53 protein-coding genes (1 of these 53 cut by a window edge) are annotated in these 56,650 nt (G+C 67.2%); 30 read left to right on the top strand and 23 right to left on the bottom strand.

From position 1 onward, the window contains the following. The 3 genes from C4S70_RS03525 to C4S70_RS03515 form a co-directional block, all read left to right on the top strand. On the top strand, positions 1-30 hold the 3' end of the coding sequence (locus tag C4S70_RS03525) for a molybdopterin-dependent oxidoreductase (RefSeq protein WP_104006740.1). It extends 2,694 nt beyond the left edge of the window; only the last 30 of its 2,724 coding nucleotides appear in the window; its start codon lies beyond the left edge, outside the window; it ends in the stop codon at positions 28-30. 90 nt (positions 31-120) lie between these two features. Continuing rightward, positions 121-1,575 carry a 6-hydroxynicotinate reductase gene (locus tag C4S70_RS03520; RefSeq protein WP_104006739.1) on the top strand — a complete coding sequence of 485 codons (1,455 nt, stop codon included), beginning with the start codon at positions 121-123 and terminating at the stop codon, positions 1,573-1,575. A 15-nt stretch (positions 1,576-1,590) separates the two neighbouring features. Beyond that, positions 1,591-2,418 carry a UPF0280 family protein gene (locus C4S70_RS03515; RefSeq protein WP_235003683.1) on the top strand — a complete coding sequence of 276 codons (828 nt, stop codon included), beginning with the start codon at positions 1,591-1,593 and terminating at the stop codon, positions 2,416-2,418. On the opposite strand, the gene C4S70_RS03510 is transcribed toward C4S70_RS03515, so the two are convergent. From C4S70_RS03510 to C4S70_RS03480, 7 genes are all read right to left on the bottom strand, one after another. Next, positions 2,419-3,351: an AEC family transporter gene (locus tag C4S70_RS03510; RefSeq protein WP_104006960.1), complete on the bottom strand. Its 933-nt coding sequence runs from the start codon at positions 3,349-3,351 to the stop codon at positions 2,419-2,421. Positions 3,352-3,429: 78 nt separating this feature from the next. Beyond that, on the bottom strand, positions 3,430-4,227 hold the full coding sequence (locus tag C4S70_RS03505; RefSeq protein WP_104006737.1) for an MBL fold metallo-hydrolase: 798 nt from the start codon (positions 4,225-4,227) through the stop codon (positions 3,430-3,432). Beyond that, positions 4,227-5,033, bottom strand: a complete 807-nt coding sequence (locus C4S70_RS03500; protein WP_104006736.1) for a TatD family hydrolase — start codon at positions 5,031-5,033, stop codon at positions 4,227-4,229. Before C4S70_RS03500 ends, C4S70_RS03505 begins: the two co-directional genes overlap by 1 nt. 17 nt (positions 5,034-5,050) lie before the next feature. Beyond that, positions 5,051-6,169 carry a DNA polymerase III subunit delta' gene (locus C4S70_RS03495; RefSeq protein WP_104006735.1) on the bottom strand — a complete coding sequence of 373 codons (1,119 nt, stop codon included), beginning with the start codon at positions 6,167-6,169 and terminating at the stop codon, positions 5,051-5,053. Continuing rightward, positions 6,169-6,804 carry a dTMP kinase gene (gene tmk, locus C4S70_RS03490; RefSeq protein ID WP_104006734.1) on the bottom strand — a complete coding sequence of 212 codons (636 nt, stop codon included), beginning with the start codon at positions 6,802-6,804 and terminating at the stop codon, positions 6,169-6,171. The genes C4S70_RS03495 and tmk overlap by 1 nt, the downstream gene beginning before the upstream one ends. Next, the gene (locus tag C4S70_RS03485) at positions 6,801-7,961 is read right to left on the bottom strand and encodes a D-alanyl-D-alanine carboxypeptidase family protein (RefSeq protein ID WP_407656702.1); all 1,161 of its coding nucleotides are present in this window, start codon (positions 7,959-7,961) and stop codon (positions 6,801-6,803) included. The genes tmk and C4S70_RS03485 overlap by 4 nt, the downstream gene beginning before the upstream one ends. Before the next feature lie 16 nt (positions 7,962-7,977). Next, positions 7,978-8,925: an SPOR domain-containing protein gene (locus tag C4S70_RS03480; protein ID WP_104006733.1), complete on the bottom strand. Its 948-nt coding sequence runs from the start codon at positions 8,923-8,925 to the stop codon at positions 7,978-7,980. A 337-nt stretch (positions 8,926-9,262) separates the two neighbouring features. Here C4S70_RS03480 and C4S70_RS03475 point away from each other — a divergent pair, with 337 nt between their 5' ends. From C4S70_RS03475 to C4S70_RS03460, 4 genes are all read left to right on the top strand, one after another. Further along, on the top strand, positions 9,263-10,207 hold the full coding sequence (locus C4S70_RS03475; RefSeq protein ID WP_235003681.1) for a lipid A-modifier LpxR family protein: 945 nt from the start codon (positions 9,263-9,265) through the stop codon (positions 10,205-10,207). A gap of 101 nt (positions 10,208-10,308) precedes the next feature. Continuing rightward, positions 10,309-11,373: a Hint domain-containing protein gene (locus tag C4S70_RS03470; protein WP_104006731.1), complete on the top strand. Its 1,065-nt coding sequence runs from the start codon at positions 10,309-10,311 to the stop codon at positions 11,371-11,373. A gap of 208 nt (positions 11,374-11,581) precedes the next feature. Then, entirely contained in the window at positions 11,582-12,202 is a 621-nt protein-coding gene (gene rpsD / locus C4S70_RS03465) for a 30S ribosomal protein S4 (protein WP_104006730.1), read from the top strand. A 156-nt stretch (positions 12,203-12,358) separates the two neighbouring features. After that, positions 12,359-12,940 (top strand): PA14 domain-containing protein, encoded by a 582-nt coding sequence (locus C4S70_RS03460; RefSeq protein ID WP_104006958.1) that lies wholly within the window; start codon positions 12,359-12,361, stop codon positions 12,938-12,940. Positions 12,941-12,944: 4 nt separating this feature from the next. On the opposite strand, the gene C4S70_RS03455 is transcribed toward C4S70_RS03460, so the two are convergent. Continuing rightward, positions 12,945-13,406 (bottom strand): Lrp/AsnC family transcriptional regulator, encoded by a 462-nt coding sequence (locus tag C4S70_RS03455; protein ID WP_104006729.1) that lies wholly within the window; start codon positions 13,404-13,406, stop codon positions 12,945-12,947. A 98-nt stretch (positions 13,407-13,504) separates the two neighbouring features. Between C4S70_RS03455 and C4S70_RS03450 the strand changes: the two genes are divergently transcribed. From C4S70_RS03450 to C4S70_RS03435, 4 genes are all read left to right on the top strand, one after another. After that, positions 13,505-14,887: an aminotransferase class V-fold PLP-dependent enzyme gene (locus C4S70_RS03450; protein WP_104006728.1), complete on the top strand. Its 1,383-nt coding sequence runs from the start codon at positions 13,505-13,507 to the stop codon at positions 14,885-14,887. 153 nt (positions 14,888-15,040) lie between these two features. Next, complete coding sequence (gene hisC / locus C4S70_RS03445; RefSeq protein WP_104006727.1) at positions 15,041-16,126, top strand: histidinol-phosphate transaminase; 1,086 nt, start codon at positions 15,041-15,043, stop codon at positions 16,124-16,126. Continuing rightward, the gene (locus tag C4S70_RS03440; protein ID WP_104006726.1) at positions 16,123-17,046 is read left to right on the top strand and encodes a prephenate/arogenate dehydrogenase family protein; all 924 of its coding nucleotides are present in this window, start codon (positions 16,123-16,125) and stop codon (positions 17,044-17,046) included. The genes hisC and C4S70_RS03440 overlap by 4 nt, the downstream gene beginning before the upstream one ends. 119 nt (positions 17,047-17,165) lie before the next feature. Continuing rightward, the gene (locus tag C4S70_RS03435) at positions 17,166-17,888 is read left to right on the top strand and encodes an extensin-like domain-containing protein (protein WP_235003680.1); all 723 of its coding nucleotides are present in this window, start codon (positions 17,166-17,168) and stop codon (positions 17,886-17,888) included. A gap of 160 nt (positions 17,889-18,048) precedes the next feature. Here C4S70_RS03435 and C4S70_RS03430 read toward each other — a convergent pair whose 3' ends face one another. From C4S70_RS03430 to C4S70_RS03420, 3 genes are all read right to left on the bottom strand, one after another. Next, positions 18,049-20,661: a peptidoglycan -binding protein gene (locus tag C4S70_RS03430; RefSeq protein ID WP_104006724.1), complete on the bottom strand. Its 2,613-nt coding sequence runs from the start codon at positions 20,659-20,661 to the stop codon at positions 18,049-18,051. A 3-nt stretch (positions 20,662-20,664) separates the two neighbouring features. Further along, the gene (locus C4S70_RS03425; RefSeq protein ID WP_104006723.1) at positions 20,665-21,858 is read right to left on the bottom strand and encodes a biopolymer transporter ExbB; all 1,194 of its coding nucleotides are present in this window, start codon (positions 21,856-21,858) and stop codon (positions 20,665-20,667) included. Between the two features lie 69 nt (positions 21,859-21,927). Beyond that, positions 21,928-22,458 (bottom strand): gamma-glutamylcyclotransferase, encoded by a 531-nt coding sequence (locus tag C4S70_RS03420; protein ID WP_104006722.1) that lies wholly within the window; start codon positions 22,456-22,458, stop codon positions 21,928-21,930. Between the two features lie 65 nt (positions 22,459-22,523). Here C4S70_RS03420 and C4S70_RS03415 point away from each other — a divergent pair, with 65 nt between their 5' ends. Beyond that, a complete protein-coding gene (locus C4S70_RS03415; RefSeq protein WP_104006957.1) occupies positions 22,524-23,525 on the top strand; it encodes a DUF2125 domain-containing protein in 1,002 nt (333 codons plus the stop codon). A gap of 6 nt (positions 23,526-23,531) precedes the next feature. Here the strand turns inward: C4S70_RS03415 and C4S70_RS03410 are convergent, their stop codons facing one another. From C4S70_RS03410 to gloB, 3 genes are all read right to left on the bottom strand, one after another. Next, positions 23,532-24,476 (bottom strand): M23 family metallopeptidase, encoded by a 945-nt coding sequence (locus tag C4S70_RS03410; RefSeq protein WP_235003679.1) that lies wholly within the window; start codon positions 24,474-24,476, stop codon positions 23,532-23,534. Positions 24,477-24,493: 17 nt separating this feature from the next. Next, a complete protein-coding gene (gene clpA / locus C4S70_RS03405) occupies positions 24,494-26,818 on the bottom strand; it encodes an ATP-dependent Clp protease ATP-binding subunit ClpA (RefSeq protein WP_104006720.1) in 2,325 nt (774 codons plus the stop codon). A gap of 173 nt (positions 26,819-26,991) precedes the next feature. Beyond that, positions 26,992-27,759 (bottom strand): hydroxyacylglutathione hydrolase, encoded by a 768-nt coding sequence (gene gloB / locus C4S70_RS03400; protein ID WP_104006719.1) that lies wholly within the window; start codon positions 27,757-27,759, stop codon positions 26,992-26,994. Positions 27,760-27,820: 61 nt separating this feature from the next. Here gloB and C4S70_RS03395 point away from each other — a divergent pair, with 61 nt between their 5' ends. From C4S70_RS03395 to C4S70_RS03365, 7 genes are all read left to right on the top strand, one after another. Continuing rightward, complete coding sequence (locus C4S70_RS03395) at positions 27,821-28,555, top strand: methyltransferase domain-containing protein (RefSeq protein WP_104006718.1); 735 nt, start codon at positions 27,821-27,823, stop codon at positions 28,553-28,555. A 285-nt stretch (positions 28,556-28,840) separates the two neighbouring features. Beyond that, positions 28,841-29,401: a F0F1 ATP synthase subunit delta gene (locus tag C4S70_RS03390; protein ID WP_104006956.1), complete on the top strand. Its 561-nt coding sequence runs from the start codon at positions 28,841-28,843 to the stop codon at positions 29,399-29,401. Further along, positions 29,402-30,940, top strand: a complete 1,539-nt coding sequence (gene atpA / locus C4S70_RS03385; RefSeq protein ID WP_104006717.1) for a F0F1 ATP synthase subunit alpha — start codon at positions 29,402-29,404, stop codon at positions 30,938-30,940. A 12-nt stretch (positions 30,941-30,952) separates the two neighbouring features. Next, entirely contained in the window at positions 30,953-31,816 is an 864-nt protein-coding gene (locus C4S70_RS03380; RefSeq protein ID WP_104006716.1) for a F0F1 ATP synthase subunit gamma, read from the top strand. Positions 31,817-31,838: 22 nt separating this feature from the next. Further along, a complete protein-coding gene (gene atpD, locus C4S70_RS03375; protein ID WP_104006715.1) occupies positions 31,839-33,263 on the top strand; it encodes a F0F1 ATP synthase subunit beta in 1,425 nt (474 codons plus the stop codon). 13 nt (positions 33,264-33,276) lie between these two features. Then, positions 33,277-33,714, top strand: coding sequence for a F0F1 ATP synthase subunit epsilon (locus tag C4S70_RS03370; RefSeq protein WP_104006714.1), 438 nt, complete (start codon positions 33,277-33,279; stop codon positions 33,712-33,714). Between the two features lie 140 nt (positions 33,715-33,854). After that, positions 33,855-34,202 carry an H-type lectin domain-containing protein gene (locus C4S70_RS03365; protein WP_104006713.1) on the top strand — a complete coding sequence of 116 codons (348 nt, stop codon included), beginning with the start codon at positions 33,855-33,857 and terminating at the stop codon, positions 34,200-34,202. A 157-nt stretch (positions 34,203-34,359) separates the two neighbouring features. Here the strand turns inward: C4S70_RS03365 and C4S70_RS03360 are convergent, their stop codons facing one another. The 3 genes from C4S70_RS03360 to C4S70_RS03350 are packed head-to-tail and all read right to left on the bottom strand — an operon-like array spanning position 34,360 to position 36,715. Further along, positions 34,360-35,142, bottom strand: a complete 783-nt coding sequence (locus C4S70_RS03360) for a lysophospholipid acyltransferase family protein (protein WP_104006712.1) — start codon at positions 35,140-35,142, stop codon at positions 34,360-34,362. Next, positions 35,142-36,041: a cell division protein FtsX gene (locus C4S70_RS03355; protein WP_104006711.1), complete on the bottom strand. Its 900-nt coding sequence runs from the start codon at positions 36,039-36,041 to the stop codon at positions 35,142-35,144. The genes C4S70_RS03360 and C4S70_RS03355 overlap by 1 nt, the downstream gene beginning before the upstream one ends. Further along, the gene (locus tag C4S70_RS03350; protein ID WP_104006710.1) at positions 36,038-36,715 is read right to left on the bottom strand and encodes a cell division ATP-binding protein FtsE; all 678 of its coding nucleotides are present in this window, start codon (positions 36,713-36,715) and stop codon (positions 36,038-36,040) included. Before C4S70_RS03350 ends, C4S70_RS03355 begins: the two co-directional genes overlap by 4 nt. A 189-nt stretch (positions 36,716-36,904) precedes the next feature. Between C4S70_RS03350 and C4S70_RS03345 the strand changes: the two genes are divergently transcribed. Next, complete coding sequence (locus C4S70_RS03345; RefSeq protein WP_104006709.1) at positions 36,905-37,708, top strand: zinc-ribbon domain-containing protein; 804 nt, start codon at positions 36,905-36,907, stop codon at positions 37,706-37,708. A 3-nt stretch (positions 37,709-37,711) separates the two neighbouring features. Here the strand turns inward: C4S70_RS03345 and truA are convergent, their stop codons facing one another. After that, entirely contained in the window at positions 37,712-38,479 is a 768-nt protein-coding gene (truA, locus tag C4S70_RS03340) for a tRNA pseudouridine(38-40) synthase TruA (RefSeq protein ID WP_104006708.1), read from the bottom strand. A gap of 107 nt (positions 38,480-38,586) precedes the next feature. Here truA and C4S70_RS03335 point away from each other — a divergent pair, with 107 nt between their 5' ends. From C4S70_RS03335 to C4S70_RS03310, 6 genes are all read left to right on the top strand, one after another. Continuing rightward, a complete protein-coding gene (locus C4S70_RS03335) occupies positions 38,587-40,014 on the top strand; it encodes a YcjX family GTP-binding protein (RefSeq protein WP_104006707.1) in 1,428 nt (475 codons plus the stop codon). Next, complete coding sequence (locus C4S70_RS03330) at positions 40,011-40,460, top strand: GNAT family N-acetyltransferase (RefSeq protein ID WP_104006706.1); 450 nt, start codon at positions 40,011-40,013, stop codon at positions 40,458-40,460. The genes C4S70_RS03335 and C4S70_RS03330 overlap by 4 nt, the downstream gene beginning before the upstream one ends. Further along, the gene (locus C4S70_RS03325; RefSeq protein ID WP_104006955.1) at positions 40,457-41,479 is read left to right on the top strand and encodes a YcjF family protein; all 1,023 of its coding nucleotides are present in this window, start codon (positions 40,457-40,459) and stop codon (positions 41,477-41,479) included. Before C4S70_RS03330 ends, C4S70_RS03325 begins: the two co-directional genes overlap by 4 nt. Before the next feature lie 381 nt (positions 41,480-41,860). Continuing rightward, on the top strand, positions 41,861-44,782 hold the full coding sequence (gene ileS / locus C4S70_RS03320; protein ID WP_104006705.1) for an isoleucine--tRNA ligase: 2,922 nt from the start codon (positions 41,861-41,863) through the stop codon (positions 44,780-44,782). Between the two features lie 138 nt (positions 44,783-44,920). Beyond that, positions 44,921-45,757, top strand: coding sequence for an EamA family transporter (locus C4S70_RS03315; RefSeq protein WP_104006704.1), 837 nt, complete (start codon positions 44,921-44,923; stop codon positions 45,755-45,757). A 111-nt stretch (positions 45,758-45,868) separates the two neighbouring features. After that, positions 45,869-46,336 (top strand): hypothetical protein, encoded by a 468-nt coding sequence (locus C4S70_RS03310; RefSeq protein ID WP_104006703.1) that lies wholly within the window; start codon positions 45,869-45,871, stop codon positions 46,334-46,336. On the opposite strand, the gene C4S70_RS03305 is transcribed toward C4S70_RS03310, so the two are convergent. Further along, positions 46,321-47,028, bottom strand: a complete 708-nt coding sequence (locus tag C4S70_RS03305; protein WP_104006702.1) for a CDP-alcohol phosphatidyltransferase family protein — start codon at positions 47,026-47,028, stop codon at positions 46,321-46,323. The genes C4S70_RS03310 and C4S70_RS03305 overlap by 16 nt on opposite strands. A 104-nt stretch (positions 47,029-47,132) precedes the next feature. Then, positions 47,133-49,331, bottom strand: coding sequence for a primosomal protein N' (locus C4S70_RS03300; protein ID WP_104006701.1), 2,199 nt, complete (start codon positions 49,329-49,331; stop codon positions 47,133-47,135). A 127-nt stretch (positions 49,332-49,458) separates the two neighbouring features. Here C4S70_RS03300 and fsa point away from each other — a divergent pair, with 127 nt between their 5' ends. The 3 genes from fsa (at position 49,459) to C4S70_RS03285 (ending at position 51,885) form a co-directional block, all read left to right on the top strand. Further along, entirely contained in the window at positions 49,459-50,112 is a 654-nt protein-coding gene (gene fsa / locus C4S70_RS03295; RefSeq protein WP_104006700.1) for a fructose-6-phosphate aldolase, read from the top strand. 151 nt (positions 50,113-50,263) lie between these two features. Continuing rightward, positions 50,264-50,968, top strand: a complete 705-nt coding sequence (locus C4S70_RS03290) for a DUF484 family protein (protein ID WP_104006699.1) — start codon at positions 50,264-50,266, stop codon at positions 50,966-50,968. After that, positions 50,965-51,885: a tyrosine recombinase XerC gene (locus tag C4S70_RS03285; RefSeq protein WP_104006698.1), complete on the top strand. Its 921-nt coding sequence runs from the start codon at positions 50,965-50,967 to the stop codon at positions 51,883-51,885. The genes C4S70_RS03290 and C4S70_RS03285 overlap by 4 nt, the downstream gene beginning before the upstream one ends. 130 nt (positions 51,886-52,015) lie before the next feature. On the opposite strand, the gene C4S70_RS03280 is transcribed toward C4S70_RS03285, so the two are convergent. Continuing rightward, complete coding sequence (locus C4S70_RS03280) at positions 52,016-52,972, bottom strand: L-malyl-CoA/beta-methylmalyl-CoA lyase (RefSeq protein ID WP_104006697.1); 957 nt, start codon at positions 52,970-52,972, stop codon at positions 52,016-52,018. Between the two features lie 222 nt (positions 52,973-53,194). Between C4S70_RS03280 and C4S70_RS03275 the strand changes: the two genes are divergently transcribed. Beyond that, positions 53,195-54,964, top strand: a complete 1,770-nt coding sequence (locus C4S70_RS03275; protein WP_104006696.1) for a carboxyl transferase domain-containing protein — start codon at positions 53,195-53,197, stop codon at positions 54,962-54,964. A gap of 33 nt (positions 54,965-54,997) precedes the next feature. Here C4S70_RS03275 and C4S70_RS03270 read toward each other — a convergent pair whose 3' ends face one another. Together C4S70_RS03270 and C4S70_RS03265 are read right to left on the bottom strand one after the other, a co-directional pair. Next, positions 54,998-55,387 carry a carboxymuconolactone decarboxylase family protein gene (locus C4S70_RS03270; protein WP_104006695.1) on the bottom strand — a complete coding sequence of 130 codons (390 nt, stop codon included), beginning with the start codon at positions 55,385-55,387 and terminating at the stop codon, positions 54,998-55,000. 27 nt (positions 55,388-55,414) lie between these two features. After that, positions 55,415-56,119, bottom strand: a complete 705-nt coding sequence (locus tag C4S70_RS03265; RefSeq protein ID WP_104006694.1) for a glutathione S-transferase — start codon at positions 56,117-56,119, stop codon at positions 55,415-55,417. Positions 56,120-56,650 lie beyond the last annotated feature (531 nt).

The raw sequence follows: 56,650 nt of genomic DNA, 5'->3' as shown, positions 1-56,650 counted from the left end.
CTGGCGGCGATGCGGGAGGCGGGGCGATGAGACCGGAGCGCGGATGGCGACGGGAACGGCGCTGGCGCGCCGTGCCTCCGGCGGGGGTATTTGGGACCAGAAAGAAGCTGGGGCGCGGTCATGGCTGAACGGCGGCGCGCGCGAGAGGAGAAGATCAGGTGCGATGCCTGTCCGGTGATGTGCTATGTCGCCGAGGGCAGGATCGGAGCGTGCGATCGTTATGCGAATGTCGGTGGCCGGATCGTGCGCTGCGATCCCCTGACGGTTCTGGACCGGTCGCTGGAGGCGGGGGGCGAGGTCAAGCCGTTTCTCAAGGCCGACTGGGACGGGCGCGACGTGTCCGGCGACGATCTGTTCGTGACGGGCGTCGGGTCGGGGACGACCTATCCCGACTACAAGCCCGCGCCCTTTATCGTCAGCCGCGAGGTGGAGGGCGCGGATTTCGTGACCGTGGTGACCGAGGCGATCTTTTCCTATTGCGGGGTCAAGGTGAAGATCGACACCGACCGGCATCTTGGGCCGGAGACCGCCTGGGTGCGGTCGGGCGGCGAGATTATCGGCCACATGACCACCGGCGAATACGGCTCGCAGATGATGAGCCTGGGAGGGGTGGATCACCTGACCGGCGGCAGCAAGGCCGAGGGGCGGGCGACCTGCGATGCGCTGTTGCGGCTGTGCAACGGCGAGGCGGTGGAATTGGTCGTGGATGGCGGCGCGACGGTGGTGGTGCAGGCCGGGCAGCCGCCGATCGTGGACGGGCGGCGCGAGGAGCGGATGCGGGTCGGCTGCGGGTCGGCGACGATTGGGATGTTTGCCTCGCAATGGCGGGGCCTTGTGGACGAGGTCGTGGTGGTGGACGACCACATCACCGGTGTCGTCAGCGAGCATCAGGCGGGCAAGGTGCTGGGCTGGCCCGACACGGGTATTCGCATCAAGGGGCGGCGATCCACGCCGGGGCGCTATTTCCAGGTGGCCGAGCCGGGGCTGGGCTGGGGCGGCACCGATATCGAGGATCCGCTGACGATCCTCGGCCTGTGGCGGCCGGAGAAGGGCGCGCGGCCGGGGCTGACGCTGCTGATGGTCTCCACAACGGGCGAGCAATGGGCCTATTACGTGCTGGACGAGCATCTGGTGCCGCGGCCCGCGCCCTTGCCCGAGGCGCTGCGGCCGACCGTGGACCTCATCGCCGAGAACTGCGAGCCGGCCTTGTGCACGGTGATGTTCATGGGCGGCGCGGGCGGGTCGCTGCGGTCGGGAGTGACGAAGAATCCGGTGCGGCTCACCCGGTCGGTGCATGCGGGGCGGACGCGGGTCAGTTGCGGCGGCGCGCCGGCCTATGTGTGGCCCGGCGGCGGGATCACGATCATGGTGGATGTGACGCGGATGCCCGACAATTCCTTCGGCTACGTCCCGACGCCGGCGCTGGTGGCGCCGCTGGAGTTCACCCTGCCACGCGAGGACTATGCCGCGCTGGGCGGTCACGTCGAGAAGGCGCGGGATGTGCGCGACATTCTGGAACGCGGCGGCGAATACGGTGCGCAGGTGCGGGCGGTCGGCCCGGCGGAGGACGGCTGAGTGCAGGGGCCGCAGGTGGCATACCTGCCCGACGGGCAGCGGCTGCATCTGCATCACGGGCCGATCGATCTGATCGTTGACGCAGACGGCGCGGGCCGCGCGGCGGCGTTGCGGGCGGCCGCCCGGCGGTTTGGCACGATTCTGGAAGAACTGGTCGGGGAACTCGACCTGCTGCGCGCAGCCGTGACCGGCGGGATGCGGCCCCAGAGCCGGGTGGCGCGGGAGATGGCGGCGGCGGTTGCCCCCTTTGCGCCGGACTTTGTCACGCCGATGGCTGCCGTGGCCGGGGCCGTGGCCGACGAGATCCTGCGGGTGATGGTCGCGGCCGGGCCGCTGCGGCGGGCCTATGTGAACAATGGCGGCGACGTCGCGCTGCATCTGGCGGCAGGCGCGCGGTTTGTTGCCGCCGTGGTCGGGGCGCCGGGCGGCCGCGCGGTGATCGAGGCGGACAGCCCGGTGCGCGGGGTGGCGACTTCGGGCTGGCGGGGGCGGAGCCATTCGCTGGGGATTGCCGATTCGGTGACGGTGCTGGCGCGGGCCGCGGCGCAGGCGGACGCGGCGGCGACGATGATTGCCAATGCGGTCGATCTGCCGGACAGTGCGAAGGTGTTGCGCCGGCCGGCCTGCGAGCTGTCGCCGGACAGCGATCTGGGCGAGCGGCCGGTGACGGTGGATGTTCTGCCGCTCACGCCGCAGGAGGCCGACGACGCCTTGCGCCGGGGCGCGGCCCTTGCCGAAATCTGCCGGTCGCGCGGGACGATCGTCGCGGCCCTGCTGGTTCTGCAGGGGCAGGTGCGGGTGGTGGGGGATCCGATGCTGGCGCCGCAGGCTGTGGGCGGCTGATCAGGGCAGCACGCCCAGCCAGAACCAGACCGTGAAGATCGACGCGGCGGTGGCGATCAGCACCGAGGACGCCGCCACGCGTTTGGCCCGGCCATAGATGTTGGCAAAGATGTAGGCGTTGAAGCCCGGCGCCATCGACGCGTTCAGCACGCCCGACCGGAACAGGTCGGTGGGCAGGCCGAAGCCCTTGCCGAAAGTCCAGACCAGCGCGGGGTGCAGCAACAGCGACACCGCGCAGACGAAGGCGATGGCGCGCAGGTCGCCTTCGGGACGGTATTGCACCAGCACCCCGCCCAGTGCGAACAGCGCCGCCGGCAGCGCTGCGCGGGTGATGAGGCTCAGCGCATCGTCCACCACGCCGGGCAGCGGCAGGCCCGAGACATTCACGACAAACCCCAGCCCGATGCCGAGGATCAGCGCGTTGCGGAACATCGCCCGCAGCACCGCGCGGGCCGTATGCCGCCCGCCTTGGCCGCGGTTGCGGACGACCTCCATCAGCGTGATGCCCACGCCATAGCAGAAGGGCGAATGAAAGGCGATGATCGCGTAGTTTCCGGTCAAGTTCTCGGGTCCGTAGGCGCGTTCGGTAATCGCCAGCCCCAGCAGCACCGAGTTCGAGAACAGACAGGCGAATCCGATCGCCACGGCGTCCTCCCAGTCGCGGCGGAACAGAAGGCGCGCGCCGATTATGCCGGCGACAAAGCAGAGCGTGGCCCCGGCGTAGAAACTGGCCAGCAGGCGCGGGTCGAACCCCGCTTGCAGATCTACCTTTGCCATCGCGTGGAACAGCAGGCAGGGGATGGCGAAGCCCTGGGTGAATTTCATCAGCCCGTCGATATGGTCCATCGTGAAGACGCGGACACGGGTCGCCGCGTAGCCCGAACCGATCACCAGAAAGACCGGCAGGATGACGTCGATCAGGGTCTGGAACATGGAGCCGCGCGCACGCATTCGGCTGCGGGAGCCTCCGGCGGGGATATTTGAAGCAAGGAGAAGGACCGGGGCACGGGATCAGAGCGGACAGGTGATCGTCATCAGGTCATGCGCCGGGACCACATGATCGGGCGTCTCGCCATTCACCGTGTCATAGTCCATGTCGATATGCATGTTGGTCAGAACGCCCAGTTTCGGTCGGGCCCTGTCCAGCCATTCCAGAGCGAGGTCGAGATGGGCATGCGTCGGGTGCTTGGTGCGGCGCAGCGCGTCCACGACCCAGACGTCGAGATCCCGAAGCTCGGTCCATGCCGCGTCGGGGATGTGCACCACGTCCGGCGTATAGGCCAGCCCGCCGATGCGAAAGCCCAGCGCATCCATCGATCCGTGATCGACGTGAAAGGGGCGGAACGGGATCGGGCCGCCGGGGCCGTCGATCTCGAAGGCGCCGTCGATGGTCTTGAGGTCCAGGATCGGCGGATAGGGCGAGCCTTCGGGCTGCACGAAGGCGTATCCGAACCGCGACAGCAGCGCGTTCTGCGTGTCGCCGTCGGCCCAGACCGGCAGGCGCGCGCGCATGTTGAAGACGATCATGCGCAGATCGTCGATGCCGTGCACATGGTCGGCGTGCGAATGGGTATAGACCACGCCGTCCAGCCGCCCGGTGCCGGTGTCCAGCAGTTGCGACCGCAGATCCGGCGAAGTGTCGATCAGCACCGAGGTCGTGCCCTCGGGGCCGTCGCGTTCCACCAGCATCGAACAGCGCCGGCGGTAGTTTTTGGGATTGTTCGGATCGCAGTCGCCCCAGTTGCCGCCCAGCCGCGGCACGCCGCCCGAGGATCCGCAGCCCAGGATCGTAAAGCGCAGTTCGGCCATCAGGCGGCGACCCTCCAGCCGGCCGCCTTGGCAAACAGCCGCTCGAAATTGGCCTGCGTGCGTGCGGCGAATTCGGCGTAATCCATGCCAAAAATCTCGGCCCCCTTGCGGGCGGTGAGCGCGGCATAGGCCGGTTCGTTGCGCTTGCCCCGGTGCGGCGGGGGAGCGAGATAGGGCGCATCCGTCTCCACAAGGATCCGGTCCACCGGCGCCGCGGCGAAGATGTCGCGCACCTCCTGGCTCTTGGGGAAGGTGGCGATGCCGGACATGGAGAGATAGAACCCCAGATCCAGTGCCGCGCGGGCCAGTTCGGGGCCCGACGAGAAACAGTGCATCACGCAAGTGTAGGCGCCGTTGCGGTATTCCTCGGTCAGGATCCGGGCCATGTCTTCGTCCGCCGCGCGGGCGTGGATGATGAGAGGCAGGCCGGTTTCGCGCGCCGCCGCGATATGGATGCGCAGCGACTGTTTCTGCACCTCGGCGCTGTCGGCGGTGTAGTGATAGTCGAGCCCGGTTTCGCCGATGCCGACGAATTTCGGGTGCCGCGCGAGCGCCACCAGTTCGTCCACCGTGAGCATCGGCTCTTCGGCCGCGCTCATCGGGTGGGTGCCGGCGGCGTAGAAGACCGGAGCGTGGGCCTCGGCGATCGCGCGCACGGCGGGTTCGTTGCGCAGGCGGGTGCAGATCGTCACCATGCGGGTCACGCCGGCACGGCCCGCGCGGGCGATGATCTCATCCAGCTGGCCCTCGAAATCGGGAAAGTCCAGGTGGCAATGGCTGTCGGTGATTTCGGGTTCTCGGGTCATTCTCTGATCGGCCGTGCTCAGCCCGTGGCGGTTTGCTGCATCCTGAAGACCGTATCCAGCACCAGCGCGGCGGGGTCAAGGTTCACCGCCTGGCCGTGGCGGGCGCGGGCGGTAATCGTGGCGGCGGCCTCGGCCCAAGCGCGGGCGCGGTGCGGATCGGGAGAGAGGCGGGCCAGAACCTGCGCCTCGCCCGGCGCGGCCTCGGGGTCGGGCGGGGCGCCGGCGGCCCCGGTGCGCGCCAGCCGCGCCAGCGCGATGTCAAAGAGATCCAGCAGCAGGTCAAAGCGTTCGGCCGCGCCCTTCTGCACCGCGGCCTCGGCCAGCGCCAGCGCGCGGGGGCGGTCCAGCCGGGGCAGGCTGTCGAGGATCGCGACCAGCTCGGCATAGAGCGCCAGCCCTCCCTGCGTCTGCAGGCGGATCGCCGCGCCCACCGATCCGCCCGCGAGCGCGGCCAGCCGCTCGGGCGCCTTGGGCGGTTCGATCCCGCTCTGGGCCAGCGCGGCCTGCAGATCGGACGGCCCCAGCGGGCGCAGGGGCAGGGTGCGGCAGCGCGACCGGATCGTGGGCAAGAGCCGGGAGGGCTGGTGCGACACCAGCAGCAGCGTGGTGTTGGCGGGCGGCTCTTCGAGCATCTTCAAGAGCGCATTCGCCGCGCTGGCGTTCATCTCGTCGGCGCAATCGACGATCACCACGCGCCGCCCGCCGTCCGCCGCAGACATGCCGAAAAAGCCGGTCAGACGGCGGACGTCCTCCACCACGATCTCGGCCCGCAGCTTGCCGGTCTTTTCATTGACCGTCCGGGTGATGACCGCAAGGCCGGGGTCCGATCCGGCCCGCACCCGGTGCGCGACGGGATGATCGGGGTCGATGTCCAGCCTCTGCGGCGGGGGCGGCGCGCCGAACAGCCCGTCCTCCTGCGTTGGCGGCGTGGCCAGAAGGAACCGCGCGATGCGCCAGGCCAGCGTCGCCTTGCCCACCCCGCGCGGGCCGGTCAGCAGCCAACCGTGGTGCAGCCGCCCGGCGTTGAACGCGGACAGGAACGTGGTTTCGGCCTGTTCCTGCCCGAACAGGCGCCCGGTTTCGCGCGGATGGGGCGCGCCGGGCACCCTGTCGGGGGCGGGGATGTCGTCGCTCATCACAGTATCTCCGTGACTGCGTTTCGGACATCCCTTGCGATGGAGTCAACGGGGCGGTTGCCGTCGATTACGCGGAAGCGGTCGGGAAACTCGGCGGCGAGCGCCAGGAAGCCTTCGCGCAGGCGCTCCTGCATCTCCAGTCCGAAACCTTCGAACCGGTCCTCGCCATCGTGCCGACCCAGCGCGCGGTTCAGCCCCGTGCGCGGGTCCATGTCGATCAGGATGGTCAGGTCGGGTTCACGCCGGATCATCAGCGCATGCAGCCGGTCCACCAGATCGCGCAGATCGCCGCGGGTGACGCCCTGATAGACGCGGGTGCTGTCGGCGAAACGGTCGCAGATCACAACCCTGCCGGCGGCCAGCGCCGGTTCGATCGTCCGTTCCAGGTGGTCGCGGCGGGCCGCGGTGAACAGCAGGATCTCGGTTTCCGCCGACCAGCGGTCCGGGTCGCCCCGCAGCAGCAGTTCGCGGATCTCCTCCGCACCCGGAGAGCCGCCGGGTTCGCGCGTCTGCACGACGTCGCGCCCCTGATCGCGCAGCGCCTCGGCCAGCAGGCGCGCCTGGGTGGACTTGCCGGACCCGTCGATGCCCTCGAAGGTGACAAAGCGGCCGCGGGCGTTCGATCCTGCGGTCACATTGCCTCCTGCGGGCCGTTCAGGAAACGCTGCAACAGAGATTGCGCGGCGGTCCGGACCCGGACGGTAAAACCGCCCACCGGCACGTCGCGGTCGGCCACCAGCGGGCGGCGCAGTTCGGGCAGGCCCTCGGGGCGCAGGATCAGTTCGGCCAGCCGGTCGCCCGCGCGGATCGGGGCGGTTAGCGGGCCGGTATAGACCACCTCGGCCTCGACCTTTTCATCGGCCAGTGCGGCCAGAAGAACGGTCACGTCCTCGATCGGCACCAGGCCTACCTGGGGCTGTCGGCCATTCCAGACTTCGGCTGTGACGATCGGCTCGCCGGCCTTGGCGACGGTCTTGGGAGAGAATTGACGAAAGGACCAGTTGATCAGCGCCTCGGTTTCCTCGGCGCGTTGGGTCGCGCTGTCCAGCCCCGACACGACGACAATCACCCGCCGCCCGTTCTGAACCGCCGAGGCGACCATGCCATAGCCGGCCTCCTGCGTGTGGCCGGTCTTGAGCCCGTCCGCGCCGATCCCGAGCTTCAACAGGGGATTGCGGTTGAACCGGTTGGCCGGCGCGCGGTTCTTGTAGTCGAATTCCTGCTGCGAAAAGTAGGGGTAGAATTCGGGAAATTCCTCGATCAGATGCCGGGCGAGAATGGCCAGATCCCTTACGCTCATCCGCTGATACGGATGCGGCCAGCCCGAGGCATTGGCAAAGGTGGAATGGGTCATGCCGAGCCGCCCGGCCATCTCGGTCATCTGTCTGGCAAAGGCCTCTTCGGATCCGGCCAACCCCTCGGCGACCACCACTGCTGCGTCATTGCCCGAGGACACGATGATCCCCTGGATCAGTTCCTGCACCATTGGCCGGTCGCGTTCGTCCAGAAACATCTTGGAACCGCCCATGTTGCGCGCCTTGCTGGACACCTTGAACCGGGTGTCCATCTGCACCCGGCCCGCGCGGATCGCGTCGAACAGCATGTAGAGCGTCATCAGCTTGGACATCGACGCCGGGGGCAGGGGCGTGTCGGCGTTTTTCTCCAGCAGCACGGTGTCGGTGCTCAGATCCACGACGATCGCCGCCTTGGCGCGGGTTTCGAAAGCGCCCGCGCGCAGGGTCATGGCGAACAGGACGACAATGGTGACGGCCAGTTGCAGCAACGGTTTCAAGTCTGACGGACTCCGGTCATTTGGTTACGTAATAGGCATCCGAGAAGCCGGTCGATTTGACCTGCTTGAGCAGGGCCGAGCGTTCGGACGTGCTGCGCGCGGGGCCAACCACCACGCGCCAGAAGGGTTTTCCATTCATGGTTTCCGCGTGGATCGTGGGGATCATTCCGGCACTGCGCATCTGGTCGGCGGTCCGCTTGGCGTTTTGCTCGACGCTGAAGATGCCGATCTGGATATAGGGTTTCTTCAGCGGGGACGCGGGGCGCTTGGGCGCCGGTTTCGGGGCGGTGGCCATCTTGGCGCCAGCCGCGCTGGTCGTCTCGGCGGCGGGCCGCGCCTTGGGTTTCGTGGCCGCGTCCGATGGCTTGGCCTTCGCGGCGGGTGCGGTCGGTGCCGCAGCCTCGATCGCGGCCTCTGCGCCTGCGACGGGATCGAGTGCGGCCACCGTCACCTCGGCCGGGGCGGCGGGCTTTGCCTCGGTCTCTTCCGGCGTAGGGGCTTGCGGTTTCTCTACCTTTTCCTTGCGCAGGGCGGTCACGTTCAGCTCCACCGGGGCGCCCGGCAGCATGCCCAGCGCAGCGGCGGCCTCGGACGAAGCCTGCAGACGCGGCCCCGGAATTTCGCGTTCGCGGCGGAACAGGGCGCCGATCACGAACTTGCCGTTGGCTTGGTTGCGGATGATGACGCGTTCGGGTTCGGTGACGTCCGGGTGGGCGACCCAGACCCCGCCCAGCGACGGCCGCCCGTCCCAAAGCCCGGCTTCGGTCACCTGGAACACCTCGGGGGCCTCGACGTCGCGCTCGACGATCCTGGTGCTGGTCGAGGCCGTCACGGTTTCGGCCTTGTCCTTGGGTTGCAGGAACGGCAATTTCGCCGCCTCTTCGCAGCCGGCCATGCCCATCAGGGCGATGACGAGAACCCCCGTCCGCAGCCTTGCACTGCCAAATCCGGTCATGTCGGTCATGGTCTGTCCCTTGCCTGTGTCGGGCCACCCTTGCGTTTCCTGCCGGATTTTCCGGTCGTGGCGGGTGAAACATGGGCCCTTCCCTCGGCGCCGAGCATAGCGCGAAGGCACTCGCAAGGAAAGTCCGGCCTGATCCCTTCGGCAGAAATCCCCCGTTATTTCCGCCCGATGCGCGGGGATTCGGGATTCGCGCGCGGAGGCAAATCGGGCGGCTTCGTGTCGAAGGTCTGAAATTGTCACGGCGGGCGCCGGCGACGCACCGCCGGCGTGTTGCCGCCATACACTAGCGGCGCGGCCCCCGGCCACGGTAGGACCGTCTGAAACGGAGGACGCGCGCATGACAAACAGGCTTGCCGCTCTGGGCATGGCATTCATCGTTGCAATGACCGGTGCCGGTTCCACGGCCGCCCAGAGCGAGGCTGCGCGCGGCGGCGGGGTCCGGGTGCTGGGCTATGGCTGGCTGGCCACGAACGACACGCTGGGCGACAATCAGGACAGATGGCGGACCGGGTCGCTGACGGTTTCGGCGGCCTTCGGCAAGGAATGGACCGGACGGGCCCCGTCGCGCCCGTTTGACCTGTGGGAGCTGCGATTGCAGGGGCAGGTTATCGGCCCGTCCGACCTGACGCGATACAACCCTACCGACCGGCCCTATGCGGGGATGCTGTCGCTGGGGGTTCACACCCATGTGGTTCGCGACGGGGTCGAGTTCACGCTGGGCGGTGATCTGGTCGTGATCGGGCCGCAGACCGGCCTGGACCAGAGACAGGACGGGCTGCACTCGATCTTCGGCATGCCGCGACCGGCGCCGGCGGTTCTGGCCCGGCAGATCCCGAACACGGTGCGCCCCACCGCCGTGGCCGAGATCGCGCACAGTTACGACTTTGGCGGTGCGGCGCGGATCCGGCCGTTTGCGGAAATGCGGGCGGGCGACGAAACCCTGCTGCGGGTGGGCGCCGATGTCAGCTTTGGCGCCTTCGGCGATGGCGGCCTGATGGCCCGCGAGTCGGTCACCGGCCAGCGTTATCGCGTGGTCGGCTATCCCGATCCCGGCTTTTCCCTTGTCATGGGGGGCGACATTGCCCATGTCGCCAACAGCGTCTATCTGCCTGAAAGCCGCGGTCATGACCTCACGCCCCGTCGCGACCGGCTACGCGCGGGGCTGCGCTGGCAGGGCGAAAACCTCTGGGCGTTCTACGGAATCAGCTGGCTGGGGCGCGAATTCGAGGCCCAGCCCGAAGGCCAGCTCGTCGGGTCGGTCAGCCTTCGATTGAGGTTTTAAGAACACGCTCCAAGTGTCTGCAAACAAATCGCTTCCAAAGGCGATTCGGCTTTGTTAACCTGTCTGCCAATAAGAAAAGAACCAGGCAGGCATACAGGCAGATGAAGACGGGCTTTCGTGGCACGTTCGTCATTTCCTGGTCGCAAACGGAACTCGACGGTCTTTCGGCCGCGCCTCTTGACGCCCTCGAAGTGGGCGCGGCGTGGTCGTGGCACGGCGAAGCGGTGCGCATCGACGGGCCGAACGACATTTTGCGGCTGGACGGGGCGACGAACGAAAACGAGCTGCGTCAGCGGGCGGCGCGCAGCGTGCGCCGGCTGGTTGGCGCGGCGATCCAGAACCGCACCGATCTCGATGCGATCGAGGTCGAAGAACCGCTGTCCGACAGCAGTTTCATCGTTACCAATGGTGCGCAAAGCTATACCGTCACCGTGATCGAGGTCGGCAACGGCGCGCGGCCGCTGCTGATGTTCATGGATCAGATGCCGCCGCGCGATACCGAACTGTGGGTGGTGCATCATTCACTGGGCGCGCTTGTGCGCAAACGCGACGAGACCGAGCGCGCCGGCGTGATCTGTTTCACGCCCGGCACGATGATCGACACGCCGGACGGGCCGGTTCCGGTGGAAAACCTGCGCGAAGGCGACCGGGTCTCCACCGCCGACAACGGGCCGCAAGAGGTGCTGTGGATCGGCAGCCGCCGGATGACCGGGGCGCGACTGTTCGTGATGCCGCATCTGCGTCCGATCCGGTTCCGCGCCGGCGCGCTGGGCATCGAACGGCCGGATCAGGAACTGCTGGTTTCGCCCGAGCACCGTATGCTGGTGCGCGGGTCCGTAGCGCAGGCGCTGTTCAACACCCCCGAGGTGTTGGTGCCCGCGCGGGAGCTGGTCAATGGCCGCACCGTCGCGGTGGATCTGAAGCTGCGCGAGGTGACTTATGTTCACCTGCTGCTGCCCAGTCACCAGATCATCCGGGCCAATGGCGTGGAGACGGAAAGCTTCCACCCCGGAAGCGCCTCGCTTGCGGCGCTGGAAGAGACGGACCGCAAGCGCCTTCTCGATCTGATGCCGGGGGTCGCGGACGACCCCTACGACTATGGCGGCTATGCGCGGCGCAATCTCAGCGCGTCCGAGGCGGCGATCCTGATGCACCGGGCCGCCTGAGCCGGCCCGGGCGCACCGAAAAGAACGAAGCAGGTGAAACGAGGCGTTGACTCCGGCGCGGCCGTGACTATAAGCGCCGTCCTATTGGTGTTGGTGGCCCCCGCAAGGGGATGCCTGTCATGGGGAAACCCAAGAGGACAACGCCCTTCACTCGCCGCGAGGCACCCATCCGGGGGACGCGCGGCCTTTTGCATGAAGGAGATCAGACGTGACCAAACGCACGGCTGCCAAGTACAAGATCGACCGCCGGATGGGCGAAAACATCTGGGGGCGTCCGAAATCCCCCGTCAACCGCCGTGAATACGGCCCCGGCCAGCACGGCCAGCGCCGCAAGGGCAAGATGTCCGACTTTGGCCTGCAGCTGCGCGCCAAGCAGAAGCTTAAGGGCTATTACGGCGACTTGACCGAAAAGCAGTTCCGCCGCATCTATGCCGAGGCCGAACGGGTCCGCGGCGATACCGGTGAAAACCTGATCGGCCTGCTGGAGCGCCGCCTGGACGCCGTCGTCTATCGCGCCAAGTTCGTGCCGACCATCTTTGCCGCGCGCCAGTTCGTGAACCACGGCCACGTCCTGGTGAACGGCAAGCGGGTCAACATCCCCTCCTACCGCGTCAAGGAAGGCGACGTGATCGAGGTCCGTGACCGCTCCAAGCAGCTGGCGATGGTGCTCGAAGCCGTGTCGCTGGCCGAGCGTGACGTGCCGGATTACATCGAGGTGGACCACTCCAAGATGACCGCGCGTTTCGTGCGCACCCCTGGGCTGGCCGACGTGCCCTATCCGGTGATGATGGAGCCGCACCTCGTCATCGAATTCTACGCCCAGAACTGATCCGGGCCATATCCGAACACGGGGAAAGCCGCTCCGCCAGGGGCGGCTTTCCGCTTTTTGCGCGGCATTTTTCTTGTCCATTGGCGGTTGCGGTCATACCCTCGTGTTCGGATCGCCGCGCGGGGACGCCCGACCGATGCCAATGGAGAGATGAACATGCACAGGTTTCTGGCCGGATTGCTTGCCGCGCTTGGACTGATTATTGCCACGACCGCCGCGGCGGGGCCGCCCAGACTGACCCCGGCCAATCCGCAGCCTTCGGGGCTGAAACCGGGGCTGAACGTGGTCTACGGCTATGCGCCCGAAGGTCAGCACATCAAGACGCTGTCGGACGCCCGGCATTATCTGAAACGGGCCGAACCGGGCCGCCCCCTGACCGGCCTCGACTACGCCGACACCGCCAAGGGCGAACCGACGCTGACCTCGAAACGGGCCGAGAACGTGGCGGCGCGCATCTGGGGCTACATCCGGTTCGACAAGCCGGGGGTCTATGACATCGACTTTCTGACCAATGACGGGCTGCACATGGAAATCGGCGGACAGACGGTGGGCCATTTTGACGGTCGCCAGACCTGCGACACCATCATCGGCACGCAGGTCGAGGTGCCAAAGGCCGGCTGGTATGAACTGGAAGGCGTCTATTTCAACCGCCTGAACACCTCTTGCCTGCACATGCGCTGGGCGCCGGTCGGGGGCCGGCTGACCTGGGTGCCGAACAGCGTCTTCGGCCGCAGGTAGCGGGTCACAAGGGCAGGGGGCGGTTCTCGGCGATCGCCTCCATCGCGAAATAGGACGTGACGCTGTCCAGTTCGACCCTTTCGATCAGCCGTTGATAGACCCGGTCGTAACTGGCCATGTCCTCGGTCACGACCTTGAGCTGATAGTCGTAGTCGCCGCCGATCCGGTGGAAATCCACCACTTCGGGAATGGTCAGGACATGGCGGCGAAAGGCCCGTAGCCAGTCCGCCGAATGATGCCGCGTGCGGATCATCACGAACACCACCAGATCCAGCCCCAGCTTGCGCCGGTCGAGCCGCGCCGCCGCTCCCTGCAGGACACCCGCCTCGCGCAGCGCGCCCAGCCGCCGCCAGCAGGCATTCTGCGACAGCCCCACCCGCTCGGCCAGTTCGCGCTGCGACAGGCCGGCATCCTGTTGAAGCTGATTCAGAATCACCCGGTCGATTTGATCAATATTTTTCTCCATATCCGATCTTTTGACACACTGATTGGCAAAAATCACGTTCGATGTGTGATGATTTTGCCATCTTGTGTGGTCATTTTTCCGAAAAAAGGAGATTGACCATGCCCTTTGCCCGCTTTTCCCAGACGATCAAGACCGCCGTCGAAGACGGAACCCTGCGTCAGAGCGTGATCGGCGCCAATGCGACCATCCCCGGCCGCAACGGAGAGGTGCCGCTCGTCTATGCCGACTACGTCGCCTCGGGCCGGGCGCTGCATGAGGTCGAGGCGTTCATCGCGGCCCATGTCCTGCCCTGGTACGCCAACAGCCATACCGAGGCCTCGTTTTGCGGATCCTGGACCACCCGTCTGCGCGAACAGGCCCGGGCCGAGATCGCCCGCCTCGTGGGCGCGGGGCAAGACGACGCGGTGATCTTTGCCGGGTCGGGCGCCACGGCGGGCCTCAACCGGCTGGTCAGCCTTCTGGGGGTGGACCGGGCCGACCGCCCGGTGGTCCTGATCGGCCCCTATGAACACCATTCCAACATCCTGCCCTGGCGGGAAAGCGGGGCGCAGGTGGTCGAGATCCCCGAAGCCCGCCACGGCGGACCCGACCTCGATGCGTTGCGAACCGAACTGGCGCGCCACGCGGATGCGGACCTGCTGATCGGCAGTTTCTCCGCGGCGTCCAACGTCACCGGCATCGTCACCGACCCCGACCCGGTGACGCGGCTGCTCAAGGCGCACGGCGCGCTGGCCGTATGGGACTACGCGGGCGGCGGGCCCTATCTGCCGATGCACTTGGGGCAGGGAGATGCCCGCAAGGACGCGATCGTGACCTCGCCGCACAAGTTTCCCGGCGGCCCCGGCGCCTCGGGGTTGCTGATCGTCAACCGTGCCGCCGTGCGCTGCGACCGACCGACCTGGCCGGGCGGCGGCACGGTCGCTTTCGTCTCGCCGTGGGCGCATGACTACCTGCCCCGGATCGAGGACCGCGAAGAGGCCGGAACCCCGAACGTGATCGGCGATATCCGCGCCGCGCTGGCCCTGCTGGTCAAGGATGCCGTCGGACAGAACCACATCGAAGCCTGCGAACACCGCTACAACCGCATGGCGCGCGATGCCTGGGGCGACCATCCGCGCCTGCGGCTGCTGGGCGCCGAAAAAACGAACCGTCTGCCGATCTTCTCCTTCGTCGTGACCGACGGCGCCGGTCATCCGGTCGATGAACAGCTCTTCACCCGCCTGCTCAGCGACCTCTACGGCATCCAGGCCCGCGGCGGCTGCGCCTGCGCCGGCCCCTACGGCCACCGCCTTCTCGGCATAAACCGCAGCCTTTCGGAACAGCTCCGCGCCGAGATCCTTGCCGGCGACACGCGGCGCAAGCCCGGCTTCGTGCGGCTCAACTTCAGCTACATGATGGACGACGCCACCGTGCGCTACATCCTCGACAGCGTGTCCGAACTCGCCCACTGTATCGATCGCCACCTCCCCCGTGCGGCTTGACTTGCGCAACCCCGCCCCTTCATCTTGCTCCAAATACTCCCGCCGGAGGCCCGCGGCCGAAAGGCCGCGTTCGGGCCGCCCGATTGCCGCTTTCCCATCCGCGGGGGGGACGCTATTACGGGGCGGCACCATCCCGTCGAGGACCCGCGGCACATGAACAGGATCACGCCCCAACCCGGCATCATGGACATCGCGCTCTACCAGGGCGGGGCATCGCATGTCGCGGGGGTGGAAAACGTTATCAAGCTGTCGTCGAACGAAAACCCCTTCGGCCCCAGTCCCAAGGCGATCGAGGCCGTCCGCAACGCCGCCGCGACGCTGCATCGCTACCCCTCCACCGACCACGCCAGCCTGCGCGCCGCGATCGCCGACGTCCACGGCCTCGACCCCGACCGCATCATCTGCGGGGTCGGCTCTGACGAGATCATCACCTTTCTCTGCCAGGCCTATGCCGGCCCGGGAGACGAGGTCATCCACACCGAACACGGGTTTGCCATGTATCGCATCTCGGCGCTCGCCGCCGGTGCGACACCGGTCGAGGTGGCCGAACGCGACCGCGTGGTGGACGTGGACGCGATCCTTGCCGGCTGCACCGAACGCACCCGGCTGGTGTTCATCGCCAACCCCGCCAACCCCACCGGCACCATGATCGGCGAAGCCGAAGTGGCCCGCCTGGCCGACAACCTGCCCGACCAGACGATCCTCGTGCTGGACGGCGCCTATGCCGAATATGTCGAAGGCTTCGACGCCGGCCGCGCCATCATCGACGCGCGCGAAAACGTGGTGATGACCCGGACCTTTTCCAAACTCTATGGGCTGGGCGGGATGCGGGTCGGCTGGGGCTACGGCTCGCGCGAAATCATCGACGTGCTGAACCGGGTGCGCGGCCCCTTCAACCTCTCGACCCCGGCGCTCGCCGCGGCCGAAGCGGCGATCCGCGACTTCGACTACGTCGAATACTGCCGCGCCGAGAACACGAAATGGCGCGCCTGGCTGGCCGAAGCGCTGGCCGAACAGGGCGTGCCGTCCGACACCTCCTGCGCGAATTTCATCCTTGCCCGGTTCGGGTCGCCGGACGAGGCCGAGGCCTGCGACGCGCATCTGCAATCGCGCGGGCTGATCGTGCGGCGGGTGGCGGGATACAAGCTGCCCGATGCGCTGCGCATCACCATCGGCGGAGAAGAGGCCTGCCGCCGGGTCGCCGCCGCCGTAGCCGAATTCAAAAAAGGATGGAAATGAGCAAGCCGATCTATGACCGGGTGGCCCTGATCGGGCTGGGGCTGATCGCGTCGTCCATGTTCTGGGCGATGAAGCGCGCGAACCTGGCGGGCAAGGTGACCGGCTATGCCCGCAGCCAGGAAACCCGCGACACCGCACGCCGTATCGGCCTGACCGACCGGGTCTGCGACAGCGCCGCCGAGGCGGTCGAGGGCGCCGACCTCGTGGTGCTGGCGGTTCCGGTGGGCGCGATGGGGCCAGTGGCCGAAGCGATCGCCCCGCATCTGAAACCGGGCGCCACGGTGACGGATGTGGGTTCGGTCAAGCGGCATGTGATCGACGCGGTCGCCCCGCATATCCCCGAGGGCGTCCATTTCATCCCCGCCCACCCGCTCGCCGGGACGGAACATTCCGGCCCCGAAAGCGGCTTTGCCGAGCTGTTCGAAAACCGCTGGTGCCTGATCGTGCCCCTGCCCGGCACCCCGGACACAGAGATCGCCCGGCTCCGCGCATTGTGGGAAGCCATGGGATCGAACGTGGACGAAATGGACCCCGATCACCATGACTTGGTGCTGGCGGTGACCAGCCACGCGCCGCACCTGATCGCCTACACGATGGTGGGCGTGGCCGACGACCTGCGTCGGGTGACCGACAGCGAGGTCATCAAGTATTCCGCAGCCGGCTTCCGCGACTTCACCCGGATCGCAGCCAGCGACCCGACCATGTGGCGGGACGTGTTCCTGACCAACAAGGACGCGACCCTGGAAATTCTCGGCCGCTTCACCGAGGAACTCTTCGCCCTGCAACGGGCAATCCGACAGGGTGACGGGCAAATGTTGTTCGACTATTTCACCCGCACCCGCGCCATCCGCCGCGGCATCATCGAGGCGGGCCAGGATACCGCCGCGCCCGACTTCGGCCGCGTGAAGCCACGGGAATGAACCGCCGCGCGACATATGCGCTCATCCTCGCCGGGCTGGCGGCCGGTATCGCGGCATCCGCGCCAGCGACCGCGTCCCCCGGTACCTCGCCGCGCCCGATCGCGCGAAGCCAGGGGCCAATGGCCACCGTCCGGCCACAGCCGCGTCCGGCAGCCGCTCCGGCCCGGCAGCTGCCCGGATCCGCTCCGCTACGGTTGCAGGCAGGCGCCAACGCTGCCGCCGGGATCGCGTTCTTCGCGCCCGAAGCGTCGATCAAACCCCAAATCCGCCCGCCGGCCATAGAAGGCCGGGCCTTCTTCAAGCGGCGCCATCTCGGGAAAGGCACGATCTGCGGTGATCCCGGCATCCAGGGCGAACCGGTTGGCCGGGTTCCGGGCAAACTCAAGGGCTGTGGCCTGCCGGATGCGGTGCGCGTGCGCTCTGTCGCCGGGGTGCGACTCAGCCAACCCGCGGTGATGGATTGCACCACTGCCAAGGCGCTCAGGCGCTGGGTTGACAATGGCATACGGCTGGCGTTCCGGCCCGGCAGCAAAGTGGTCGAACTGAAGGTCGCGGCGCACTACGCCTGCCGGACCCGCAACAACAGGCCCGGCGCGAAGATATCCGAACACGGCCGGGGGCGCGCCATAGACATTTCGGGCTTCGTTCTGCGGGACGGGGAAATCGTGACCGTGGCCAAGGGCTGGAAATCCTCCCATCGCACCCGCAAGATGCTGCAACGCGCATGGAAAACCGCCTGTGGCCCGTTCGGGACCGTGCTGGGTCCGAATGCCGACCGCTATCACCGGGACCATTTCCACCTCGACACGGCCCGCTATCGCAGTGGGCCCTATTGCCGATAGGCGCACCGACCGCGGTCCCGCCTCTCTGCTTCTTTCTGGTCGCAAATACCCCGGGGGAGCGCGAGGGGGCAGCGCCCCCTCGCACCGGTCGGATTGGCGACAGCCAATCCGAAACAAGCAATCCAAAAGCAGACCGGCGGGCCGTTCCTGAACGGCCCGCTCACCGCTCGGTCAGCTTCAGTTCGATCCGACGATTTCTTGCGCGCGCCTCGGGCGTGTCGCGCGGATCGATCGGCTGATACTCGCCAAACCCGTTCGCGGACAGCCGGTTGGGCGGGATGCCCAGCTCCTCGACCATGTAGCGCACCACCGACAAAGCGCGCCCCTGGCTAAGTTCCCAGTTGTCGGCATATTTGGGGTGCCCCAGCAGTTTCGTGTCGTCCGTATGCCCATCGACCCGCAGGATCCAGTCGATCTCGGGCGGAATCTCGTTGGCCAGCTTTCGCAAAATGTTGGCGACCTTGGCGATCTCGATCTTGCCCTCGTCCGACAGCTCGGCGCTGCCCGGCGGGAACAGCACCTCCGACGAGAACACGAACCGGTCGCCCTCGATCCGCACGCCTTCCTGGTTCCCTAGGAGATCACGCAGCCGTCCGAAGAATTCGGATCGGTATTTCTCCAGATCCTTGGCTCTGGCCTCGAGCGTCCTTGCCTCTTCCGCCAGCGCCTTGGCCTCTTCGGCCAGGCGCCGGGCCTCTTCCTCGGCCCGCTTGCGCTCGGCCTCTTCCAGCAGCCGGCGCTTGCGCTCTTCCGACGCAGCCCGCGCCAAGGCGGCGTTCAGATCCTTGCCCAGCGTTTCGATCTGCACCTGCGCGGCCGCATCGCGGGCCTTGTAATCGTCCAGAAGCGCCCGCAATTCGCCCAACTGCCGGCGCAGCGCCGCCAGTTGCTGGTTCAACAGCGCCATCTGTTTCTGCGCAGCACTTGCTTTTTCCTGCTGCTCCGCCAGCGCCTTGCGCGCCTGCGCCAGCAGGATTTCACGCTGTTCGGCGCGGGACAGCTGCTCTGCCGCTTCCTTCTCCGCTTTCTGCCGCGCTGCGAGCGCGGCCAGCAGTTCGGCCCGCAGCTTGTCCTGATCGGCCGCCGCCGCCTGCGCCTTCTCCAGCGATTCCAGGGCCTTGAGCAGCCGCGCCTCGACCGAGGCGCGATCCTCGGCGGTTGATTGCGCCGCTGCGCGGGCCGCTTCCAGATCCGCCCGCGCCCGGGCCAGTTGTGTCTCCAGCGCGGCGATCCGGGTTGCGGCATCCGATCGCGCCCGGGCCAGTTCTTCCTTCAACGCCGCCTGCGTTGCATTGGCCTCGACCCGCGCGCGGGCCAGTTCGTCCCGCAACGCGGCCTCGGTCTCGCCGGCCTGCGATCGCACCTGCGCCAGTTCGGCACGCAGCGCGGCGGTCTCCTCTTCGGCCTGCCTCTGCGCGGCGGCCAGCCGTTCTTCCAGCGCCTTGCGGGTGGCGGCGGCCTCGGTCCGGACGCGGGCCAGCTCGGCCTCGAACTGGGTCTGGGTTTGCACCTTCTGCGACCGTTGACGGGCCAGCGCGGCTTCGAGCGCGGCGCGTGTCTCGGCGGTGTCGGCCCGCGCCTCGGCCAGTTGCGCGCGCAGCTGTTTCCGCCTCTGCGCGGCTTCGGCCTGCGCCTGATCCAGCCGGGCCTGCAAATCGGCGCGGGTCTGTTCGGCCCGGGCCTGCGCGGCCTCCAGCTCCGCCGTCAGCGCGGCGCGGGTCTCGGCGGCCTCGGTTCGGATGCGCGCCAGTTCGGCCTCCAGCGCATTGACCCGTTCGCGTTCCTCCGATTGCGTCGCCTCCATCTGGGCCAGAACCCGTGTCAGCCGCTCGGCCAGCTCGTCGCGCGACTCCAATTCCTTCTGCGTGGCCGAAATCTGCGCCAGCGCCTCGGCGAGCTTCCGGTCCAGATCGTCCCGCGCGGCCTCGGCCGCGGCCAGCAGGGTCAGCGTATCCTCGGCCTCCTGCCGCTGTTTCTCCAGCGCCAGAGTCATTGCGGTCAGTTCCGCATCCGCTTTCTCCAGCTTTTTTCGCAGCGCCTCGGCGGCCGCCGCTTCGGCCAGGCGGGCGGCCTCTTCTTCGGAGAGTTTCTTCTCCAGTTCGGAGGCCTTTGCCTCGGTTTCCGCGTTTCTTGCCCTCAGATCCGCGACCAGCGCCTCCAGCGCCTCGCGACGGGCGGCAGCGAGTCGCGCGGCCTCGGTTCGGGCATCGATTTCTTTGCGGCTGCGCGCCAGCGCAAGGTTCAGCCGTTCCTGTTCCGAGAGCAGTTCGGCCTGCCGTTGTTCCAGTTCGTCGCGTCGGGCCTGCAGTGCCGCGATGTCGGCATTGGCGCGATCCCGCTCGGCCAGCAGCGCCGCCACCTGCGCCTCGAACGCGGTGATCTTCGTGCGCGCCTCTTCCAGCGCGGCGGTCTGCCGGTCCCGTTCTCCGGTCAGCGTGGCGATCAGGTTGGACTGTTCGGCAATCTGCGCGCGGGCGGCTTCGAGGTCGGCCTGAGTGCCGCTGAGCGTGGCATTCAGTGCCCCCATGCGCGCTTGCAATTGCCGAGTCTTGCGCTCTTCAAGGCCCAGCGCCTGTGACAACGCCGCGATTTCGGACGAAAGCGCGTTCAGCTTGTCCTTTTGCCCGGTGATGGTTTCGCGCAGAACGAACTGCACCACCATGAAGATGGTCAGCACGAACATCAGCACCAGCAACAGCCCGGTCATCGCATCCACGAAACCGGGCCAGATCGAAGCCTGGAACCGTTGCCCGGTGCGACGCGGCAGGGGCATGGCCTAGCCGTCCCCTTGGGCCGCGGGCGGTTCGCCGCCGCGCGCCCGTCCGCGCGGGGCCGTCAGGGCCCGGACAAGCAGCTCGATGTCCTTGCGCAGCTCGGCCAGACTCTCCTGCCGGCCGGCGGAAATTTCTTCGAGGATCCGCAGCAGCTGCACGTCGATCGACCGCAGGCGCATCCGGCTTTCGGCGTCGATGCCTTCGCCGGGTCCTTGCGCGCGCAGAAGTTCGATCAGCGTTTCCTGCCCCAGCGCCACCCGCTCCAGCGCGCCGGCGACTTCGTCCTTTCGGTCGAGCCGTTCGTTCATCTCGCCGATCGTGTCGATCAGGTGTGACAGTTTGGCCTCGACCTCGGCGCGGCCTTCGTCGGTGCGCACGAACATCTCCTGCAGGGCGTTCATCTGTTCGCCCATGTGGTCCAGCACCGACGAGATCACCCCGCCGTCCAGCCCGCCTTCGTCACCCGACGAGAACCCGACCCGCGTGATCGAGGACAGCCATTCCTCGAGCTCGCGGTAGAACCGGTTCTGGCCGTGGCCGGCAAAGAGTTCCAGAAGCCCCACGATCAGCGAGCCGCTGAGCCCCAGAAGCGACGAGGCGAAGGCGACGCCCATCCCGCCGAGTTGCGATTCCAGCCCGGTCATCAGCCGGTTGAAGACGGCGATGCCCTCTTCTCCTTCCTGCGGGGCGAGGCTGCGGATCGTGTCCACCACGGCCGGAACCGTGGTGGCCAGCCCGTAGAACGTGCCCAGAAGGCCAAGAAAGATGAGCAGGTTGGCGATATAGCGCGTGATCTCGCGGGCCTCGTCGATCCGCTCGGCCACGGAATCCAGGATCGATCGGGTGGAGGACGAGCTCAGCTGCATCCGCGCCCCGCGCGTCCGCAGCAGCGAAGCCAGCGTGACCAGCAGGCGCGGCGGTCTTGTGGTTGCGTCCATCTCGCCGGCGGCAAAGCGTTCGATCCAGCGGACCGAGCCAATCAGCTGGAACACCTGCCAGAAACAGGCCAGCACACCGATGGCAAAGACGAACAGGATGAAGCCGTTCAGATAGGGGTTGGCCTCGAACACCGGCAGCACCCGCGGCAGCGAAACGAAGGCGCCGAAACAGGCCAGCCCGAAGGCCACAACCATGAAAAAGATCTGGCGGATCGGCTGGGAAAATTGCGGCCGTGCGTCGCGGTCAGTCTTGGCCATTCTTCGGGCATCCCGGGCGTTTCTGCTCAGCGGCGAACTTACAGTCAAATTGCGCGGGACGCCAAGGCTTTATGACAAAAGCGCCCGCACCCGGTCGGCCAGCCATTCCAGATCGGGGTCGTGCAGGCCGATTTCCGCCAGATGCGCGGCGGTATTGAACAGGTATTCGCTGTTGGGGCCGCGCCCGCCGTGGGCGCGGGCGATGATCCGGGCCTGCTCTTCCAGCGGCAGGCCCCCGCAATATTGTTCGTGGTCGGGGTCGATGACATAGGTCACAGCCCGCACCGTCCTGCCGCCGTTCAGGTGAACGTCCAGTTCCCGCTCCAGATAGGCCGACGAGATCAGCTCGCGCTCGCGAAGTTCGGCCAGGGTGCGCTCTTCGTGCCCCTCGGCCACCGCCATGGCCACCCCCCGGCAGGTGGCGCCGGGCAGTTCGTCCAAAGCCAGCACGAGCCCGGGATTGTCCACCGTGCCGCGGTGGTGAATCGAGGACATGCAGAACGACCGGTGATAGCCGGGCAGGGTGGCCAGCTCGGACCGGGCCACGGGAAAGCCGGGATTCCACAGAAGCGATCCGTAGCCGAATACCCACATCGTCATGCCTGCTGTCCCTCGCGCGTTTGTGCCTGTAAACACCAATGGGAAGCCATGCGAAAGGGGTGACGATGAAGCGCCTGCTGAAAATCGTGATGGTGGCCGGGCTGGCTTGGTCGACCTATTGGTTCGTCGCGGGTTACGGGATCCGGCGCGCGGTTGCCGACTGGTTCGCGGCGCAGGAAGGCCGCGGTTGGCAGGCCGAGTTCGCGGGGATGCGGACGCGGGGCTATCCGCTGCGCCACGTCACCACCCTGACCGCGCCGGCGCTGGCCGACCCGGCCACGGGGGCCGCTTGGCGGGCCGACTGGCTGGTTCTGGACAGCCCTGCGATCTGGCCCGGGCGGCTGACCCTTCTGTTTCCGCCCAACCCGCAGCTGATTTCCTATTTCGATCGAACCGTCGCGGTCACCGCGCAGGACATGCGGGCCGAGCTTCACCTGCATCCCGGCGCCGCGCTTGAAGTCGAGCGACTGGCGCTGACGGCGGGGGCGTGGTCCGTGGCGGGAGAGGGCGGGCCGGTGGCGGCGGGCGGATCGCTGACGCTGGCGATGGACCAGGGTGACGCGCCCGAAACCTATCATTACGACATCCGCGCCGAGGGCTTTTCGCCCGGTGACGGCCTGCGGAAACTGGCCAGCGCGACCGACGCGCTGCCGCCGGCCTTCGAGACGCTTTCGGTGGACATGGAGGTGACCTTTGACCGGGCATGGGACCGCCGCGCGCTGGAAGAGCGCCGGCCGCAGCCGGTTGCGGTCGATCTGCGCCTGCTGGAGATGCAGTGGGGCGAGCTTCGCCTGATGGCGGCGGGACACGTTACCGTGGACGGGCAGGGGATACCGACAGGCGAAATCACGCTGAAAGCAGAAAACTGGCGCGAGATGCTGGCGATGGCGAATGCGGCGGGCAGGCTGCCACCGTCCGTCGTCAGTTCCGCCGACCGGGCGCTGACCATGCTGTCGCGGCTGGGCGGCAATCCGCGCGCACTGGACGTGCAGCTGAATTTCCGCGACGGGTTCGTGGCGCTGGGGCCGATCCCTCTGGGGCCGGCGCCGCCGCTGATCCTGCGCTGAGCGGGCTCAGTCGATCGTCGTTTCCACGGTCCTGCGGCTCAGTTCCCGGCCGTCGCGATCCATAACGACCGTGCCGACATATTTCCCCGGAGGCCAGCGGTCCGCGCGCAGTCTCTTGCCGCCTGCGCGAAAGAACATGGCGCGGTTTCTCTCCAGCGTGACTTCCTGCTGGAAGACGACGCCATCCGGCCCGTCGATCTGCAGTTCGATCCTGTCGCCCTTGTGCCCGTTCGAGGCCAGCAGGAACAGCACCAGCGCCCCGGCGTCCGGCCGGATCGGTTCGTCGGCGGTGCCGGCCTTGACCTCTTCGTAGGACGGAACCCGCGTGGCAAAGCCCGCATCGATCACCCCGCCGGCGCGATAGGCCGGGGGATCGGCCCACAGGCCGGTGCCATCGTCGCCGCAGGATGCAGTGGCGTCCGGGGCAAAGGGATCGACCACCTTGCCGTTGTGCCGCACGCTCAGATGCACATGGGGGAACTGCGCCTTGCCGCTGATGCCGACCTGCCCCAGCACGTCGCCGCGACTCACCCGGTCGCCCTTGCGCACGGTCAGGGAACCTTTGCGCATGTGGCAATACTGCGTCTCCCAGCCGTCGCCGTGCCGGATCAGCACGCCATTGCCGCATTCGCGGTTCTTGACGATGTCGGCGACCGCCTCGGAATATTCGACATCCGGCATCCCGTCGCGGGTCGCCGCGACGATGCCCGGCGCGGCCGCCAGCACCGACACCCCGCGCAGCATGTCCGCCAGCGTCGGCACGGCGATGTCGGTGCCCTTGTGGCCGTCATAGGTGGCCGTTCCGCAGCGATAGTCCTGCGCGTCCGGACCGGGATCGCGGTCCACATAGTGTTGAATGTAGCAGGTTTCGCCCAGCTGGCAGTTGATCGGCAGATCCAGAACGGGACTGCCCGCCGCGACGGGCGCGGCGGGCAGGACAAGCAAGGTCAAAAAGGCCGGGAACCGCATCAATCCGCAGTCAGCAGCGGCGGCTTGTTGCCGGTCAGGCGCGGCTTGCCGGGGCCCTGGATTTCCAGGTTCAGCTCGCCGCCCTTGACGCTGACCTTGACGACACCACCCTTGGCGAGCTTGCCGAACAGCAGCTCTTCGGCCAGCGGTTTCTTGATGTGCTCCTGGATCACCCGGCCCAGGGGACGCGCGCCCATCTTGTCGTCATAGCCGTGCTCGGCGATCCATTCGGCAGCCGGGCGCGTCAATTCTATATGGACATTGCGGTCCATCAGCTGCGCCTCGAGTTGCAGCACGAACTTCTCGACCACCTGCAGGATGACCTCCTTGGGCAGCGGCGCGAAGGAGATCACCGCATCCAGCCGGTTTCGGAATTCCGGCGTGAACAGCCGTTCCACCGCCGCCGTATCCTCGCCCTCGCGCCGGTCGCGGCCAAAGCCCACGGCCGCCTTGGCCTGTTCGGCCGCGCCCGCGTTCGAGGTCATGATCAGGATCACGTTGCGGAAATCCACCGTCCGCCCGTTGTGGTCGGTCAGCTGGCCGTGGTCCATCACCTGCAGAAGGATGTTGTAGACATCCGGGTGCGCCTTTTCGATCTCGTCCAGCAGCAGCACGCAATGCGGGTGCTGGTCCACGCCGTCGGTCAGCAGACCGCCCTGATCAAAGCCCACATAGCCCGGCGGCGCGCCGATCAGTCGGGAAACGGCGTGCTTTTCCATGTATTCCGACATGTCGAAGCGGAGCAGTTCCACTCCCAGAAGGCTCGCCAGTTGCTTGGCCACCTCGGTCTTGCCGACGCCGGTGGGGCCGGTGAACAGATAGTTGCCGATCGGCTTTTCGGGCTCGCGCAGCCCGGCGCGGGCCAGCTTGATCGCGCTGGACAGGGCCTCGATCGCGGCGTCCTGGCCGAACACCACGCGCTTGAGGCTGGTTTCCAGATCCTTCAGCACCGCGGCATCGTCCTTGCTGACGTTCTTGGGTGGGATGCGCGCGATCTTGGAGACCACGTTTTCCACCTCCTTGACGCCGATCGTCTTGCGGCGCTTGGCGGCGATCACCAGATGCTGGGCCGCGCCGGCCTCGTCGATCACGTCGATCGCCTTGTCGGGCAGCTTGCGGTCGTTGATGTAGCGCGCCGACAGCTCTACCGCCGCCTTGAGCGCGTCGCCGGTATATTTCACGCCGTGGTGTTCCTCGAAATAGGGCTTGAGCCCCTTGAGGATCTTGATCGTGTCCTCGACCGAGGGTTCCTCGATGTCGATCTTCTGGAACCGTCGCGACAGCGCCCGGTCCTTTTCGAAATGCTGGCGGAACTCCTTGTAAGTGGTGGAGCCCATGGTGCGCAGCTTGCCGCCCTGAAGCGCCGGTTTCAGCAGGTTGGACGCATCCATCGCCCCGCCCGAGGTGGCGCCCGCACCGATCACGGTGTGGATTTCGTCGATGAACAGCACCGCGTCGGGGTGTTCCTCCAGCTCGCTCACCACGGCCTTGAGCCGTTCCTCGAAATCGCCGCGATAGCGGGTGCCGGCCAGCAGGGCACCCATGTCGAGCGCATAGATGGTGGTATTGGCCAGAACCTCGGGCACGTCGCCGTTGACGATGCGATAGGCCAGCCCTTCGGCGATGGCGGTCTTGCCCACGCCGGGATCGCCCACCAGCAGCGGGTTGTTCTTGCGCCGGCGGCACAGCACCTGGATGCAGCGTTCGATCTCGGCATCGCGGCCGATCAGCGGGTCGATCCCGCCGACGCGGGCCTTTTCGTTCAGATCGACGCAGAACTTGGCCAGCGCGCTGTCCTTGGCCTCGGCCTCGCTGGCGGAAGATTTCTGCTCTTCGGCCTGATCCTCGGCGCCGGTGACGGGGCGCGCCTCGCCAAAGGCGGGGTTCTTGGCCAAGCCGTGGGCGATGAAGTTCACCGCGTCATAGCGGGTCATGTCCTGTTCCTGCAGGAAATAGGCCGCATTGGATTCCCGTTCGGCGAAGATCGCGACCAGCACGTTGGCCCCGGTCACTTCGCTGCGGCCCGAGCTTTGCACATGGATCGCGGCGCGCTGGATCACGCGCTGGAAGGCGGCGGTCGGCACGGCCTCGGAGCCGTCGATATCGGTGACCAGATTCGACAGGTCGTCGTCGATGAACTCGACCAGCGTGCTGCGCAGCTCGTCCAGGTCCACGTTGCACGCGCGCATCACCTTGGCGGCGTCCGGCTCGTCGATCAGTGCCAGAAGCAGATGTTCCAGGGTGGCGAATTCGTGGCGCCGTTCGTTGGCGAGCGCCAGAGCGGCGTGAATGGCCTGTTCAAGTGTGCTCGAGAATGATGGCACGCGCGTGCTCCTTCGATCTTGGGTCGGAAAAGGGGGCGGGACGGTGCCGCGCCCCTCGGCCAACCATGTCCTTGTATTTCTAGAGTTTGGGTGAACGGGCCACGGCTTCAAGAGTTTTCTTCAAAAAAGCGGTCACATTTCCCGTAACCGTTGCGTGTCCGGCGACGGTCGGGTCAGAAATCGTCCTTTCGTGCGCGGATTTCGGCGAAGACCTCGGCCGGCGGGGCGCCTTCCATGCCCAGATTGCGCTGCACCTGCGGCAGGGCCGCGCGCAGAAACGGGTTGGTCGCCTTTTCAAGCGACAGCAGGGACGGCACCGTGGGGCGGCCCTCGGCGCGGGCGGCCTCGGTATCGCGGATCCGGGCCAGGAGATCGGGATTGTCGGGTTCGATCGTCAGGGCGAACTTGCCGTTGGCCAGCGTGTATTCGTGCCCCGAGCAGATCAGCGTGTCATCTGGCAGGGCGGCCAGGCGCGAGAGCGAGTCCCACATCTGCTGCGGCGTGCCCTCGAACACGCGCCCGCAGCCCAGCGCCATCAGACTGTCGCCGGTGAACACGACGCGGCTTTGCGGAAAGTAATACGCGATGTGGCCCAGCGTGTGGCCACCGACGTCGATCACCTCGGCCGATTCGCCGCCCACCGTTACCGTGTCGCCGGGGGAGACCGCGACATCCAGCGGCGGCAGCCGGTCGGCCTCGGCGGCGTTGCCGATCACCCTGGCCGGGTGGCGGGCCAGCACCTCCTTCAGCCCCTGCACATGGTCCCAGTGGTGGTGAGTCAGCAGAACATGGCTCAGCCGCCAGCCGCGCCGGTCCAGTTCGGCCAGGATCGGGGTGGCCTCGGGCACGTCCACCAGCGCGGTGTCGCCGGTATCGGCGTCATGCGCGAGAAACGCGTAATTGTCCGACAGGCAGGGAATTGTGACGATCTCGAGAGGCATGGCGTTTCGCCCTTTCGCTGTTACACTGCCGCCAGCTTGGCCGATCGGACGGACGCCCGCAATGCATCTCGACGTGCAGGATCTGCGCAATTTCTACTATCGCAGCACGCTGGGCCGTGCGGCGCAGGCCAGCATCCGTGGCCGTATGCTGGAGATCTGGCCCGAGGCCAAGGGCCAGACCGTGCTGGGCTATGGGTTCGCGGTGCCGCTGTTGCGTCCCTATCTGGCGGACGCTCGGCGGGTGATCGCACTGATGCCGGGGCCGCAGGGGGTGATGCCCTGGCCGGCGGGGATGCCCAATGTTTCGGTTCTGTGCGAGGAAACGCTCTGGCCGATCGAAACCGGCCGCGTGGACAAGCTGGTGATGCTGCACGGGCTGGAGACGTCCGAGCGCGCCTCGGAGCTGCTGGAGGAGTGCCGGCGGGTGCTGGGGCCGGGGGGCAAGGTGCTGTTCATCGTGCCCAATCGCGCGGGGCTGTGGTCGCGCAGCGACGCCACGCCCTTTGGCTATGGCCGGCCCTATACGCTGGGGCAGCTGGAAACCCAGCTCATCAAGCACCAGTTCCTGCCCGAACGTCACGCGGCGGCGCTGTATCAGCTGCCCTCGTCGCGGCGGTTCTGGCTGAAATCGGGGCCGCTGCTGGAGCGGATCGGCGCTCGGCTGCGAACCGTGCTGGCCAGCGGGGTCTTTCTGCTCGAGGCGTCCAAGCGGGTGATGCCGCCGCAGGGCACCCCGGTCAAATCGGTTCCGCGGCGCGCGGCCAAGGCGCTGGAGGGGGCGGCGCGCCCCGCCTGAACCGCGCCGCCGGGGCGTCGGGAATCGCGGAAAAACCGCTTCCGCGCGGCACTTTTTTCGCGTGACTCCGGGCGCAAAGGGTCGCGGTTTCTCTAATCTCTTGAAAACATTGAATTTGCCGGATTGCGTGGTTGCGCTATCGCATGTTGCGGCATGGGAACCGCTCTGCTACATCCCCCGTGATTTTCGTGCCCTGCCTTCCGGCGGGGCTTCGTCACGCCCCCGGAACGTCGCGTCACGTCGCGTCGCGCGGCCAAACCGGGGCCAGAAATCGGAAGGGTGGACGTGTCCGAACCAGCTTCGATCTCCGCAGGCATCGCCGAGCGCTATGCCACCGCGATCTTCGAGATCGCGCAAGAGAACAACGACCTCGACGGTCTGGAAAAAAGCATCAACGATCTGGGTGCCGCCCTGGCCGAAAGCGCCGATCTGCGCACCCTGATCCAGTCGCCGCTGATTTCGCGCAGCGAACAGGAGGCCGCGATCGTCGCCATCGCCGACAAGATGGGCCTGACCCCGGTGATGAAGAATGCGCTGGCCCTGATGGCCGAAAAGCGCCGGCTGTTCGTGGTGCCGCAGCTGATCGCGGCGCTGCGCGCGAAACTGGCCGAGGCGCGCAACGAGGTGACTGCCGACGTGGTGACCGCCAAGCCGCTGACCAAGGCGCAGACCGAAAAGCTTGCCAAGGTGCTGACCGAGCGCGTGGGCAAGACCGTTAACGTGAATACGACCGTCGATGAAAGCCTCATTGGCGGTCTTGTCGTCAAGGTGGGCTCGAAAATGATCGACACCTCGATCCGCTCGAAGCTCAACTCCCTCCAGAATGCAATGAAAGAGGTCGGATAAATGGGTATCCAAGCCGCAGAGATTTCTGCAATCCTGAAGGACCAGATCAAGAACTTCGGCCAGGAAGCCGAAGTCGCCGAGATCGGTCGCGTGCTGAGCGTCGGGGACGGCATCGCCCGTGTTTACGGCCTCGACAACGTGCAGGCCGGCGAGATGGTCGAATTCCCCGGCGGCATCATGGGCATGGCGCTGAACCTGGAAACCGACAATGTCGGCGTCGTGATCTTCGGTTCGGACCGGGACATCAAGGAAGGCGACACCGTCAAGCGCACCAACTCGATCGTGGACGTGCCCGCCGGCGACGCGCTGCTGGGCCGCGTGGTTGACGCTCTGGGCAACCCGCTGGACGGCAAGGGCCCGATCGCCGCGGCCGAGCGCCGCGTGGCCGACGTCAAGGCCCCCGGCATCATCCCGCGCAAATCGGTGCACGAGCCGATGGCCACCGGCCTGAAATCGGTGGACGCCATGATCCCGATCGGCCGCGGCCAGCGGGAGCTCATCATCGGCGACCGGCAGACCGGCAAGACCGCCGTGGCGCTGGACGCGATGCTGAACCAGAAGGTCTACAACGACGCCGCAGGCGACGACGAGAGCAAGAAGCTCTACTGCGTCTATGTCGCCGTGGGCCAGAAGCGGTCCACCGTCGCGCAGCTGGTGAAGAAGCTGGAAGAAACGGGCGCGATGGAATACTCGATCGTCGTGGCCGCGACCGCGTCCGACCCCGCCCCGATGCAGTTCCTGGCGCCCTATTCGGCAACCGCGATGGCGGAATATTTCCGCGACAATGGCCGTCACGCGCTGATCATCTATGATGACCTGTCCAAGCAGGCCGTGGCCTATCGCCAGATGTCGCTGCTGCTGCGCCGTCCGCCGGGGCGCGAAGCCTATCCGGGCGACGTGTTCTACCTGCACTCGCGCCTGCTGGAGCGGTCGGCCAAGCTGAACGAGGATCACGGCGCCGGCTCGCTGACCGCGCTGCCGATCATCGAAACCCAGGGCGGCGACGTGTCGGCCTTTATCCCGACCAACGTGATCTCGATCACCGACGGCCAGATCTTCCTGGAAACCGAACTGTTCTACCAGGGTATCCGCCCGGCCGTGAACACCGGTCTGTCGGTGTCGCGCGTGGGCTCGTCGGCCCAGACCAGCGCGATGAAGTCGGTCGCCGGCTCGGTGAAGCTGGAACTGGCGCAGTATCGCGAGATGGCCGCCTTTGCCCAGTTCGGTTCGGACCTCGACGCCGCGACCCAGCGCCTGCTGAACCGCGGTGCCCGCCTGACCGAGCTGATGAAGCAGCCGCAGTATTCGCCTCTGACCAACGCCGAAATCGTCTGCGTGATCTACTCGGGCATCAAGGGGTACCTCGACAAGATCGAGGTCAAGGATGTCGGCCGGTTCGAGCGCGGCCTGGTGGCGCATCTGCGCGCCAAGCACCAGGATCTGCTGGACTGGATCACCACCGAAGATCCCAAGATCGCCGGTGAGGCCGAGGAAAAGGTGAAGGCAGTCATCGACGAATACGCCGCCGATTTCGCGTAAGGGGTTCTGACGATGCCAAGTCTGAAGGACCTCAAGAACAGGATCGAGTCGGTCAAATCGACCCGCAAGATCACCAAGGCGATGCAGATGGTGGCCGCGGCGAAGCTTCGCCGCGCCCAGGAAGCCGCCGAGGAATCGCGCCCCTATGCCGAACGGTTCAGTGCCGTTCTGGGGGCGCTGGCCTCGTCGGTCGGCGAGGGCGGGCCGAAGCTGCTGGCCGGCACCGGCAGCGACCAGGTTCAGCTGCTGGTCGTCATGACGGCCGAGCGCGGCCTGTGCGGCGGCTTCAACTCGAACATCGTGCGTCTGGCCAAGGAGCATATCCGCCGGCTGCAGGCCGAGGGCAAGACGGTCAAGATCCTGACCGTCGGCAAGAAGGGCCGCGATCAGCTCAAGCGTGAATATGGCGACCTCTTCGTCGGCCATATCGACCTGAGCGAAGTCAAGCGGATCGGCTACAAGGATGCCCAGGGCATTGCCCGCGACATCCTGGGCCGCTTCGATGCCGGCGAGTTCGATGTTGCGACGATCTTCTACTCGAAGTTCGTCAACGTGGTGACGCAGGAGCCCACCGCGCGCCAGATCATTCCGGCCGTGGTCGAAGAGGGGGCCGGCGGCGGCACCGTCTATGACTTCGAACCGGACGAGGACGCGATCCTGGCCGAGCTGCTGCCTCGTGGCGTGGCGACCCAGATCTTCAGCGCGCTGCTGGAGAACGGCGCCTCTGAACAGGGCGCGCGGATGACCGCGATGGACAACGCCACCCGCAACGCGGGCGAGATGATCGACAAGCTGACCATCGAGTTCAACCGTTCGCGCCAGGCCGTCATCACCAACGAGCTGATCGAAATCATTTCCGGCGCCGAGGCGCTGTAAGAGACAACCGGAGACGAAACACATGGCAAACGCTAAAGGCAAAATCACTCAGGTGATCGGCGCCGTGGTGGACGTTCAGTTCGACGACCACTTGCCCGAGATCCTGAACGCCCTGACCACCGAGAACCACGGCAAGAAGCTGGTTCTGGAAGTCGCTCAGCACTTGGGCGAAAGCACCGTCCGCACCATCGCCATGGACGCGACCGAAGGTCTCGTCCGCGGCCAGGAGGTCGAGGACACCGGCGGGCCGATCTCGGTTCCGGTTGGCGACGCAACGCTGGGCCGCATCCTGAACGTGGTGGGCGAGCCGGTGGACGAAAAGGGCCCCGTCGAGGCCAAGGAAACCCGCGCCATCCACCAGCCGGCGCCGGAATTCGTGGAACAGTCCACGGAATCGGAAATTCTGGTCACCGGCATCAAGGTGGTGGACCTGCTGGCCCCCTACGCCAAGGGCGGCAAGATCGGCCTCTTCGGCGGTGCCGGCGTGGGCAAGACCGTTCTCATCATGGAGCTCATCAACAACATCGCCAAGGTGCACTCGGGCTACTCGGTGTTCGCCGGCGTGGGTGAGCGGACCCGTGAGGGCAACGACCTCTACCACGAGATGATCGAATCGGGCGTCATCAAGCCCGACAACCTGTCGGAATCCCAAGTGGCCCTGGTCTATGGCCAGATGAACGAGCCTCCGGGGGCCCGTGCCCGTGTCGCCCTGACCGGCCTGACGCTCGCCGAACAGTTCCGCGACCAGTCCGGCACCGACGTGCTGTTCTTCGTGGACAACATCTTCCGCTTCACCCAGGCGGGTTCGGAAGTGTCGGCGCTGCTGGGCCGGATCCCTTCGGCAGTGGGCTACCAGCCGACTCTGGCCACCGACATGGGCGCCCTGCAGGAGCGGATCACCTCGACCAAGTCGGGCTCGATCACCTCGGTGCAGGCGATCTACGTGCCCGCGGACGACCTGACCGACCCCGCGCCGGCCACCTCGTTCGCGCACCTCGACGCCACCACCGTGCTGTCGCGCCAGATCGCCGAACTCGGCATCTACCCGGCCGTGGACCCGCTCGACTCGACCTCGCGGATCCTCGACCCGGCGATCGTCGGCGAAGAGCACTATCAGGTTGCCCGTGACGTTCAGGGGATCCTCCAGCGCTACAAGTCGCTGCAGGACATCATCGCCATCCTCGGCATGGACGAACTGAGCGAAGAGGACAAGCTGGTCGTGGCCCGCGCCCGGAAGATCCAGCGTTTCCTGTCGCAGCCCTTCGACGTGGCACAGGTGTTCACCGGCCATCCGGGCGTTCAGGTGCCGCTGGAGAAGACGATCGACAGCTTCAAGCGCGTCGTCGCCGGCGAGTTCGACCATCTGCCCGAAGCCGCCTTCTACATGGTGGGCGACATCGACGACGTGATCGCCAAGGCCGAGCGCATGGCCGCAGAAGCCGCCTGAGGAGTGGTCCGGGATGGCTGATACCATGCAATTCGACCTCGTCAGCCCGGAGCGGAGCCTTGCTTCGCTCCAGGCCAGCGCGGTCCTGATCCCCGGCGCCGAGGGGGACATGACGGTGATGCCCGACCATGCGCCGGTCATCACCACCCTGCGTCCCGGCGTTCTTCGGGTCGAAGGGCCGGAGGGGACGCGCGAATTCGTCGTGAACAGCGGCTTTGCCGAGATCCGGGCCGACAGCGCCTCGGTTCTGGCCGAACGCGCCATTCCGGTGGACGAGGTGACCCGCGAGCATCTGGACGAGATGGTTGCCGAGGCGCGCGCCAAATACGAGGAAGCGCAGCTTGCCCAGGGCGAGCAGCCCAACCTCGTGGACGAGGCGGCGAAGCTTTTGGCGGACATGGAGGCGCTCGGGGACCGGATCAACCTGGGAAGCGGGATGGCGCCGGGCTGATTTCCACGCGTGTTTCGTGTTGAAATGAAAGTGGCCGGTTCCTTTCGGGGCCGGCCGTGTTTCTTTCATCCTGTTGCCGAATTGCATCCCCATAGAGGATGGATAACGGGGAAGGCGGCTGAGGCGGAGAGCAGCGGGCAATGAAGCATTTGAGAAGCCATCTGACCGGGATCGACCAAGGGGATGTCGCCCTGTTTTCGGATTTCGAAACCGGTGGCGAGATGTGGACGGGCACCGGCCTGCGCGAGCGGCGCAAGGCCGTCTGGTTCACGCAGGCTTTTCGCAAGGAGCCAGTTGTTCAGTTGTCCGTGTCGCTGTGGGATGTGGACATGGGCGCGCCCATTCGCGCGGAACTGGTGGCGGAAAACATCACGCCGCAGCGGTTCGAGATCGTGTTCCGCACCTGGGCGGATACCCGCGTGGCGCGGCTGCGTGTGGCCTGGATGGCGATCGGGGAACTGGCCGACGACAACGACTGGGACGTGTAGAGGCCGACGTGTAGAGGGCAGGCGTTCGGGGCGGTTTGCGGGTTCGGATCGGCTGTGCCGATCCGACCGAGGCGAGGGGGCGCTGCCCCCTCGCGCTCCCCCGGAGTATTTGTGGCAAGATGAAGAGGGGGTTCGTGCCGGGGGCAACTCGGGCGGGTCAGTCGGCCGCGGTTCTTCCCCCGCCCGGCGTCGGTGTCTTCCATTGGCGGGTTTCCGGATCGAAGCCGGCTTCGCGCATCAGCGCGTTGGACCGGGTTTCGATCCGGATTTCGATTTCGCGCATGAATGCGTTGCGGTCCATGCCCGGTGCGATCGGATCGAGGAACTCGACGACCGCCCGGCCGGGACGGCGCATGATGCCCTTCTTGGGCCAGAACAGGCCGACATTGGTTGCCGCCGGGACGCAGGGCTGTTTCAGATTCGCGTAGAGGATCGCGGGGCCGATCTTGTAGGGGCGGTATTCGCCCGGCGGCACGCGCGTCCCCTGGGGATAGATGATCAGCTGTCCCGGTTCGCGGAATTCCCGCGCGACGTCCTGCACCAGCTTGGCAACCGCGCGGCCCCGCTTGCCGCGGTCCACCGGGATGCAGCCCAGCCGTTTCGCATAGATGCCGATGAAGGGCGTCCACAGAAGTTCGCGCTTCATGATGAATTTGGGGTGGGGAACGGCGTCGAAAATGATGAGGATGTCCAGAAAGGACTGGTGCTTGGCCGCGATCATCACCTCGTCGTGGGGGACGTTGCCGCGCAGTTCGGATCGGATCCCAACCATCCAGCGGGCGGTCCACAAGGCCCAGCGGCAATAGAGTTTGCAGGCCACCAGCGCGCCCCGGCGCGACACCAGCGCCCAGGGCGAGAACAGCAGTCCCAGCACCGCCATCGCCAGGTAGACCTGGATCACGAAGGCAAGGGACCGCAGCCACTGGATCGTGTCGCGCATCAGGCAAGCTCCTTCAGGCGGCGGCGGGCGGCGGCCCAGGTGGCGAGAAACGCGACCAGCGCGCCCATGGGCGGGATCAGGATCGGTGCGAGCCAGCCGAAGCCCTGGAAGCCGAGCCCGGTGAGAAAGCCGCCCTCGGGTGAGCTCTCGGGCAGCAGAAGCACGCCGGCCATGCCGAAGCCGACCCCGGCGGTGGCGCCGATCAGGGTGCGCAGGGTGAACCGCCGCACGAAGGCCCCGGCGATATAGACGTCGCGGGCGCCGACAAGGCGAAGTACCTCTATCACGCGGGCATTGGCCGACAGCGCCGCGCTGGCGGCCAGCGTGATCATCGCCGCCGTCGCACCGCCGATCAGCGCGATCGAGATCCAGCCCAGCCGACGCAGACTGTTGGCGGCCTGCACGAGGGGCCTGCGCCAGCGGGTGTGGTCGTCGAGCACCGCGCCCGGCACCGCCGCCGCCAGCCGCAGGCGCAGACCGGCGGCGTCATAGCCGGGTTCGCCCTCGGTCACTTCGATCAGTTGCGGCACCGGCAGGTCGTCCAGCCGCAGGTCGGTGCCGAACCACGGTGCCAGCAGGGCGGCCTGCTCTTCCTGGGTCAGCGCGCGGGCGCTGGCCACGCCGGGGGTCTGGCGCAGGATCTTCAACGCGACTTCGGTCTGGGCCGCCCGCTGGTCGGCCGGGGCATTGATGCGCAGCGTGGCGCTGCGGGCCAGTTCCGACGACCACCGGTCCGCAAGCCGCCCGGCCGCCAGCGACAGGGCCAGCGCGAACACGGCGAGAAAGGCCATTGCGGCGGATACGAAAAGGGTCAGGTGCGCCGTGTGTCCGCTGGGCGGGACGATCCGGCCCGCCTGCGCGTCCCCCAGCAGGAACGTGCGTATAGTTCCGCGTTTCACAGGTCCGCCCCCGCAAGTTGCAGTGTCTTGTTCGAGATCCGCAGAACCCGGGCCTGCACCTGGTTCTTGGCCGCGCGAATCAGGGCCAGGTCATGGCTGGCCACGAGGATCGTCTTGCCCATCCGGTTCAGTTCGACCAAGAGCTGCAGGAGCCGCTGCGACATGTCCCAGTCCACGTTGCCGGTGGGTTCGTCGGCCAGGATCACGTCCGGCGACATGATGACCGCCCGCGCCAGGGCCGCGCGCTGGCGTTCGCCACCCGACAGTTCGGGCGGAAGCGCGTCGGCGCGCGCGCCCAGCCCCACCCATTTCATCAGCTCGGCGAGGTTGCCCGCCTCGGCCGCGACGTCCCGTCCCGACACGATCAGCGGCAGCGCGATGTTGTCGGCCACCGGCAGGTGATCCAGGAACTGGCAGTCCTGATGCACCACCCCGATACGGCGGCGGATCATCGCCATCTGGTCCCGATCCAGCCGGGTCATGTCGGTATCGAACACACGAACCTGCCCTGCCGTGGGGCGGAGCGCGCCATAGCACAGCCGGATCAGCGTGGTCTTGCCCGCGCCGGACGGGCCGGTCAGAAAGTGGAATGTCCCCGGCGCCAGTTGCACCGACACGCCGCGCAGCAATTCGGCTCCGCCATAGCTGTAGTTGACGTTGTCCAGCTCGATCACGGCTCTTCCCCGGGTGATTGCGCCTCTTGTGCCCCGGATCGTTCCCGGTTTCAATGCCTGCGCAGTAGCGGCAGACTGGTCACGGCTTCGGGCGCAAACAAATTCCGGCTTTGCGATCCGGCGCTAAAAGCCTATGATCGCGAAAAAAATTGCCGTGGCCGGTACGGGGCAAGGCTCAGGAGGGGCAGAATGCGGCTGACATGTCCGAATTGCGACGCGCAATATGAAGTGCCGGACGAGGTAATCCCGCCCGAAGGGCGGGACGTTCAGTGCTCGAATTGCGGCCACACCTGGTTCCAGGTGCATCCCGATCACCCCGAAGCCGCCTTGCCGCCCGAGCCGGACGCAGAGGAGGATCTTGCCCCGGTCGAGGAAGACGGTGAACCCGAACCGGAACACGAAGAAGCAGCCGGTGAGATGCCGGATGAAGGCTGGCCCGCACGCAAGCGCCCGATCGAGCCGGACATTTCCGAGATCCTGCGCGAAGAGGCCGAGCGCGAGGCGCGATTGCGCGCGCAAGAGGCCGCGGCGCTTGAAACCCAACCGGATCTGGGGCTGGAATCCGGCGCGGATGACGAGGCCGAACGCCGCACGCGCGAAGCCGAGGCGCGCAAGGCCCGGTTGCGCGGCGAAGAGCCGCCCGCCGCGGGAGCCGCCGCCGACACGGGGTCGCGACGCGATCTGCTGCCCGACATCGAAGACATCAATTCGTCGCTGGAGTCGCCCTCCGCGCGGACCACGGGCACCGAACTGGGCCCCCTGCGCGAACATTTGCACGAGCCCGAAGAGAAAGTCCGCAAGAGCGGTTTTCTGCGCGGCTTCGCCGTGGCGATCGCGCTCGGCGTGATCCTTCTGCTGGTCTATTCCCGCGCGCAGGACATTACCCGGACGGTGCCGCAGGTGGCGCCGGCCCTTGATGCTTATGTGGGCGCGGTCGATCAGGCGCGGCTGTGGCTTGAGGATCAGGCCCGCGCCCTGGTGGCCCCGCAATAGGCGTCAGCCGAAGGGATCCCTGGGGTATTTCACCGCGGCAAGGTAGAGCCCCTGCGGCGGGCTGACCGGCCCGCAGGCGGCGCGATTGCGCGCCTCCAGCGCGGCCTGCACGTCATCGGCCGTCCATGCCCCCGCGCCGACCCGTTCCAGCGTGCCGACGAAGCTGCGCACCTGGTTGTGCAGAAAGGAGCGGGCGCGGACGTGGAAATGCACCTCGGGGCCCGACAGGCCCTCGGCGGCCTCTACCCGCAATTCGTCCAGCGTCTTTACCGGGCTTTTCGCCTGGCAGATGGTGGATCGGAAAGTGGTGAAGTCATGATGCCCCACCAGCCGTTTCGCGGCCTCCTGCATGGCGGCGATGTCCAGCCGGTGCGGCACTTGCCAGACCTGCCCCCGGTCGTGGGTGGCGGGGGCGCGGCGCATCAGGATGCGGAACAGGTAGCGCCGTTCGATGGCCGAGAAACGCGCGTGCCAGTCATCGTCCACCCGCGCGGCGGTCAGGATGGCCACCGGCTGGGGCTTGAGGTGGTAGTTCAGCGCCTCGGACAGCCGGAACGGATCCCAGTCCTTTTGCAGGTCGCAATGGGCCACCTGACCCAGAGCATGCACCCCCGCATCCGTGCGCCCCGCGGCGGCGATGGTATGCGCGCGCGGCTCCAGCCGGGCCAGCGCGGCCTCGATCGCCCCCTGGACCGAGGGCAGATCCTTCTGGCGCTGCCACCCGGCAAAGGGCGCACCCTGGTATTCGACCTTCAAGGCATAACGCGGCATGGCTGCCCGCCTAGCGCAGCCGCGACGCGCCGGCAAGTCCGCTTTGGCTGGCAAGGTGGGCCGGGGGCGCCTATCTTGGGGGAAACAGGACGAGGCGGGGCAGCACAGTGGTCATATCCCAGATAGCCGATGGCCTGATGCGCGGCGTGGAAGGCGCGGGCGACCGGATCTCCGAGGCGCTGTTCGAGCCGGTGATCCGCCTGGGGGTGACGGGGCTTGCGCGATCGGGCAAGACGGTGTTCATCACCTCGCTGGTTGCCAACCTGCTGGACCGGGGCCGGATGCCGGGGCTCGCCGCCGAACGCGACGCGCGGATCGAGGCGGCGTTCCTGCAGCCCCAGCCCGACGACACCGTGCCGCGCTTCGACTACGAATCGAACCTGGCCGCGCTGACCGGACCCGACCCGCGCTGGCCCGACAGCACCCGCGCGATCAGCGAATTGCGCCTGTCCTTCCGCGTGCGTCCCGCCGGTCTGTTGGCAGGGTTGCAGGGGCCGCGCACGGTCCATCTGGATATCGTGGACTATCCCGGCGAATGGCTGCTGGACCTGGCGCTGCTGGATCAGAATTACGACCGCTGGGCCGCCGACACGATGGCCCGGATCGAAGGGCGGGACACGGCGCGGGATTTCGTGGCGCGCGTGCGGGGCGTCGATCCCGAGGCTCCCCATGACGAGCCGCTGGCGCAGGATCTGGCGCGGCGCTTCACCGCCTGTCTGCGCAGGGCGCGCACCGAGGGGTTTCACGACTGCACGCCGGGGCGGTTCCTGTTGCCGGGGGATCTGGAGGGTTCGCCCGCGCTGACCTTTGCGCCGCTGTCGGTGGCCGGGCCATCCCGTCGCGGCAGCCTGCACCGCGAGATGGAGCGCCGCTTTGACGCCTACAAGCGCGCGGTGGTCAAACCCTTCTTCCGCGACCATTTCGCCCGGATCGACCGGCAGGTGGTGCTGGTGGACGCGCTGGGCGCCATCCATGCCGGCCCGCAGGCGGTCGAGGACATGCGCCGGGCGCTGGCCGAGATCCTGTCGGCCTTTCGTCCCGGCCGGAACGTGTTGCTGACCCGGCTCTTGCGCGGCAAGCGGGTCGAGAAGATCCTGTTTGCCGCCACCAAGGCCGATCACCTGCACCATGTCCAGCATCCCCGCCTGACCGCGATCATGGAGGCGCTGATCCGCGAGGCCCGCGACCGGGCGCAATTCGCCGGCGCCGAAACCGCCGCCATGGCCATCGCTGCCCTGCGCGCCACGACCGAAGAGATGCGCCCCCACAACGGGCGCGACCTGCCCTGCGTGCGCGGGCGGCTGCTGAACGACGACGGGACCGCGGGCAGAACCGCCGCATTCTATCCCGGCGAGCTGCCCGAGGATCCCGCGCGCCTGTTGGCGCCGGCGCGCGAGGGGGCCGAGTCATGGCTGGATGCCGATTACCGGTTCATGTCCTTCGCGCCCGCGCCGCTGACCCTGAGGCCGGGCGAGGGGCCGCCGCATATCCGGTTGGACCGCGCCGCCCAGTTCCTGATCGGAGACCGGCTGTGACCGTCGAGCTGCGCCCCGCCCGCCCGACCGACGCGGGCCGGATCGGAGAGATCCTGCACCGGTTCCAGGAGGCGACCGACTGGATGCCGCCGCAACTGTCGGGCGTCGAATACATCGCCTATTGCGGCGCGATGATCGACCGTGGTTGGGTCACCGTGGCCGAGGAGGACGGGCGCGTCGCTGGCTTTCTGATGCGGGACGGCGAAGAGATCTGCGGGCTCTATGTCGCCGAGGAAAGCCGGGGTGCAGGTATCGGCCGGGTGTTGCTGAACTTTGCCAAGGCCCGGGCGCGGCGGCTGGTGCTGCACGTCCACGAGCCCAACGCGGGCGCGCGCCGGTTCTACGAACGGCATCATTTCGTCTTGACCGGGCGGATGGACGGGGCCGATCTGGACGAGGGGCTACCCCGCATCTGCTATGAATGGAGCCGGGAGGGCCGGACATGACTCAGGGGCCGATCCTGTTCGATGAGCCCGAGAAGGCGGGTGAGGATGCACCGAACGTGGCCGAGGCGCCGCCCGTGCCCGATGTCGGGCACATGCCCCAAGGCACGGCGATGCAGTCGGCGGCGCGGGCGGTGGGCCGGCGGTCGTCGCGTCTGGCGCGCTGGTTCTGGGGGCTGACGGCTGGCGTGGTTTCGGTGGTGGTCTCGGTTGCGGCGTGGGATTTCGTCACGGGTCTGCTGGAGCGGATGCCGCTGCTGGGCTGGGTCGTCGCGGGGCTGTTCGCCGCGCTGCTGCTGGTCGTGCTGGCGCTGACAGCGCGCGAGATCGCCGCGATCGGGCGGCTGTCGCGGATCGACGGCCTGCGACGGGCGGCGAGCGAAGCCGCGGCGTCGGGCGATCTCGACGAGGCGCGGGCGGTCGCGGCGCGTCTGGTTGCCTTCTATCGCGGGCGCGAGGAGACGCGGTGGCACAGCGAGCGGCTGACCGAGCGGCTGGCGGATCAGTTCGATGCGGATGCGGTTCTGGAGCTGGCCGAGGGTGAATTGCTGGCGCCCTTGGACGCCCTTGCGCTGCGCGAGGTCGAGGCGGCCGCGCGGCAGGTGGCCACGGTGACCGCTCTGGTGCCGCTGGCCTTGGCGGATGTGGCGGCGGCACTGACCGCCAGTCTGCGCATGATCCGCCGCGTGGCCGAGATCTACGGCGGGCGGTCCGGATTTCTTGGAAGTTGGCGGCTGATGCGGGCGGTGTTCGCGCATCTGGTGGCGACGGGCGCCGTGGCGGCCGGGGATGACCTGTTGGAGCCGGTTCTGGGCGGGTCGATTCTGTCGAAGCTGTCGCGCCGCTTCGGCGAGGGGCTGGTCAATGGCGCGCTCAGCGCGCGGGTTGGTGTGGCGGCGATGGAGGTCTGCCGGCCGCTGCCGTTTTCGGCCCGGCATCGGCCGTCGGTGCGCGCTATTGTCGGGCGGGCGCTGGGCGGCATGGTGCCGGGCCGGGGCGCAAATCGTGATACGCGGGCGTGACCGCGTTTTCGGGTTGCAGGTCCGCGAATTGGTCTGAGCGTCGGTCGCGACAGGGCGGCGGTGCGGGATTTCGGATCGCTGGCGCGATCCGACCGGGGCGAGGGGGCGCTGCCCCCTCGCGCTCCCCCGGGGTATTTGCGACCAGAAAGAAGAGGGACCGGAGAGGGGCGGGGTGCGCGCGGGTGCGGCGGAACTGTCCACTTTACCCCGGTTGCGGCTGGGCCTATAACCCGCGCCATGAGCCGAGGATGCCTTATCATCATTCGAATTACTTACCCGGCGCTCTGATTGCCAGAGACGCCGGGCAAAGGTGCTTGAGACATCGCACCGACCCTGTTCGACCCGATCCCCTGACATTCGATACCCTGAAGGACGCTCGAGATGTGCGCCGATATGCCTGACTACAAGGACACACTGAACCTGCCGCGAACCGACTTTCCCATGCGCGCGGGCCTGCCGAAGCGCGAGCCCGGCTGGCTGGAGCGCTGGGAGAAGATCGGAATCTACGATCGCCTGCGCGAACGCGCGAAGGGCGAGGAGCGCAAGCCTTGGATCCTGCATGACGGCCCTCCTTACGCAAACGGGCATCTGCATATCGGGCACGCGCTGAACAAGGTGCTCAAGGACATGGTGGTGCGCAGCCACCAGATGCTGGGGTTCGACGCGCGCTATGTCCCCGGCTGGGATTGTCACGGCCTGCCGATCGAGTGGAAGATCGAGGAGCAGTATCGCGCCCGCGGCAAGTCCAAGGACGAGGTGCCGGTGATCGAGCTGCGCCAGGAATGCCGCAAGTTCGCCGAAGGGTGGATCGACGTCCAGCGCGAGGAGTTCAAGCGGCTGGGCGTGACCGGCAAGTGGGACGATCCCTATCTGACCATGGATTTCCACGCCGAGCGGGTGATCGCCGAGGAATTCATGAAATTCCTGATGAACGGCACGCTCTACCAGGGTTCCAAGCCGGTGATGTGGTCGCCGGTGGAAAAGACCGCGCTGGCCGAAGCGGAGGTGGAGTATCACGACCACACCAGCCACACGATCTGGGTCAAGTTTCCGGTGGTGCGCGCGGTGGAAAAGACCGGGGCGCGGTCGGAACTGCTGGGCGTCAACGTGGTGATCTGGACCACCACGCCTTGGACCATCCCGTCCAACCGGGCTGTCGCCTTCAATCCCGAGCTGTCCTATGGCCTCTACGAGGTCACCGAGGCGCCCGAGGACAACTGGGCCAGGGTGGGCGACAAGTATCTGCTGTCGGACAAGCTGGCCGAGGAGGTGTTCAACGCCGCCCGCGTGACCGGCTGGAAGCGGCTGCGGGACGTGAGCGCCGAGCAGCTCGACCTGCTGGTCTGTGCCCATCCGTTCCGCGGGGTCGAGGGGGGCGAAGGCGAGTGGGACTATGACGTGCCCCTGCTGCCCGGCGAGCATGTCACCGACGAGGCCGGCACCGGTTTCGTCCATACCGCGCCCAGCCACGGGGCGGATGACTATGTGCTGGGGGTGCGGCACGGGCTGCCGATGACCTACAACGTGACCGAGGACGGATCCTTCCGCGCTGATCTGCCGCTGTTCGGGGGCGCGCGGATCATGGACGAGAAGGGCCGCGAAAAGGACGCCAACAAGCGCGTCATCGACAAGCTGGCCGAGGTCGGCGCGCTGATCGCGCGGGGCAAGGTGAAACATTCCTATCCGCATTCCTGGCGGTCCAAGGCGCCGCTGATCTTTCGCAACACGCCGCAGTGGTTCGCCGCGATCGACAAGACCGTGGGCGACGGGCAGGACGAGTTCGGCCGCACGATCCGGGAACGCGCGCTCAACAGCATCGACAGGCTTGTGACCTTCACCCCGCAATCGGGGCGCAACCGGCTCTATTCGATGATCGAGAGCCGGCCTGACTGGGTGCTGAGCCGCCAGCGCGCCTGGGGTGTGCCGCTGACCTGTTTCACCAGGAAGGGCGCGCAGCCGCAGGACGAGGATTTCCTGTTGCGCAACGAAGAGGTCAACGCCCGCATCCTCGAGGCCTTCGAGGCCGAGGGCGCGGATGCCTGGTACAAGGACGGCGCCAAGGAGCGGTTCCTGTCCGGGATCGTCGATCCTGACGACTATGAACAGGTGTTCGACATCCTCGACGTGTGGTTCGATTCCGGTTCCACCCATGCCTTCGTGCTGCGCGACCGGCCGGACGGCAGTCCCGACGGGATCGCCGACCTTTACCTCGAGGGCACCGACCAGCACCGCGGCTGGTTTCATTCGTCGCTGCTGCAGGCCTGCGGCACCAAGGGGCGCGCGCCCTATCGCGGGGTGCTGACCCACGGTTTCACGCTGGACGAGAAGGGCATGAAGATGTCCAAATCGCTGGGCAATACCGTGGCGCCCGATCAGGTGATCAAGCAATACGGGGCGGACATCCTGCGGCTGTGGGTGGCGCAGTCGGATTACACCGCAGATCTGCGGATCGGCCCCGAGATCCTGAAGGGCGTGGCCGACAGCTATCGTCGCCTGCGCAACACCATGCGCTTCATGCTGGGGTCGCTGGCGGACTTCACCGAATCCGACCGGACCGAGGCGAAGGACATGCCGCCGCTGGAACGCTGGGTGCTGCATCGGCTGGCCGAACTGGACGAGGTCGTGCGCGAGGGCTACGCGAAATACGATTTTCAGGGCGTGTTCCAGGCACTGTTCAACTTCTGCACCGTGGATCTCAGCGCCTTCTATTTCGACATCCGCAAGGACGCGCTCTATTGCGACGGCGACACGCTGCGGCGGCGGTCGGCGCGGACGGTGCTGGATCTGCTGTTTCACCGGCTGACCACATGGCTCGCGCCGATCCTGGTCTTCACCATGGAGGAGGTCTGGCTGGAGCGTTATCCGGGCGAGGAGAGCTCGGTGCATCTGGTGGATTTCCCCGAAACCCCGGCGGATTGGCGCGACGATGCGCTGGCCGACACGGTGGCGCGGGTGCGCCGGGTGCGGCGCGTTGTCACGGCCGCGCTCGAGGTGCAGCGGCGCGACAAGGTGATCGGATCGAGCCTCGAGGCGGCACCGGTGGTGCATGTCGAGGATGCGCAGGTGCTGGAGATCCTGCGCACTCTGCCGATGGACGATCTTTGCATCACCTCGGGGCTGGTGCTGAGCGGCGATCCCAGCCCGAACGAAGCCTTCCGTCTGCCCGAGGTGCCGGGGGTCGGGGTGGTGTTCGAAAAGGCGACCGGCGAGAAATGCCAGCGCTGCTGGAAATACCTGCCGGATGTGGGCACGCATTCGCATCCAGGCGTCTGCGGGCGCTGCGAAGAGGCGCTGGCCGGCTGACGCGCGGGACGGTGCGTGAAGGGAAGGCGCCCCTTGCGGGCGCCTTTTTCCCGTGCGTCAGGGGGGCGTGCCGGGGATTGACTTTGCCGCCTGGTTGCGTGTTCCGTCGCCCGGATCGTTCGCCGTTGCGAGGCCGCCATGTCCCCCTTCGTCCTGCTTGCCGTTCTTGGTGCCGCGTTGCTGCACGCAGGCTGGAATGCGCTGATCAAGACCGGCGCCAGCAAGCAGACGTCGATGCTGATCCTGACGCTTGGCCACGCGGCGATCGGGGCGCTGGTGGTGGCAACGCGGCCCGTGCCGGCGCTCGAGGTCTGGCCCTGGCTGATCGGATCGGGCGCGATCCACATGGCCTATCAGCTGTTTCTCGCCTACGCCTATGAACAGGGCGATCTGAGCCGGGTCTATCCCATTGCCCGGGGGGCGGCGCCGATGATGGTGACGCTTGTGGGCGTGTTCCTGCTGGCCGATGTGGTGACGCCGGTGGAATTTGCCGGGATTTTCGTTCTGGGGCTGGGCATCATCGCGATGTCGCTGGGGGCGCTCGTGCAAGGGGAATCGCGGCGGCTGGTGCCCTATGCGCTGGGCTCGGCGGTGGCGACGGCGGGGTATTCGCTGGTCGATGGCACGGGGGCGCGGATTTCGGGCGATCCGGCGACCTATGTGGGCTGGCTGCTGATCCTGTCGGCGGTGTTCTACACGCCGGTGGTGATCGGGCTGAAGGGCAGCCACATTCTGCGCGCCGACGGGCGGACATGGGGCATGGGGCTGGTCGCGGCGGCGGCGTCCTACGCGGCCTATGCCGTGGTGGTCTGGGCAATGACCCAGGCGCCGATCGCGCTGGTAACGGCGCTGCGCGAGACCTCGATCCTTTTTGCCGTGCTGATCGGCTGGCTGGCGTTCGGCGACCGCATGGACCGGACCAAGGCCGTTGCCGCCGGCTTGATCGTATCGGGGGTGATCCTGACGCGGCTATAGGCGAGCAGGCGTTGCGCGGCGGCGTCACAGCGCGTGTCCGTGGCAAGGCGTGGCTTGTAATTCGCGCGAACGCGCATCACGTTGATTCCGTAGACAGGAAAGGACAGGCAAATGAGCGTTGTGCAGGACCGCGCCGCCTACAAGCAAATGATCCGCGATCGTCTGATGCAGGTGGAAACCGAGGCGCTGGAGTTGGCCAAGGCCCACCATGAGGAGTTTTTGCGGGAATCGCAGCTTGACCGCACCGAGACGGTGGACAAGGACGAGGTCGCGGCCTCGCGCGAGAATGCCGATCTCGCGGCGGCCTTCGACGGTCCGGTTCTGGCCCATCACGCCAAGATCGACGTGATCGAAAACATGGACTTTTCGCTCAAGGATACGGTGCAGCCGGGCGCGGCGGTGATTTTGGACGGGTTGAATTTCGTGGTGGCGGTTTCGACCGAGAAATTCGACGTGGACGGCCGCGCCTTCATGGGGATTTCGACGCAAAGCCCGATCTACAAGGCGATGGAGGGGCTGGGCGCGGGCGATACCTTTACCCATGCCGGCAAGGAATACGAGATTCAGGACGTGCTCTGATCGCGTTTCGGCGGGATGAGCTGTTGGGCGATGCCGGCGAACAGCAGGTATAGGCTGGTCACCACCAGTCCCCAATGCGCCCAGCTGTCGGGGTAGAAATCCACCCAGGCCGCCCAGCCGGCGAAGGCGGTCCAGGCCAGCGCCACCGGCAGGCTGATTGCGCGCCAGCGTTCGGTGCGCACGGGGTGGATGAATTTCAGCGGCGTGAACATGGCAACCGCCAGCACCGTGACCAGTGCGAGAATGATCCAGAAGCTGGGCTTCAGCGCGAAGATCACCAGGATCACCATGTTCCAGCAGCCGGGAAAGCCGGAAAAGGAATTGTCCCTGGTCTTCATCCTCGTGTCGGCGAAATACATCGCGCTGGCAAAGGTGATGACGATGATCGCGACCCAGCCGGTCCAGCCCGCCATCAGGCCCGATTTGAACAGCGCGAAGGCGGGGATGAACACATAGCTCAGATAGTCGATGATGAGATCCAGCAGGATCCCGTCGAATTCCGGCGCGAACCGCTTGACGTGGTAGCGCCGCGCGAGCGGGCCGTCGATGCCGTCCACGAAGAAGGCCGCCACGAGCCAGAGAAACATGAGGCTCCACTCGTAATCGGCGGCCGCCAGCATGGCCAGCATGGCGAAGACCGCGCCGGTGGCGGTGAAGAGGTGAACGGCGAGCGCTTTCATCTGCGGTGACATGGGGCCAGTGATGGCCGAAATCGTGCGCGATGGCAAATGATTGCGTGCGCGGAGGGTGCGGGAGCCTCCGGCGGGAGTATTTGGAGCAAGATGAAGGGACCGGATCAGTAAAAACTTTGCGGGTCGATATCGACGGCAAGGCGCAGGTCGCCGGTGAGCTTAACGGGCGCGATCCAGCGGGCGATGGCTGCTTGCAGCGGCGCGCCCCTGGCGGCCTTGACCAGCAAGCGCACGCGGTGGCGGCCGCGTATGCGGGCGATCGGGGCGGGGGCGGGGCCGAACACCTGCGCGCCGATCTCGCGCAGGGGCGCGTCGTTACGGGCCAGCGCATTGCCGAGGTCGAACACTGCGGCGGAATCGCCGCCCGACAGGATGATGCCCGCCAGCCGTCCGAAGGGTGGGACGCCCGCGGCCTGGCGGCTGGCGGCCTCGGCCTGCCAGAAGCCTTCTTCGTCGCCCGACAGGATCGCCCGGATCACCGGGTGTTCGGGCTGGTGGGTCTGGAGCAGGGCAAGGCCCGGCCTGTCGGCCCGGCCGGCGCGGCCGGCGACCTGGCGCATCAGTTGAAAGGTGCGCTCGGCCGCGCGCAGGTCCGACCCTTGCAGGCCGAGATCTGCGTCGATCGCGCCGACCAGCGTGAGCCGGGGAAAGTTGTGTCCCTTGGCGACGAGTTGGGTGCCGATCACGATGTCGGCCGAGCCTTGTGCGATTTCGGCGATCTTTTCCTTCAGTGCCCGCGCCGAGCCGAAAAGGTCGGAGCTGAGCACCGCGAGGCGGGCCTCGGGAAAGGCGGCGGCGGCTTCCTCTGCCAGGCGTTCGATGCCGGGGCCGACCGGGGCCAACCGCCCTTCGACCCCGCAGGAGGGGCAGGTGTCGGGGATCGGTTTCGTCTCTCCGCACTGGTGGCACATCAGCCGTTTCAGAAAGCGGTGCTCGACCATCCGCGCGTCGCAATGATCGCAGCCGATCTGCTGCCCGCAGGCGCGGCACAGGGTCACCGGCGCATAGCCGCGGCGGTTGATGAACAACAGCGCCTGTTCGCCCTTGCCCAGCCGGTCCTCGACCGCCTGCCGCAGGGTGGGCGAGATCCAGGTGCCGGGCTGCATCCGTTCGGCGCGCATGTCGATGGCGCGCATCTCTGGCAGCATCGAATCGCCGAACCGGTCGGTGAGTTCGAGCCGTTCGTATTTGCCCGCCTGCGCGTTGGCCCAGCTTTCCAGGCTGGGCGTGGCGCTGGCCAGCACCACCCGCGCCCCGCAGATCGAGGCGCGCAGAACCGCCATGTCGCGGGCGTTGTAGAGCACGCCATCCTCTTGCTTGTAGGAGGTATCATGTTCCTCGTCCACGATAATGAGGCCGAGGTCACGGAACGGCAGGAACAGCGCCGAGCGTGCGCCCACCACCAGCTGCGCGCCACCCCGGCCCACCATGCGCCAGATGCGGCGGCGTTCGGTCATGGTGACGCCGGAATGCCACTCGGCCGGGCGCGCGCCGAAACGGTGCTCGACGCGGGTCAGGAATTCGGCCGTCAGCGCGATTTCCGGCAGCAGCACCAGCGCCTGCCGGCCCATCGCCAGGCACTCGGCGACCGCCTCGAGATAGACCTCGGTCTTGCCCGATCCGGTGACCCCCCGAAGCAGGGTCGTGCCGTAGCCGCCGCTGTGCAGGCCCGCCCGCAAGGCATCGGCTGCCCGTTTCTGGTCCCCGGTCAGGGTCTTGCCGGGCCGGTCGGGGTCGAGTTGCGGAAAGGGCAGATCGCGCGGGGTCCGTTCCTCGCGCACCGCGCCCAGCTTCACCAGTCCCTTGACCACCGACGCGGTCACGCCGGCCTGTTCGGACAGTTCGCGCAGGGTGAAGGCAAGGCCGCCATATTCCTCCAGCACCTCGAGCACGCGGCGGCGCGCATCCGTCATCCTGTCGGGGCGCGCTTCGCCCAGCCGGTAGACCTTGCGCATCGACGGCGGGTCGCCCAGCCCCGGCGCGCGGGTCGCCAGCCGCAGCATCGCCGGCAGCGGCGTCAACGTGTAGTCGGCGGCGCGGGCCAGAAAGACGCGCATTTCCTCGCGCATCGGCGCGGCATCCAGCACGCGGATCACCTGCCGAACCCTGGAGAGGTCGAAATCGCCCTTGCCCGGTCCCCAGACGACCCCCAAAACGCTGCGCGGGCCCAACGGAACCTCGACAAAGGCACCCAAAAAACAGCCGCCCTCGGGCGCGCGGTAATCCAGCGTGCGGTCCAGCGGCTGGGTCGTCAGAACCGCAACCAGTTCGCCCTCGTCAAAGAAATCCCGCTCTGCGGCCACCGATCGTCCGCCCTTTCCCGTCGCGTTCCGTTAGCGTTAACCCGCATGCGTCTGCGGGGTTTCCACCGCCTGTTCCATGAGGTAAAGCCAAGCCCGACCAAGGCCAACCCATCAAAGGACGCGCGCTATGAAATTCTTTGTCGACACAGCCGAGATCGACGCCATCGCCGAACTGAACGAGCTGGGCATGGTGGACGGCGTGACCACTAACCCCTCGCTGATCCTGAAGTCGGGCCGCGACATTCTCGAGGTCACGAAAGAGATCTGCGACCTGATCGACGGCCCGGTTTCGGCCGAGGTGGTGGCAACGCAAGCCGACGCGATGATCGCCGAGGGCCGCAAGCTGGCCGAGATCGCGCCCAATATCGCGGTCAAGGTGCCGCTGACCTGGGACGGGCTCAAGGCCTGCAAGGCGCTGACCGGCGAAGGCCGCATGGTGAACGTCACACTGTGCTTTTCGGTCAACCAGGCGATTCTTGCGGCCAAGGCCGGGGCGACGTTCATTTCGCCCTTTATCGGACGGCTCGACGACATCAACCTCGACGGGATGGAGCTGATCGCGGACATCCGTCAGGTCTATGACAATTACGGCTTTGACACGCAGGTGCTGGCCGCTTCGATCCGCAGCGTGAACCACATCGCGGAAAGCGCGCGGATCGGCGCCGACGTGATCACCGCGCCGCCTGCCGTCATCAAGGCCATGGCCAACCATCCGCTGACGGACAAGGGGCTCGCCGCTTTCATGGCCGACTGGGAAAAGACCGGGCAAAAGATTCTCTGAACGCAGGCTTGCGGGTATGCGCGGGCCACCCGCCGCATCTTGGCGCGCGGCGGGCGTGGATTTCGCGCCGCAGCCGGAAATTTCCGAAATTTCAGGGCACACCTGTCGCAATCGCGTGTTATAAGACCATAAAAAACACGACAGAGGCCCCATGAGCAGCAGCCCGAAACTGGACGAAACCTTGCGCAAGGCGATCCTCACAGCCCCCGAGGTGGTGCTGGACGACAAGGATGTGATGCACGCGCTGATCGCCGCCAACGAAAAGTCGATGGGCGGCAACATCATCGACCTGCGCGGTGTCGCGATGGAGCGACTGGAGGCGCGGCTTGACCGGCTCGAGGACACCCACCGCAGCGTGATCGCGGCGGCTTACGAAAACCTCTCCGGCACCAACCAGATCCACCGCGCGATCCTGCGGATGCTGGATCCGCTGGAATTCGAAACCTTCCTGCGCGATCTCGACGGCGAAGTCGCCGCGATCCTGCGCGTGGAAGCGGTTCGGCTGGTGCTGGAATCCGCGCAAGGCCCCGACGACAGCGTCCGGCGTCTTGGGGGTGTGCTGGCGGTGGAGAAACCCGGTTTCATCGACGACTACGTCACGCAGGGCCGCGGCGGGCCAGCCCGCCAGGTCACTCTGCGTCAGATCAACGGCGCGCCCGAGGCGATCTATGGCGAAACCGCGGACTGGATCCGTTCCGAGGCCTGCCTCAAGCTCGACCTGGGCGAAGGCCGCCTGCCGGGGCTTCTGCTGATGGGATCGGAGGATCCCCACCAGTTTACGCCGCAGCTGGGCACCGATCTCCTGGCCTTCTTCGGGGGCGTGTTCGAACGCTCGATGCGCCACTGGCTGTCGTGACGCTGATCTCGCCCGCCGCCCGCGACGCCCTGCAGCTGTGGCTGGACGGGCAGCGGGCGCTGGCCGGCGCGTCGGAGAACACGATCACCGCCTATCGCGGCGACGTGGCCGAGTTTCTCGCCTTCATGACCGAACATCACGGCGCGCCGCAGGGGCTGGCCGCGCTGGAACGGATCGGCGTGGCCGACATGCGCGCCTGGATGGCCCATATGCGCGGCATGGGGCTCAGCGCGCGGTCGCTCGCGCGCAAACTTTCGGCGGTGAAAAGCTTCTACCGCTGGCTGGCCGAGCGCGAAGGCTTCGAGCCCACCGCCGTCCTTTCCACCCGCGCGCCGAAATTCCGCCGCAAGCTGCCACGTCCGCTGGCCGAGGATGCCGCGAAAAAGGTGATTGAAACGGTCGAACACCAGTCGCAGGAACCTTGGGTCGCCGCCCGCGACGTGGCGGTAGTCACGCTGCTCTACGGTTGTGGCCTGCGCATCTCCGAGGCGCTCGGACTCAGGGGCGCGGACGCGCCGCTCGGCCGCAGCCTGCGCATCACCGGCAAGGGCGGCAAGGAACGCGTGGTGCCGGTGCTCGACGCGGCACGCTCGGCGGTGGACGCCTACCTGGACCTCTGCCCGCACCCGAAGGAACCCGCCGCGCCCCTGTTCCGCGGCGTGCGTGGCGGCGCGCTCAGCCCGCGCATCATACAAAAGGTGATGGCTCGAACCCGCGCCCAGCTCGGCCTGCCATCGACCGCCACGCCGCACGCCCTGCGCCACAGCTTCGCCACCCACCTGCTCTCGGCCGGTGGCGACCTGCGCGCGATCCAGGAACTTCTGGGCCACGCTTCGCTGTCCACTACCCAGGCCTATACGGCAGTGGACACCGCCCGCCTGATGGAAACCTACGACCGGGCCCACCCGCGCGCCTGATCCTGCTTCTTTCTGGTCGAAAATACCCCCGCCGGAGGCACCGCCGCCCGCCCCGGTCAGGGGCGGGCGGCTGAAAAACGGCGGCCCGCGCAGCGCGCGGGCCTCATCTTGCGGACTCCTCCGCCCTCGATCAGCCGGCGATCATCTCCGCCTGCCGCACGATCACCTCGGCCTGCTTGATGCTGGCGATGTCCACCAGGCGCCCCTTGTAGACGGTCGCGCCTTCGCCCTTGGCCTTGGCCTCTTCCATCGCCGCCAGGATCTCGCGGGCCTCCCGCACCTGCTCCTCCGATGGCGTGAACACCTGGTTGGCCAGCGCGATCTGCTTGGGATGGATCGCCCATTTGCCGACCATGCCCAGCGTCGCAGACCGTTTCGCCTGTGCGATATAGCCCTCGTCATCCGAAAAATCGCCGAACGGCCCATCCACCGGCAGGATGCCATGGGTCCGGCAGGCGGCCACGATCGCGGCCTGCGCCCAGTGCCAGGGATCCGACCAGTATTTGGCGCCGTCATGCAGCATGTAGTAGTTTTCCTGCGTGCCGCCGATGCCGGTGGTCTGCATCCCCATCGAGGCCGCGAAATCCGCTGCCCCCAGACTCATCGCCTGCAACCGGGGGGACGAGGCCGCGATCTCCTCGACATGGGCGATGCCCGCGGCCGATTCGATGATAACCTCCAGCGAAATCGGCTTGGTCCGGCCAACGGCGCGCTCAACTGCCGTCACCAGCGCGTCCACCGCATAGACATCTGCCGCGCAGCCCACCTTGGGGATCATGATCTGGTCCAGCCGGTCGCCCGCCTGCTCCAACACCTCCACCACGTCGCGATACCAATAGGGTGTGTCCAGCCCGTTGATCCGCACCGAAAGATACTTGTTGCCCCAGTCCACCTCGTTGATCGCCTGGATCACGTTGGCGCGGGCGACATCCTTGTCCGACGGCGCAACCGAATCCTCCAGATCGAGGTTGATCACGTCCGCCGCGCTGGCGGCCATCTTCTCGAACAGTCTGGTGTTCGACCCGGGGCCGAACAACTGGCAGCGGTTGGGACGCGCCGGGGGCGTGGGCTGGATGCGAAAGCTCATCTGCGGCACCTTTCGGTAATGAAATTGCGATTTTTCCGCTCCATCGGGTATTAAATTGCGCCGCCCTCTGCAAGCCAATATCGCGCTCGCAGAATTTCCGCCGCGTCGCAGAAACGGAACGGCCGAACCCTCGGAGCCTCAGGTGAACGCCGCGTCGCGCTGTTCGCGGCGCGATCCCTTGCCTACAGTTCCAGCCCGAAGGGTCGCAACGGGAGGAAAGGCATGGCGATCATCCGGGGCGAGAGCGTGGCCGTCGTGGCCGAGATCCGCGTCCAGCCGGGGGACGAGGTGGCAAAGGGCGCGCCGCTGGTCGTCACCGAGCTGATGAAGATGCGCCACGAGATCTGCGCCCCGCACGATGGGATCGTCCGCGCGGTGCATGTGTCGGCGGGCGACGAGCTGTCGGCGGGACAGGCACTGGTGACGCTGGATGCGGCCGAGGTCGCCGGCACCGGCGCGCGGGCGCAAGAGGAAACCCGCCCCCAGTTCGACGAGTTCCGGGCGCGGATGGCACTGCTCGAGGACGCCGCCCGTCCCGAAGCCGTGGCCCGCCGCCACGCCAAGGGGTTCCGCACGGCGCGCGAGAACATCGCCGATCTGTTCGACGTGGGCAGCTTCACCGAATACGGCGCGCTGGCGGTCGCCGCGCAGCGCAGCAAACACCCGCTTCAGGATCTGCGGGCCCGAACGCCGGCCGACGGCATCATCTGCGGCATCGGAACGGTCGGCGGGCGCCCCGTCGCGGCGATGGCGGTGGACTACACCGTGTTGGCGGGCACGCAGGGCTTTTACCATCATCGCAAGATGGACCGGCTGATCGAGGTCGCCGGCCGCGATCGCCTGCCCATCGTGGTCTTTGCCGAAGGCGGCGGTGGTCGGCCCAACGACCATGACGTGGCCGAGCTCATGGTGGCCGGGCTGAACGTCCCCACCTTTCGCCAGCTGGCTGCCCATCGCGGACCGACGATCGGTATCGCGGCGGGATATTGCTTTGCCGGGAACGCGGCGATCTTCGGGGTCTGCGATCTGCGCATCGCCACCCGCGACAGCTGGATCGGCATGGGCGGCCCCGCGATGATCGAGGGCGGCGGGCTGGGCGTCGTGGAGGCGACCGAGATCGGCCCGTCCGAGGTGCAGGAGGAAACCGGCGTGATAGACCTGCTGACCGAGGACGAGGCCGCCGTGGTTGCAGCGGCGAAGGCGCTGCTGGCCCTGCCCGAAGCGTATCAGGCGGGGCGGGGCGCGGCGGAGAAACTGCGTCAGGTCGTGCCGGCGGATCGCACGCGCGCCTATGACATGCGCGATGCGATCGCCGCGCTGGTGGACGCAGGCAGCCTGATCGAGCTGCGGCGGGGTTTCGGCACCGGCATGATCACGGCATTTGCCCGGATCGCGGGCCGCGCGGTGGGGCTGATGGCCAACAACCCGCTGCATCTGGGTGGCGCGATCGACGCCCCGGCCGCTGACAAGGGCGCGCGGTTCCTGCAGCTTTGCGATGCCTGGGGGCTGCCGGTGGTGACACTGTGCGACACGCCCGGCTTCATGGTCGGGCCGGAAACCGAGCGCACCGGGCAGGTGGCGCATGTGTCGCGCCTGTTCCTGGCGGGGGCGCATTTCTCGCAGCCGCTGGTGACGGTGATCCTGCGCAAGGCCTATGGTCTGGGCGCGATGGCGATGGCCGGCGGCGGGCTGGATCGGCCGCATTTCTGCTGTGCCTGGCCCACGGGCGAGCTCGGCGCGATGGGGCTCGAAGGTGCGGTGCGGCTGGGGTTTCGCGATCACCTCGCCGGCATTGCCGATCCCGAGGCGCGCGAGGCCGAATATCGCCGGCTGGTCGATACGCTTTACGAGCGCGGCAAGGCGCTGAACGCGGCCAGCGTGCTGGAATTCGACGCGGTGATCGACCCCGCCGAAACCCGCGCGGCGATCGACCGCGTGCTGGCCGCCGCCGGTCCGGGGGCGCCGGGGCAAGGATATGTGGACGCCTGGTAGCGGTGCGGCTGTGGCGCGGCGGGCCTGGCGCGTCTAAAGCAGGCCCTCTTCGGTCAGCACCTTGCGCGCGGCGCGGAAACATTCCAGCGCCTGCGGCACGCCGCAATAGATCGCCACCACATGGATGATGGCGCGGATCTCTTCCCTGGTGACGCCGTTGTTCAGCGCGCCGCGGCAGTGGATTTCCCATTCGTGCATCTTGTCCAGCGCCCCCAGCATGGCAAGGTTCATCATCGAACGCGTTTTGGGCGGGATCGTGTCGTCGCCCCAGCCGAACCCCCAGCACCACGCTGTCATCGCCTCCTGGAAGGGGCGGTTGAAATCGTCCGCGGCGGCGAGGTTCTTCTCGACATATTCCGCGCCCAGCGTGGCCTTGCGGGCCTCGAGGCCCTTGAGGAACAGGTCTTCGTCAAAAAGGCTCATCGGTCACTTTCCCCCGTCTTGGTGGTTTCAGCAGCCCAGCACGGCGCGCAGGGAGGCTTCGATCCGTCCGCCGCACCAGACGTCACCGTGGGACCGGTCCCATTCGGCGCGCATCTCCGCGATGGAGGGCTGGCTGGCAATGCGCGCGCAAAGCCCGGCAATGGCGGGCGCGTGCCGGTCCAGCATCGGGGCCAGCGGCGGCAGCTTGTCGGCCATCGTGTGCCACAGCGCGGCGGCGGCGAGGTCGGCCAGCGACGGCCGGTCGGTGCCGAGGATGTGGCCGCCCTGTGGTTCAAGGCCATGCCGGCGGCCGGTTTCCTCGAAGATCTCCATCCAGCGCGGCAGGCGGTCGGCGGTGAAGTCGGCCCAGGTGGCGGGCGTCCACATCTGCGCGCCGCAGTTGCGGGTCACTTCTTCGAGCACGTCACCGGCGTCGCAGATCAGTTTGAGCGTCAGCGTCCGGGCCGCGGCATCGGGCGGCAGGAGATCATGCCGTTCCCCCAGATGCATCAGGATTGCCGACAGTTGCGACAGCCAGAGGCCCGCACGAAGGTCATGCAGCATGGGCGGCGCCATCATCGGCGCCGGCTGGTCGGCCACCGGGGCGGACTTGATCGCCAGAAGCGCCTCGGTATCCGGTTCCTCCCAGGCCGCCCCGGCGTAGGCGAGAACGTAGCGGACGAAGTGGCCGCGGAAGGGAACGGGCCAATAGAATAGAGCGTAATCCGTCATGTTCGGACCCCGTTCGGTGCAGGATCGCGGTGCATTCCGGTCCGGTGTTCGGTTTTGCTGCGATCAGGTCTCATTTCGGCATTTTCGGGGATCGTAATGGGGATTTCCCTCAAAGGGAACCGGGTTGCTGCGGTGGGGGCATGGCCGGGCGCGAGGCGAGGGGGCTCTGCCCCCTCGCGCTCCCCCGGGGTATTTTTGACCAGAAAGAAGGCAGAAGCAGGTCACGCGCGGAACAAGGGCGGGGCCGCGGATCGGTCAGGTGTCCACGGCGTCGCGCATCCACCTTTGCAGGGTGGCCATGGAGTGTTCAGACACTACGCCGCCTTGGGGATCCATCACCGGCGGGCCGGGAAGGTAGCCGCGTGACTTCAGCCCGCGGTGGTGTGTGAGCTACTCCCCAATGTCTGGACAGTTTCCGGCTTGATTTAAGCTACTCTTTGCTCCTGCTGACCGGGTTGGGTTTCGTCTTTTCTCAGCCAGTAGACCACGGCTGGGGGTTTGCCGCCAAGGGCGGAATGGGGGCGCTTGCGG

This window comes from Jhaorihella thermophila (assembly GCF_900108275.1).
Lineage (GTDB): Bacteria > Pseudomonadota > Alphaproteobacteria > Rhodobacterales > Rhodobacteraceae > Jhaorihella > Jhaorihella thermophila.
The sequence above is the reverse complement of the archived record's forward strand: the minus strand, read 5'-3'. Positions and strand labels throughout refer to the sequence as shown.

Excerpts from the sequence above, each read along its gene's own strand:
- ileS (WP_104006705.1), top strand. The coding sequence starts at position 41,861 with ATGTGCGCCGATATGCCTGACTACAAGGACACACTGAACCTGCCGCGA.
- fsa (WP_104006700.1), top strand. The coding sequence starts at position 49,459 with ATGAAATTCTTTGTCGACACAGCCGAGATCGACGCCATCGCCGAACTG.
- C4S70_RS03480 (WP_104006733.1), bottom strand. The coding sequence starts at position 8,925 with ATGACCGACATGACCGGATTTGGCAGTGCAAGGCTGCGGACGGGGGTT.
- C4S70_RS03380 (WP_104006716.1), top strand. The coding sequence starts at position 30,953 with ATGCCAAGTCTGAAGGACCTCAAGAACAGGATCGAGTCGGTCAAATCG.
- C4S70_RS03270 (WP_104006695.1), bottom strand. The coding sequence starts at position 55,387 with ATGAGCCTTTTTGACGAAGACCTGTTCCTCAAGGGCCTCGAGGCCCGC.
- C4S70_RS03365 (WP_104006713.1), top strand. The coding sequence starts at position 33,855 with ATGAAGCATTTGAGAAGCCATCTGACCGGGATCGACCAAGGGGATGTC.
- C4S70_RS03265 (WP_104006694.1), bottom strand. The coding sequence starts at position 56,119 with ATGACGGATTACGCTCTATTCTATTGGCCCGTTCCCTTCCGCGGCCAC.
- C4S70_RS03345 (WP_104006709.1), top strand. The coding sequence starts at position 36,905 with ATGCGGCTGACATGTCCGAATTGCGACGCGCAATATGAAGTGCCGGAC.
- C4S70_RS03425 (WP_104006723.1), bottom strand. The coding sequence starts at position 21,858 with ATGGCCAAGACTGACCGCGACGCACGGCCGCAATTTTCCCAGCCGATC.
- C4S70_RS03415 (WP_104006957.1), top strand. The coding sequence starts at position 22,524 with ATGAAGCGCCTGCTGAAAATCGTGATGGTGGCCGGGCTGGCTTGGTCG.
- C4S70_RS03510 (WP_104006960.1), bottom strand. The coding sequence starts at position 3,351 with ATGTTCCAGACCCTGATCGACGTCATCCTGCCGGTCTTTCTGGTGATC.
- C4S70_RS03360 (WP_104006712.1), bottom strand. The coding sequence starts at position 35,142 with ATGCGCGACACGATCCAGTGGCTGCGGTCCCTTGCCTTCGTGATCCAG.
- C4S70_RS03325 (WP_104006955.1), top strand. The coding sequence starts at position 40,457 with ATGACTCAGGGGCCGATCCTGTTCGATGAGCCCGAGAAGGCGGGTGAG.
- C4S70_RS03280 (WP_104006697.1), bottom strand. The coding sequence starts at position 52,972 with ATGAGCTTTCGCATCCAGCCCACGCCCCCGGCGCGTCCCAACCGCTGC.
- C4S70_RS03435 (WP_235003680.1), top strand. The coding sequence starts at position 17,166 with ATGGCCACCGTCCGGCCACAGCCGCGTCCGGCAGCCGCTCCGGCCCGG.
- C4S70_RS03460 (WP_104006958.1), top strand. The coding sequence starts at position 12,359 with ATGCACAGGTTTCTGGCCGGATTGCTTGCCGCGCTTGGACTGATTATT.
- C4S70_RS03500 (WP_104006736.1), bottom strand. The coding sequence starts at position 5,033 with ATGACCCGAGAACCCGAAATCACCGACAGCCATTGCCACCTGGACTTT.
- C4S70_RS03395 (WP_104006718.1), top strand. The coding sequence starts at position 27,821 with ATGCATCTCGACGTGCAGGATCTGCGCAATTTCTACTATCGCAGCACG.
- C4S70_RS03420 (WP_104006722.1), bottom strand. The coding sequence starts at position 22,458 with ATGACGATGTGGGTATTCGGCTACGGATCGCTTCTGTGGAATCCCGGC.
- gloB (WP_104006719.1), bottom strand. The coding sequence starts at position 27,759 with ATGCCTCTCGAGATCGTCACAATTCCCTGCCTGTCGGACAATTACGCG.
- C4S70_RS03275 (WP_104006696.1), top strand. The coding sequence starts at position 53,195 with ATGGCGATCATCCGGGGCGAGAGCGTGGCCGTCGTGGCCGAGATCCGC.
- atpD (WP_104006715.1), top strand. The coding sequence starts at position 31,839 with ATGGCAAACGCTAAAGGCAAAATCACTCAGGTGATCGGCGCCGTGGTG.
- C4S70_RS03455 (WP_104006729.1), bottom strand. The coding sequence starts at position 13,406 with ATGGAGAAAAATATTGATCAAATCGACCGGGTGATTCTGAATCAGCTT.
- C4S70_RS03370 (WP_104006714.1), top strand. The coding sequence starts at position 33,277 with ATGGCTGATACCATGCAATTCGACCTCGTCAGCCCGGAGCGGAGCCTT.
- atpA (WP_104006717.1), top strand. The coding sequence starts at position 29,402 with ATGGGTATCCAAGCCGCAGAGATTTCTGCAATCCTGAAGGACCAGATC.
- C4S70_RS03290 (WP_104006699.1), top strand. The coding sequence starts at position 50,264 with ATGAGCAGCAGCCCGAAACTGGACGAAACCTTGCGCAAGGCGATCCTC.
- C4S70_RS03495 (WP_104006735.1), bottom strand. The coding sequence starts at position 6,169 with ATGAGCGACGACATCCCCGCCCCCGACAGGGTGCCCGGCGCGCCCCAT.
- truA (WP_104006708.1), bottom strand. The coding sequence starts at position 38,479 with ATGCCGCGTTATGCCTTGAAGGTCGAATACCAGGGTGCGCCCTTTGCC.
- C4S70_RS03430 (WP_104006724.1), bottom strand. The coding sequence starts at position 20,661 with ATGCCCCTGCCGCGTCGCACCGGGCAACGGTTCCAGGCTTCGATCTGG.
- C4S70_RS03470 (WP_104006731.1), top strand. The coding sequence starts at position 10,309 with ATGAAGACGGGCTTTCGTGGCACGTTCGTCATTTCCTGGTCGCAAACG.
- hisC (WP_104006727.1), top strand. The coding sequence starts at position 15,041 with ATGAACAGGATCACGCCCCAACCCGGCATCATGGACATCGCGCTCTAC.
- C4S70_RS03450 (WP_104006728.1), top strand. The coding sequence starts at position 13,505 with ATGCCCTTTGCCCGCTTTTCCCAGACGATCAAGACCGCCGTCGAAGAC.
- C4S70_RS03505 (WP_104006737.1), bottom strand. The coding sequence starts at position 4,227 with ATGGCCGAACTGCGCTTTACGATCCTGGGCTGCGGATCCTCGGGCGGC.
- C4S70_RS03305 (WP_104006702.1), bottom strand. The coding sequence starts at position 47,028 with ATGTCACCGCAGATGAAAGCGCTCGCCGTTCACCTCTTCACCGCCACC.
- C4S70_RS03520 (WP_104006739.1), top strand. The coding sequence starts at position 121 with ATGGCTGAACGGCGGCGCGCGCGAGAGGAGAAGATCAGGTGCGATGCC.
- C4S70_RS03310 (WP_104006703.1), top strand. The coding sequence starts at position 45,869 with ATGAGCGTTGTGCAGGACCGCGCCGCCTACAAGCAAATGATCCGCGAT.
- C4S70_RS03440 (WP_104006726.1), top strand. The coding sequence starts at position 16,123 with ATGAGCAAGCCGATCTATGACCGGGTGGCCCTGATCGGGCTGGGGCTG.
- C4S70_RS03315 (WP_104006704.1), top strand. The coding sequence starts at position 44,921 with ATGTCCCCCTTCGTCCTGCTTGCCGTTCTTGGTGCCGCGTTGCTGCAC.
- C4S70_RS03475 (WP_235003681.1), top strand. The coding sequence starts at position 9,263 with ATGACAAACAGGCTTGCCGCTCTGGGCATGGCATTCATCGTTGCAATG.